Origin of the sequence: Clostridium gasigenes (assembly GCF_900104115.1) — a bacterium.
Taxonomy (GTDB): domain Bacteria; phylum Bacillota; class Clostridia; order Clostridiales; family Clostridiaceae; genus Clostridium; species Clostridium gasigenes.
In genome coordinates, this window is record NZ_FNJM01000019.1 from 1 (window position 1) to 51,453 (window position 51,453).

The following is a 51,453-nucleotide window of genomic DNA, read 5'->3' on the forward strand; positions in this document are numbered from 1 at the left end:
AAATTTGAGAGGAGCTGTCCTTAGTACGAGAGGACCGGGATGGACCGACCTATGGTGCACCAGTTGTTCCGCCAGGAGCATCGCTGGGTAGCTAAGTCGGGACGGGATAAACGCTGAAAGCATCTAAGCGTGAAGCCTCCCTCAAGATGAGATTTCCCATAGCATAAGCTAGTAAGACCCCTTGAAGAACACGAGGTTGATAGGTCAGAGGTGTAAGTATGGCAACATATTTAGCTGACTGATACTAATAGGTCGAGGGCTTGACCAATTTACAATAATTCATGTGCAATTTTCAGAGAACATTCTCTGTATTATAATATTCCGCGATAGCTCAACGGTGGAGCACTCGGCTGTTAACCGATAGGTTGGAGGTTCAAATCCTCTTCGCGGAGCCATTTTATTACTATAGATAATATAGATAATATAGATAAGAATTAAATTCTTGTCTTTTTTTTTGCAAAAAAATATATTAAAATTTATATAAAGATTATTATAAAAATATATGTTAAAATTTACATAAATATGGTATATTAAATTCAAAATGTAACTTATTTGTAGTATTTAGTATTATATTTGTAATCATTTAAAAAGAATAGGCATATATAATTATATTAAGATGTTTAATATAAAATAGTATAAGAAATAAAATAGTATGAGAGAAGTAGGGGTAAAAATGAGAAATAGTGGAAAGCATAGTAAAAGTATTATAAGAGATAAAAAAATATTCATATTATTAATAGTATTAATAATTGTTTCTTTAGCAGGAGTAACAATGTTTTCAGGTGGATTAAAAGCCAATATAGTTGATGCGAATGCAGAAACTATAGAAACTGAGAATAAAAATACAACAGAAGCAATCTCAAAAGAAGTAGTTTTAGATAATTCAGGATATTTACCATTGGAAAAGGATATTAATGCAGATGATGCATCAATAGTATTACCAGAAACTATGTATAAATGGAATTTCAATAGAAAAGATGGAAAGAAAATTGTTTATTTAACATTTGATGATGGGCCATCTACAGAAGTAACTACTCAAATATTAGATATACTTGATAGGAATAGTGTTAAAGCTACATTTTTTGTTCTTGGTAGTTCAATTAAAAGTAATCATAAAGCTCCAAAAATATTAAAGCATATGGCAAAAAGCGGACATGCCATAGCAAATCATGGATATTCACATAAGTATAAAATTTTATATCCAAATGGTGTTATAGATGTAAAAGCATTTATGAATGATATGGATATGAATTTACAGCTTTTAAGAGGTATTTTAGGACGGGATTTTAATACAAGAGTACTTAGAATGCCGGGTGGATATGGGACATGGTATGGGGTTACACCCCTTAACGAAGCTTTAAAAGCAAAAGGATATTATCAAACAGATTGGAATTCACTTAATGGAGATGCTGAAGGTAAACCAAAAAATCCACAGGAATTATTAGAAACTTTAAAGAAAACTATGTCAGATTATGATACGTTAATAGTATTAATGCATGATACTGATGAGAAAAAGAATACTGTAGAATATCTACAAAGTGCAATAAATTATTTAAAATCACAAGGATTTGAATTTAAGACATTAAAATAATAGAGACGCATTTTATGCGTCTCTATTTTAATATCAGGTGATGCTAAGTTTCAAGCATTTTCAAAAAAATAATAAATAAAGTATAGTTAATATAAAAGCAAAAGAATATATTAGGGTATAATTTATAATAGAGTAAGATATAAGCAAAAAATATAAGTAAATGAGTGAGGTGGAGATTTTTAAATGACTAAGATTTTATTGGTTGAAGATGAAGTTAGTATAAGAGGATTTTTAAAAATAAATTTAATAAGAAATGAATTTGAGGTAATTGAAGCAGGAACTGGTGAAGAAGGAATAGAAAAAGCTATTAAAGAAAAACCTAGTATAGCTATATTAGATGTTATGTTGCCAGGAATTGATGGATTTCAAGTTTGTGAAAAGTTACGACTTGAGTATCCAGAAATGGGAATAATAATGTTAACTGCTAAGGGGCAGGATATGGATAAAATAATGGGGCTTGAATATGGTGCTGATGATTATATTTTAAAACCATTTAATCCTATAGAAGTAGTATTAAGAGTAAAAGCTTTATTAAGAAGAGTAGGTAATGTTAATAGTAATAAAGATAAACTTATTAATGGACCGTTTATTATAGATCTATATTCTAAAAAATTATTAAAAAATCATGTAGAAATAGATGTGACACCTAAAGAATATGCATTAATAAAATTATTTATAGAAAACCCAAATAAGGGATTTAGTAGAGACGAATTACTAGACTTGGTTTGGGGGTATAGTTATTTTGGTGATTCAAAATTAATAGATGTTAATATAAGAAGACTTAGAGCAAAAATAGAAGAAAATTCATCGGAACCCAAGTATATTGAAACTATATGGGGGGTGGGTTATAGGTGGAAAATACTAAAATAAAAAATATTAAAATAAAAAGTATTAGAACTAAGCTAATAAAGGATTTTTTTATTGTTATATTTTCAACTATAGTTATTTTAGATGTATTTTTAATGGTATTTGTCAGAAAATATTACTATGATAATACTGAGCAATTATTAAAAAGCCAAATAGAAGTTTCGGCTAATTTTTATAGTAAGCATTTTTCAGCATCAACACTTATAGATAATATATATGATAATGTAGATTCATTCTGGAGTCAAAGTAATGCACAAGTTGAAATATTAGATAAGAATGGCGACTTAATAATGGATTCCATAGGAGTTAGAGATGATAATATATTAAAAACGGATGATATAGGGAAAGCATTACAAGGGCAAAGTGCAAGATGGGTAGGTAATGTTAGCTATTATGAAAATAAAGTAATGATAGTATCTCAGCCGCTTGTTTCAGATGGAGAGGTATTAGGTGTAATAAGATTTATTACATCCTTAAAAGATATCGATGGAACTATAAACACTATATTAATATTTTTCTTTAGTATTTCTATAGTAGTTTTAGGGATTGGAATATTACTTAGTATAGTTATAGCAAATAGCATAATAAATCCTATAAAATCATTAACTAAAGTAGCAGAAAAAATGGCTGGTGGAAATCTTAAAATAAGAAGTAATATACAAGACAATAATGAAGTTGGTAAATTAGCTGAAACTTTTAATTTAATGGCAGATGAATTAGAAAAAAGAGAGCAACTAAAAAATGAATTTATATCATCAGTCTCTCATGAGTTAAGAACTCCTTTAACAGCAATAAAGGGATGGGCGATAACTTTAAATGATGAAACTACAGATAATGAAACATTAAAAATAGGGTTTGAAATAATAGAAAATGAAACTGATAGATTAAGTGTTATGGTTGAGGAGCTTCTAGGATTTTCAAAACTTCTTAATGGGGAAATAACCCTTAGAAGAACTAAGTTAGATTTAGATTTATTTGTTAATCATGTAGAAACATATATGGGACCGAGGGCAAATAGAGAAGGATTACTTTTTGAAGTTAAAATTTTAAATAGTTTAGGGAATGTATATATAGATAGAGATAGATTTAAACAAGTATTAATTAATATTTTAGATAATTCTTTTAAATTTACAGAGACCTTAGGAAAAATAAATTTAACAGTTAGTAAAGAACATAATAAAATAATATTTATTATTAATGATACTGGATGTGGAATAAGTGAAGAGGATCTACCTAAAGTAAAAGAAAAATTTTTTAAAGGGAAAAATTCTAAATCACAAAATGGAATTGGATTATCAATATGTGATGAGATTATAAGGTTGCATAAAGGAACTTTTAATATAAAGAGTAAAATTGATGTAGGTACTGTTGTTGAAATAATTATTCCAACAACAAGTGAGGTAGAATAATTATGAAAAAAATAGTATGTGGAATGTTACTATTGATACTATCAATAGTAACTATAGGATGTAGTAAAGCAACTGCCGAAGATACAAGGGCAATAAAATCACCAACTAATAATTCTTTAAACATATATGGTAAATGGAAAATTAAATCCATAAAAGTATTTGATAAAGAAATAAATGTATTTGAGGATATAGATAGTATTAATGGTAAGGAAATAGAATTTTCGAATGATAAAATAAATTTTATAGACACTGTATATTTAAATCCAAGTTATAAATTGAAGGTAGTTGATAAGGATTATATTTTATCTTATGAGTCCAATATAAAAATAGAAGATTTTATGGATGAAAAAGAAAAAAGAGATGTAATATCAATAATCTCAAATAATAATATGATTAGTGAATTTATATTAACAGAGAAAGATAAGGGCTATATAATATATATGGGATCTTTAATAGAAGTATATAAAGTTAGTAATAATACTATACCTAATACAGATGATAAGATAATAAATGATAAAGTTAAGGATACTGCAGACATAAATTATTATGAAAGTGAAACAGGTGTAATGGTGGGATTAAAAACACCAAGAATAAAAAATGTAGATGGAACATTCACAAGTGAAGAGTATAGAACCTTATGGATTTCTTTTAAAGATGGGAAATTAATGCCTATAGTAGAGAAAAAAAATATTATTTTTCCAAGAATTAATGGTATTTGGAGTTTAGAAAATAAATTTTCAAAAACAGATAAACATTATCAAGAGTATTTTGAAGTAGGTTCAGTAGATAATAAAAATATATCTACTTATGAAATTATAAGCAATAAAGCTATTTTTAAAAATATAACATTTATAGGAAATAACTATATAGGAATAGAAGAATATAGTGGTGAAAACTTCAATAATATTTTCACTAATTATAAGGTTGTACCAATAGATAATATAAATTCTAGTAGTGGATTAAAAATAGAGGAACTATATTCTAAGGATATAAATAATAAGTATGAAATAGAATATAAAAAGGCTTTAAATGATATTTCACTAGATAAGCCAAGTAATACTTCTGATATTGATTATAATAATTTTACTGTAAAGAGAAAAGAGGGTAAGTGGCAGTTAGTAGGAAGTTTAGGTAGGGTGGATAAAAATGGAGAAAATGAAGAATATTTATTAAATTTAAGACCCAGTAATAAAATGTTAAATTATGATAACTTAATAATACCTTGGAAGATGTTAAAAGGGGATATTCCTTCTATAAGAGATGCATATATATCACCTAATCAAAGAATAGCAATTATTTTATTTGAAGATAATTTGGCAATTTATGAAATAAAGGATAAAATGTTAAAGGGGGCACCTTTAGCAAATATAAATATAGGTAATGAACAGGTAATAATGTCAGAATGGAGTACTGGTGGGTATGTAGAAAAATGGGCAAAAGTATTCAATGATGGAATAGATATAACAAATTAAGGAGGGAATTAAATGTTATCAAAAGATATTATTTCAAAAGTAATACAAAGATGTTTAATAACAGGAGGAGATTTTGCAGAAATATTTGAAGAGGATACAATAGATACTACAATTAATATACTTGATGGAAAAGTTGAAAATTCTATTTCAGGTAGGAGCTATGGTGTTGGAATAAGAATATTTAAAGGACTTAAAAGTGTATATACTTATACAAATAACAATAGTTTAACTTCACTTTTAGATGTTGCTCAAAAAGCGGCATTAGCTTTAGGTGAAATAGGGGAAGAGGGCAAAATTATATTAAATAGCACTATAGTTATAAATAATAATCCTATAATATATCTTCCATCAACTATTGGGATTAATAAGAAAATTAGTGTAATGAAAGTAGCCTATAATGGGGCTAAAAATTACAATAGCGAAATCACTCAAGTATCAGTAGGTTATTCTGATAAAGAGCAAAATGTATTAATTGCAAATTCAGAAGGTCTATATACAGAAGATAAAAGAGTTAGAACTAGATTATATATAAGTTCAGTAGCTTCATTTAATGGAGAAAACCAAACTGGTACGGAAGGACCAGGAAGAAGTATGGGATTTGAAATATTTAATGAAATAGATCCAGAATACCATGGAAGAGAAGCCTCAAGAGTAGCACATACTATGTTACATGCAGATAATTGCCCTGCTGGAAGAATGACAGTTGCAATAGACAATGGGTTTGGCGGAGTTATATTCCATGAAGCTTGTGGACACTCCTTAGAAGCTACAGCTGTTGCAAAGGGGAATTCAGTATTTACTGATATGATTGGAAAACAAATAGCATCAACTAAGGTAACTGCTATTGATGACGGTACAATAGCAAATGCTTGGGGTTCAACTAATATTGATGATGAAGGAAATAAAACAAGGAAAAACATACTAATAGAAAATGGTATATTAAAATCATATATGATAGATAAATTAAACGGTAGAAGAATGGGAGAAGAGTCAACTGGTAGTGGTAGAAGACAAAACTATAAATTTGCCCCAACTTCAAGAATGACTAATACTTATATTGAGAATGGAACTGATAGCACAGAGGATATTATAAAATCAATTTCAGATGGATTATATGCAAAGAAAATGGGTGGAGGTTCAGTTAACCCAGTAACAGGTGAATTTAATTTTTCAGTATCAGAAGGATATATAGTTAAGAATGGAGTTATTCAGAAGCCTGTTAGAGGAGCTAGTCTTATTGGTAAAGGTAGTGATATTCTTATGAATATAGATATGGTTGGAAACAACTTAAGCCGTGGTCAAGGAATGTGTGGTTCTTCATCAGGAAGTATACCAACAGATGTAGGGCAACCTTTAATTAGAGTAAAAGAAATCACTGTAGGTGGAAGGTAGGTATAGATATGGAATTCAAGATTTTTATAGACGTGTTATTTAAAGAAGCTAAAAAAGTAGGGTTCGAAGAGTATGAAGTATATTACACTGATAGTGAAAGTTTAAGTATAAATATATATAAAGAAGAAGTTGATAAATATAAGTTAACTAATTCCTATGGATTATCATTTAGAGGAAAAATAGGAAATAAAATAGGGTATTCATATACACAAATTTTAGATAAAGATGCAATAGATATGATGATAAGAAATGCTAAAGAAAGTGCACTTGCAATTGAAAATAATGATATTCAATTTATATATGAAGGGGATAAGGACTATAAAGAAATAGAATCCTATTATACTGAATTAGAAAATATTAACCCGGAAAAATTAATAGAACTGGGAATGCAAATGGAAAAGGAGTGTAAATTATTAAGTGATAAGGTACACAACTTTAGTGCATGTGGTATTGGATATAGTAATTCAAAGTATGGAATAATAAATTCAAAGGGATTAAATTTAGAAAATAAATCTAATTTATTAACTGCATATGTATGTCCAATAATAAAGGATGGAGAAAACATGCATGATGGTATGGGATATGCAGTTGCTACCTCTTTAAATGAAGTAAATCCTAAAAAAATAGCAGAGGATGGAGTTAAGGAAGCTTTATCAAAAATAGGGGCAAAATCAATACCTTCTGGAATTTATAAAGTTGTAATAAACAATGAAGCTATGGTTTCGATGTTATCTACTTATGCAGGTATATTTAGTGCAGATGCAACGCAAAAGGGACTTAGTTTACTTAAGGATAAGGAGGGGGAAGTAATAGCTAGTAGCATAGTTACATTAGTTGACGATCCTCATTTATATAAAGGATTAGGTTCAGTATCATTTGATGATGAAGGGGTTGCAACTTCTAAAACAGAATTAATTAAGTGCGGAGTTTTAAATACATTAATTCATAATTTAAAAACTGCAAATAAAGAAAATAAAACTACAACAGGGAATGGATTTAAGGCATCTTATGCATCACCAGTTGGAGTTTCACCAACAAACTTTTATATAGAACCTGGAGATAAAACTTTTGATGAACTATTAGAAGAGGTTGGGGAAGGGTTAATTATTACAGATTTTGCAGGCCTGCATTCGGGCGCAAATTCAATAACAGGAGATTTTTCATTAGCAGCCAAAGGTTTCTATATAAAGGATGGAAAAAAGACATTCCCAGTAGAACAAATAACAGTTGCAGGAAATTTCTTTAAGCTATTAAAAGATATAAATAGAATAGGAACAGATTTGAAGTTCCCAATGAGTAGCGTTGGAAGTCCATCTGTTATAGTAAATGAATTATCAGTAGCTGGTAAATAAACTGATAATAGTTAGAATCTTTAATAATTATTAGTTGAAAATGCCTAAAGAAAAGGTGTGTCTAAAATTTAGACACACCTTTTAACTATTTAGCTAAGTAATTACTTCTTATCATTTTGTCTGAAAGATCTAAAATATTTAGATGCATTTCCTTTTCTTCTTCGGATAAACCCTCTTCAACTAGTGTATTATTAGTTAAAACCGAGAAAGATTTATTTGTATTAAGTAGATTTCTTCCAAGTGCAGTATGGGAATATTTTTCTGATGGAACGCCCATTGCATATAAAAGAGTTGGCATAATATCTATTTGTCCACCAATTGTATCAAAGGTTTTTGGAGCTTCAATATCTTTATTCCATATTATAAATGGAACAGTAGGATGTCCAGTATCTTTATACCATTCTTCAGGGTTACTTAATTTGTCTATACTATTGTTATAATATTTATGAACTCCAGTATGATCACCTTCAATAACTACTACAGTATTATCAAGTAATCCTTCTGAATCAAGTGATTTTAAGAAATTACCAATTGCAGCATCTGTATATTTAATGCTTTCAAAGTAGCCACCCATTTCATTATTAGCAAGTTCAGTATCAAGACCTAATTTCCTATATTCATCAGGTAAATCAAATGGTCCGTGGCTTGTTAATGTAACTGTAAATGAATAGAAAGGATCTTTCATGTCTTTTAGTTTAGGAATCAGTTGTTTAAAGTAACTTTCATCACTTAAACCCATTCCTATTTCCTCATCCATATTAAATGAAAAATAATCAAGAAAGTTTTCGAAGCCTATACCTGTTAAACCACCAACGTAGTTCCAAAAGGATCCTTTATCGGAATGGATAGCAGCGGTTTCATAGCCAGTATCTTTTAATAATAAAGGAAGTGAATTATAAGTTGTGTTTGGATACCTAAAGAAGGTACTACCCCGTCTTAAAGGCAACATTGATGTATTTACCATTAAATCGCAATCAGAACTTGTACCTTCGTTTACTTGTTCATATATATTAGGGAAGTATAAGCCTGTATTTATTAAATTATCCATTACAGGAGTTAATTTTTGATTATTAACTTCTTTTCCAATAATAAAGCTTTCTAATGATTCTACTTGAATAACTATTAAATTTTTATCTTTAAACATACCTGCGTATTTATTATCAGGTAAATTTTCTTGTTTGTTTTTAAAGAAATTATCAATTTCTAATTGTTCCTCTTTAGTTAATTCATAAGGCTTAGAATCTCTATAAACTGTATATAAGTCAAAAGCATGATATCCTACTGGAGAAAAGAATTTAGCTGTGTTAGTAGGGTCATAATTAGAAAATATCCAAGCATTTTCAACTTCTTCATTATGTAAGATATATAAATTAAAAGGAACATATCCTACATAAAGAACTGTTATAATAATAGAAATAACAAAACTAATAGGGGCTCTTCTTTTAACCTTTGTTATTAATTTTTTATTGAAGAATAGGAAAAGTCCCATAATAATAAAATCAATAAAAAATAGTACATCATATTTACTAAACATAGATAGGATTGTTGCACCCATATTATCCATATTTGATGTCTGTGTTAGGAGAAGAGCAGATGGTAGTGTTAAGAAACCTCTAAAGTATCCTAAATCAGCTATTATTAGAACTGTTATAAAGAAATCGGTAGCAAATAAGTAAATAATTCTACCTTTTCCTTTAAATAATAATGCGAAGCTTAAAATAAAAAGCGTAAAAGCGTAATAATACATTAAAAAGCTTTTTGCAGTTGAATATCCTTTGTTAAAGTCAAAATCATAAGGATTTTCACTTGTTAAGAAACCTTGAAATAAGATACTCTTAAGTACGATTGCTATTAATGGAATTATAAATAATATAAATCTAGCAAATCCTTCAATCCCTATTTTATTTTTGAAAAATGATTTTATATTAATGAATAGTTTGTCCATAAATTCACCTCTTAAATATAATTAATATACTAGCATATTTACTAGTTATTTTTTGAATATGTTTTAAGCATAATAAAAAAATATAACAAATTAAATAATAAGTAGTTATATTTTTTCGAAAGAACCTAAATAATTATAATATATAGATTATATTATAATTATGTCTAGAATACAAATAGTAAACTATTAAGAATTTATATGTTTTTTGTATATACTGTAAGACAAAATAAAAATTAGAAATTAATAGATATTTTTATGTAGTTGTCTTTTTAAGTTCAAAAAATCATAAGAATCTTTGACTAGTTATTTATTTTATAATGCTTTATAGTTAATATATAAGAAGAATTATTAGATTTTATAATTGGTGGATAAGAGAATAAGAGATATAAAAATAAGATATAAGATATTTAAGTTTGGGAGCTGAAAGAAAATAACAAGAATATTACTGGCTATTTTTTTGAAATTCCCTTTATGGAGGTAGCGTAATGGTTAATTATGATTTAGTTATAATTGGAGGGGGAGCATCAGGTCTGACTGCAGGGGTTGAGGCTTTAAAGAGAGGAATTAAAAATGTCTTAATAGTAGAAAGAAATAATTATTTAGGTGGAAACTTAAATGTTTTTATACATAAGGGGTTTGGAGCGTATTATTTAGGTGAAGAAGTAACAGGACCGGAACTTTCAAGTTTTTTAATTAGGGAATATAAATTTTTAGGTGGGAAAATAAAAGTTGAAACTCAAGTATTAGAAATAACAAAGGGGAGAGTTATTTCTTATGTTAATCCTAAAGATGGAATAACAGAAATAAGTGGAACTACAATAATAGTGGCAAGTGGATGTAGAGATAGATACACAGGAAACATTATAGTTCCAATTCATAAGCATACAGGTATTTTTACTATAGGCTCAGCTCATAGGCTTGTTAACTTAGAAGGATATTTACCAGGCAAAGAAGTTGTTATTTTAGGAAAAAGTAAGTGGGCATTAATATTAGCTAGAAGATTAATAATAGAAGGTGCAAAAATTAAAGCAATAATAGACAACTCACCAAATGGATTTATAACCGAAGAGGAATTAGATATAGTGGAAGGGTTTAATATACCTATAATAAATAAATCATATGTTGTTGAAATTTTAGGAAATGAAAGAGTAGAGGCAGTTGGGATACAGAGTGATGAGGATGAAAGTATTATAAAAATAGATTGTGATTCGTTAGTATTAAGTGTTGGATATTTTCCGGAAGTTGATTTTCTAAGAAAATCTAAGATTAGGCTTGATGATGAGAAGATACAATTACTTACAAATGAGTATGAAACATCAATTAAAGGAATATATGCTTGTGGAACTGTATTAAATGGAGAGGCAGGAATAGGATTTAGTGGAGAAGAAGGGTGCAAGGTAGGTGCAATAGTTGCAGATTATTTAAATAAATATATTATCTAGTGACATGAAAGAAAATAATAAGCCAAATATTCTGAACTAGGTCAAGAAACTAACCAGCTCAGAAAAATTGTTAGTAAGGGTTAGGGTGCTGGATATAGCGCAAAATAGAGCAGCCCCTGACTAGTTATTTTAGAATATGATTCAAAGTATATAATTTATATTAAAAGGTTAAGGGTGGTTATGGGTTAAAGTATTACTAGCGTAATTAAATAATAAATTTTGTCCTTTTATATTTAAATGAATACCATCATTAAATATATCGGTATACATATTTTCTAAGGTAAGGTTATAAAAATCCCAATATTGCAAATTATATTTGTTACTTAACTTTATAAGTTCCTCTCTAAGTTTTGATAATTCATTTTCACAATAATCATAGGTAGATGATGGTGAAAAAAGTTTATAAGCATCTGATCCTATTATAGTAGGTGGAATTCCAAGTATAACTTTAGAATTTATTGAAAGTGATTCTTTTATCATAAGTTCAATGTTTTTGATAATTGAACTTAATGATTTATTAGATAATAAATCGTTAGTTCCACCCATAATAAATATTAAGGTGGGATTATTAGCTATAACATCTTCTGAAAATCTAATAAGCATGTCTATAGTAGTATTCCCATTAACACCTTTATTAATTAAATTGTAATTAAGTGATTGTTGAAGTTTATAAACCCAATTTTCATTTTTAGAAATACCATAACCAAAGGTTAAGCTATCACCTATAAGAATAAATAAATCATTTTCCATAATTTTAAGTCTCCTTTAAAATAGTTTAGTAAAGCAAGATCTGCATATAAGGGTTTTTCCACCATTAGCTTTTATAGGATCAATTTCTTTTATGGATTTCCTGCAAAATTCACAAACTATTTTATTACTATTAGCTGTAGTTTTAGCAGGGGTATTTATATTTTGTCCAACTTTTCCAGTAGTTATAGGTTTATATAATAATTTTTCAATAGGAATTTCTACTTTTTTTATTGTATAAGAAAGTTCGAATTGACTTTCTCCGTAAAATTCTAATTCAAAGCGGGGGTTTTCCTTATCATAAAACTCTTCTGTAATTATTCTTCGTATTTGAGCATCGTTAACTATTAATCCGCTTTTTTCAATGCCATCAAAAATACTTTTTGTAATGTTAGCAGTATCAGGATGACGTTTATCGCTTTTATAATAAACTTTAAGAATGGCAATTAAAGATTCATCTAAAATTATATTAGGATTTTGACTTCGGGCATAATAAGCAATTTCTTCTTCGTATAGTGCATATTTATCATGCGCCTGACCTGTATTAGAAGGAAGAATAGCTCTTCCATTTTTATTATGTAATTTGAAATTTGATTTTGATATAGGTGAGCCTAAAACAATAACTTTAGCATAGGGTAACATTTATTAATCTCCTTTCATTATCCTAAATAATCCAAAAATTCTAATAACAAATAATGAATATTTTTTTAAAAAAGTATATAATATTTAATAGAATATGGAGATAGGAATTATTATTTTTAATATACATTAGTAAATTTACTTTAACAAGCTATAAAAATTGAAAATGTAATGTAAGTAGAGTATAATACTTTTGATAATAAAGGTTTAATCATATAAAAAAATAACTGATAAATAGATTGGTATATTTTATATGGAATTATTTATTGAAAAGCAGGGGTATAAAAATATGAAGAAAAATTTAATTTTGTCAATAGAATCAAGTTGTGATGAAACATCAGCAGCAGTAATAGAAAATGGAAGAGAAGTTTTATCAAATATAATAGCTTCTCAAATATCTACACATGAAAAATATGGCGGTGTTGTTCCAGAAGTAGCATCACGAATGCATATAGAAGTTATAAATAAAGTTGTAATGGAAGCTTTAGAAGAAGCAAAAGTTACATTAAAAGACATTGACGCTATAGGGGTAACCTATGGGCCAGGTCTTGTTGGAGCTCTATTAGTTGGATTACAATATGCAAAAGGATTAGCTTTTTCAACTAAGAAACCATTAATAGGCGTAAATCATATAGAGGGACATATAAGTGCTAATTATATAGAGCATAAAGATTTAAAACCACCGTTTGTGTCATTAGTAGTATCTGGTGGGCATACATTTATAGTACATGTTAAAAATTATGGAGAATATGAAGTAATTGGAGAAACAAGAGATGATGCAGCAGGAGAAGCTTACGATAAAGTTGCAAGAGCTTTAGGGCTAGGATATCCAGGCGGTCCTAAAATTGATAAACTATCAAAAGAAGGAAATCCAGATGCAATAAAGTTTCCAAAGGCTAATTTCCATGAAGATACATTAGATTTTTCATTTAGTGGTGTTAAATCATCAGTTTTAAATTACTTGAATAAGAATAAAATGCAAAATATTGAAGTTAATAAAGCGGATGTAGCAGCATCTTTCCAAAAGGCAGTTGTAGATGTATTAATAGAAAATGCACTTAAAGCTTGTAAAAAGAAAGATGTTAATAAAATTGCTATAGCAGGAGGAGTAGCTTCAAATTCAGCACTGAGATTTAAATTAACAGAAGTAGCTAAAAAAAATGGAATAGAAGTATTATTCCCATCACCAATATTATGTACAGATAACGCAGCTATGATAGGAAGTGCTGCATACTTTAATTTTATTAGTAATAAAACAAGTAGTTTAGACTTAAATGCTAAACCAAATTTAAAATTATAATTATAGGGTATGGGAGGATGTTTATGAAGCTTTTACCACATTCAAATGGAGTGTATAAAGTTAATATGAGAAGAAAATTAAAGCCAAAGGAAATAGTCAAATATGTTTTGATTTTTATTACGGCTTTAATATTAATCGGGTTAATTTATCAGAAAACAAGTGATTTTGTAGCAAGGGAAACTCTTAAGTCAAAAGTAGATTATACAAGAGTAAATGACAAAAGATTAGATTATATTTTGAAAGGGGATGGGAAGTACACTGTAATTTTTGATGGAAATTTAGGTGGAAACTTAAACCAGTGGACAAATATAACTAAGGAACTTAATAAGTCAAATGCTGATGTTAGCACTTTTGTTTATAATAGAAGAGGATATGGGTATAGTGATTCGGGTAGTAAAATTACTCCAGAAGAACAAGCTAAGGATCTTAAAATATTATTAAGAAAAGCAGGGGCACCAGAGCCGTATATTCTTGTAGGTGAAGAATATGGAAGTTTAGTTTTAACTAATTTTGCAAAACTTTTTCCTGAAACAATTGTAGGGTCAGTTTTAATAAACCCAATAGTAGAAGAAGAAATAAAAAGTGAAGAATATGTTAAATCAAATAGAATACATAAAATAAGAAGAAAAATAGAAGACATAGGATCTCATATAGGGTTTACATCCTTATTAGATGCAATTAAGTTAGATGTGAAATTAGAAGGATTTGAAGATAAACTTAAAGAAAGTCAATTAGAGGAATTTAATGTGCAAAGGACAAAGGCGAATTATACAAGTGCTGTGGATAATGAGCTAAGATCACTTATGGAAGGAGACAGTAATAGTCAAAATCCAGGAGTGTTTGAGGGGAAACCATATTATTTAATAGCTAAAGATGGACAAGAAGGTCTGAAAAATCTAGGGAGTGAAGGGTTAACTAAAATACATAAAACAACATGTATCAGTAATTTTATTTCTTTAGAAGATGAAGAGGCTACTCTTATAGGAATTAGAGATGTTATAAAAGAAGTAAATGATATTGAGAGAAAAAATAAAAAAATTAGTGCTAATAACATAGGATTAAAACTATAAATTGAATATAAGATAACGCCTTAGTTAATTTAACTAAGGAGTTATTTTTATGTTTTAGAATAAGATACTTCATTTTAAAACATATTGATTATAGGTATGTCATATAATTGTCACAGAAAAGGGGTATAGTATAAATATAGAAAGACATACAAGGAGGATTTAGTTAATGGATGATAATAAAGAGATATATGATGTTGATGATTTTCAACATGTAGATACAGAGAAAAATGATAGCCGATATTTAGATAATATAAAATCAGAAGAGGTATATGATAATAGAGAAATTAATATGGAATATGAAAATTCTAGTAGAATCGAAGAAGAAATTAGCAGTGAGGAAAAATCAAAGAAGAATAAAAAGACTAGAGTGAAGAAAAATCGTGGTGGATTTAAAATAATAGCGCTTATAATATCATGCTCACTTTTAAGTGGGATAGTTGGGAGCACAGCTACTTATATATTATTTAAGAAAAATATATTGCAAAGTAATATAAAAAATATAAATAATGGACCAACAACTTTCGATATAGATACTACAGTGCTTACTCCAACAGAAGCTTTTGAAAGAGTTGCCCCAGCTGTTGTAGTTGTGTCAAGTAAAAGCATTAAGGAATATGGTGGGTTTTTACCAACTGAAGAAGTTGAAGGAATAGGTTCAGGGTTTATAATAAGCGAAGAAGGTTACATTTTAACAAACTATCACGTTATTGAAGGTTCAAAAGATGTTACAGTAACATTAAGTGATAAGAGAGAAGTTAAAGCAAAGGTTATAAATTATGATAAAAATCAAGATGTAGCGATGTTAAAAATAATAGATGAAATAAAGGTGCCAGCGGTAGTTGAACTAGGGGATTCTGAAGCGCTTAAGCCAGGAGAAGAGCTTATAGCAATAGGAACACCATTATCTAAAGAATTTTCACAAACTGTAACTAAGGGAATAGTTAGTGCTGTAAATAGAACTGTACAAACAAGCCAAGGAGTTAACTCAAACTTTATTCAAACAGATACTCCTATAAATCCAGGTAATAGTGGAGGACCCTTAGTAAATAATAAAGGGCAAGTAATTGGAATTAATGCTAGAAAAATTGATGGGAAAGATTTGAAGGTAGAAGGTATGGGATTCGCAATTCCTATTAATGAAGTAAGAGGACGGATAGAAGCTTTATCAAAACCAATAATGGAATTAGGAATTACTCTAAGAGCAGTAGACAAAGATACTGCAAAACAAAATGAATTAGAAGAAGGTTTATATATAATTAATGTTGTAGAATACTCTTCAGCAGAAAAAGCTGGTTTAATACCTAGAGATTTAATTACAAAATTCGATGGAAAAAGAATAAAAACATTTGATGAACTAAAAGCTATAAAGGATACAAAGAATGTTGGAGATACGGTTAAAATAGAAATTATAAGAGATAAAAAAGAAATGACAGTAGATTTAACTTTATCAGATAAATAAATATATAATAAGGATTAGTAATATGATTAATAGAAAATAGGCACGGTAATATTTTACCGTGTTTATTTTTTATAGAAAATATAAATGAATTGTAAATATAGTTAAGTAAGTAGTAGTATAAATATAGTTATATATTGTATAATTAACATAGTTAGACAAATAAGATAATAATATGAGGACTAAATGGGTGAGGATTTCAAATTAAGGGGGTAGCTTTGTGAGCAAAATTAGTCAAGTGTATGAAGCGTTAATTAATTTAGAAAAAAAAGAAACTAGAGGAATTACAGCTGCTGAGTTAAGCGATTATATGAATTTAGATAGAGCGAACGTATCTCGATATTTGAACCAGCTCTATAAAGACGGTAGAGTAAGAAAAATAGATGGTAGACCTGTGGTGTATTCAGCGGGGATAGATAATAAATATAATTTATCAAAAGATGTTCATATATTGGATGAAGAAAGAACTATTAAAAGTAATAAAACTATTAGTAGTGATAATAGTTTAGACATGCTTATAGGTTCAGAGACGAGCCTTCAAGTGCCTATTCAACAAGCAAAAGCAGCTATACTTTACCCTCCAAGAGGATTACACACCTTAATTTTAGGCGAAACAGGGGTTGGTAAATCAATGTTTGCAGAATTAATGTATGAGTTTTCAAAGGAGTCAGGAGTAATACCAAAGGAGTCGTCCTTTGTAAGATTTAACTGTGCAGATTATGCAGATAATCCTCAATTGGTTATTGCACAAATTTTTGGAGTTAAAAAAGGCGCTTATACAGGAGCTGATTCGGATAAAGAAGGTTTATTAAAAAAGGCTGATGGTGGGATTATATTCTTAGATGAAATACATAGACTATCGCCACAAGGACAAGAAATGCTGTTTACATATATAGATAAAGGTTATTTTAGACCACTTGGGGATACTGATAAACAAATAAAAGTAGAAGCACAAATTATAGCGGCTACAACAGAAGACCCGAAATCATTTTTATTGAAAACATTTACTAGAAGAATTCCAATGTGTGTCACCTTACCTTCTTTATCAGAAAGAAGTATAAAAGAAAGATACTATCTTTTAAAGCAATTTATTAAGGCTGAGTCAAAAAGGTTAGAAAAGAGTATTTACTTTAATAAAAATGCTTTGATTTCATTTTTATTATACGATTGCCCAAATAATATAGGACAGTTAAAAAGTGACATACAGTTATCTTGTGCAAAGGCATTTTTAAACTATAAAACAAAAACAAAAGATTTTATAATAGTTGAACAAGGTGATTCTCATCAAAGAGTTAAAAAAGGATTAATGAAAATTCAAGATCATAGAGATGAAATTAATGAACTGTTAGCTAATATGGGAGATGTTCTTAAATTTTCTTACAAAGATAATCAGAATGATATATACAATGGTACGGCTGAAAAAGATGTAACAAAAGGCGAGTACTTTTATGACATAATAGAGAAAAAGCTAGAAAAACTTAAAAGTAAAGGATTAGAAGAAAAAGAAATAAGCCAAATAATTAATATAGATATTGAAAGTTACTTTAAAAAATATATAAGAGATTTACCAGGTGAATTTAGAAAAGATGAAATATCTAAAATAGTAGAATTAGAAATAGTAGAAATAGTAGAAGAAATATTAACATTTACTAGTAAAAAATTAAATAGAGAATTTGATGAAAAGGTCTATTTTGGATTAGCATTACATCTTCAAGGTAGCATTGATAGAATTAGACAAGGAAATAAAATATATCATCCAAAATTAAATTTTATAAGGGTTCAATATGCAGATGAATTCTTAGTAGCAATGGAAGTTGCGAAGCTTATAGATTCAAAATTTAATATTCAAGTTCCTTTAGATGAAATCGGCTACTTAACAATGTTTTTAGCAGCGAGACCTTATGAATATGATATTAAAAAAGAGGGTAAAGTTGGAGTTTTAGTAATAATGCATGGACATTCCACAGCAAGTAGTATGGTTGAAGTAGCAAATTCTTTAATAGGAGAAGCTTGTGCACAAGCTTTAGATATGCCATTAAGTATGAAAGCCGAAAAAATGTATGAAACAACAAAAAATAAAATTAAAGAAATGGACGAAGGAAAAGGTGTACTATTATTAGTGGATATGGGGTCATTAACTAATTTTGGTGAAATGATAAAGGAAGAAGTAACAATTCAAATACAAACAATAGATATGGTTAGTACTCTTTTAGTAATTGAAGCTGGTAGAAAGGCTTTCAATGGTAGAGAGTTAAACGAGATATATAAATCCTGTAGTGAAATTTCAAGGTTTGGAATTCAAGGAATTAAGGAAATTCAGACTAATAAAAAAAATGTTATTATTACAGCTTGCTTTACAGGGGAAGGAACAGCTGTAAAGCTTAAAGATATGTTAAAACAAAGAATGAGTAACTCCTTTAAAGTTGAAGTGGTGCCATTAAACATATTAGATAAAGAAGATTTTATTAACAAAATAGAAAAACTTAATAAAACTAGTAATGTAGTTGCTATAGTAAGTGCTATTAATTTATTAGTAGAGGATATTCCATTTATACCTGTGACAGATATTTTAACTGGGGATGGAATAACTTATTTAGAAGCGTTAGTAGAATATGAAGAAGACTTTTCTAAAATAGCAATATCTTTAGATTCTCAAATAAAAGATGTTAATGGAGAAAAATTAGTGTCCATTATTAGAATTTCAATTAAAGAAATAGAAGAAGCACTTGCAATAAAAATTAATCATGAAGTTGAAGTTGGGATAGTTATTCATTTATGCTTCTTAATAGATAGAATAATTAATGGGGGAAGTGAAATATATTTTGAAGACCTAAATGATTATAGAAATAATCATAGTAAAGAATTTATCCTTATAAAGCAATATATTAAAAAAATAGAAATTACTTATAAGGTAAATATTGGGGAAAACGAACTTGCATTTATTGTAAGAATGTTTATAGAAAATAGAATTACAGTGTAATACCTAAACAGTGTAAGAATTAAACAGTGGTGTGTAATAAATTTACACACTATTATTTTTATTATTATGAATGTGAATATGGACAAAGTCTTTTAAATAGCCAATCTATATATATATAGTGAAAAAATATAATGATAAATAAATTGGCATGCAAATTGCTAATGATATAGTGAAGAGAAAGATAATGAATTTTATTAGAACAAATGAAACAAATTGAAATATAGGCTTATAATAAAAGGAGGATTTTAATTATGAAAAGAATAGTATTAGTATGTTCAGCGGGTATGTCAACAAGTTTATTAGTATCAAAGATGCAAGTTGCAGCAAAGGATCAAGGTTTTGAATGCTCAATAGAGGCTTATGGTGAAGCTCAATTAAAAAATCATGAAGATGAAATAGATGTATTATTACTTGGACCACAAGTAAGGTTCTTATTTAATAAATTAAAAACTAAGTTTGATGCAAAGAATGTTCCTGTAGAAGTAATTAATATGATTGATTACGGTACAATGAATGGTCCTAAAGTATTAAAACAAGCTCAAAACTTATTAAATAAATAATAATTTTATAAAGAAAACAATAGTATTAAATATGCTTAAAATATAATAAAACATAACTTAGTTACAGGAGGAGCGTATAATAAAATGGAAGAAATAATAATGAATTTAATAATGCATAGTGGAGAAGCTAGAAGTTATGCAATGGAAGCTATGGAGTTGGCTAAAACAGGGGATATTAAAGGCGCAAAGGAATTAATTCAAAAATCAGCTGAAGAATTAGGGGAAGCTCATCATTCACAAACATCTTTAATTCAAAATGAAGCTGGTGGAAATAAAACTGAGTTATCTTTATTATTAGTTCATGCACAAGATCATTTAATGACAACTATGACATTAAAAGATGTAGCTAATGAAATAATAGATATACATGCTGCAATACAAGCAAAATAAAAAATCGAAACTCTAATGGATAACATTAGAGTTTTAGTTTTAAGGCATTTTAAAAAATAGATTATTTTTTAGATTATTATTTTTAGGATGTACCTTATATAAGGAGATGGGAAAGGTGGAATATGTAATAGGCGTAGATGGCGGAGGAACAAAAACAGAGTCCGTTGCCTACGATTTAGAAGGAAATGTATTAGCGTCATCATTAACTGGTTTTGGGAATCTAGTTAATGATAAAAAACAAGCTCTTAAAAATGTAATTTCTGGAATAGAAGAGCTGTTAAATAAGTTAGGAAGAGATGGGTTAAAGGGTTTATATTTAGGACTTGCGGGATCAGAAGTGGGAGAAAACGCAAAAATAGTTCGCCAGGAAATAAAAACTGAATTTGAAGTGGATTCAGTTATAATGAATGATGGAGATTTAGCTTTAAAGGCATTGTTAAAAGGCGAGGATGGAATACTAGTTATTGCAGGAACTGGATCTACATCATTTGGGGTAAATGGTAAGAAACAGGCTAGATGTGGCGGGTGGGGTCAGATTCTAGGGGATGAAGGAAGCGCTTATAAAATATCAATTGAAGCATATAAGCAAATGATTCATGAAAATGATTTCGGGTTAGAACTTAGCAAGCTGTCAAAAAATATATTAGCTAATCTAGGGGTTGAAAAAGTTGAAGATATTCTAGGAATTATTTATTCTTCAACAAAGGATGAAATTGCGAATGTAGCAGAATTAGTGTCTATAGAAGCCGAGGAAGGTAACGAAGTAGCTATTAATATATTAAAAACAGAGGGTATTGCAATTGCAAAGGCTGCTGAAAGAATATTTAATAAATTAGAATTTGATAAATGTAGTATAGGTTTAGTTGGAAGTGCTATAAAAAAATCAGTGATTCTTAGAGAAACTTTTGAAACATATTTAAAAGAAAATATAAATATAATTGAGTTTATTGATGTGGAAGTATCTCCAGCAAAGGGGGCATACTATCTATATAAAAAGGAAAATAAGGAATAACTTTTAAAAGATTAAATAAAAATTATAATTTATGGAGGATTTAATAATGAAAAGATTAGGAATATCAGTTTATCCAAATCATATAGATATGGATAAAGTAGTGGAGTACATTGAATTAGCAGCAAAATATGGATTTAGTAGAATATTTACTTGTTTAATATCAGCAGAAGGTAAATCAACAGAAGAAATAGTTAGTGAATTTAAAGTTATGTTAGATGTTGCAAACAAACATAACATGGAAGTTATAGCAGATTTAGATCCTACTGTGTTCAAAAATTTAGGAGCTTCGATAACTGACCTTTCAATGTTTAAAAAAATGGGGTTAAGTGGAATAAGATTAGATGCTGGATTCTCAGGAAATGAAGAATCTATAATGACTTATAACAAGTTTGGATTAAAAGTAGAGTTAAATGTTAGTAATGGAACCAAATATGTTGATAATGTAATGTCATTTAGACCAAATGTTGAAAATCTTTATGGATGTCATAACTTCTATCCACATGTTTACACTGGACTGAACTATGATTACTTTATAAAATGTAGTGAACAATTTAAAGAACTTGGAATTAAAACAGCTGCATTTGTTAATGCACCATCAGCTGAATTTGGTCCATGGCCAGTATCGGAAGGATTATGTACATTAGAAATGCATAGAGATATGCCTATAGATGTCCAAGCTAAGCATTTATTTGCTACAGGTCTTATTGACGATGTTATAATAGCAAACTGCTTTGCTTCAGAAGATGAATTAAAGGCTTTAAGTGAAGTTAATAGGGAAATGTTACAATTAGATGTAGAGGTTGTAGAAGATATTCCTGCAATAGAAAAAATTATAGTTTTAGATGAATTTCATTTTAATAGAGGGGATTGCTCTGACTATGTTATAAGATCAACTCAATCAAGAGTTAAATATAAGGGTGAAAAATTTCATCCATTTAACACGCCTGATATAGAAAGAGGAGACGTATTAATAGAATCAGATTTATATACTAGATATGCAGGTGAGCTACAATTAGCAATAAAACCTATGAAAAATAGTGGGAAAACTAATGTTGTTGCCAAGGTTATTCCAGAAGAATTATTCTTATTAGATTTAATTCAACCATGGGATAAATTTGAGTTTAAATTAAAGAAATAGAAGATTAGGTAATGTTAAATACAAAAAGCTCTTGGTTTATACAAGAGCTTTTTATAATATAATTTATAGAATAATAGTATATTTTTGAAATTAAAATTGAAAATTAATACATTTATTATAAAATTACACTAAATTTTATACGGTTACATTAGTGTAATTAAAGTTAAGAGTGTGTAAATAGAGTGTGTAAAGGTTATAATAACTAGCAAACAGCCAAGCTATAAGGGTTTGAAGAAGATTTAGAGATTTGATAAAAATTGGCACAGCAATTGCTATATATAATAGTGTAACGAAAGAAAATTACAACTTAATAAATCTTACTTAACACAATTAAATAAATAAACTACAAAACTAAATAAGTTATTTACTGATTATCTTAATACTAAACGTAATTATCATATTAAATTAATATTTAAAATGGATAATCAGAAGATATAAATTTGATTAAAAAAGGGGAGGACATCATTATGGAAAAATTCATGGCTTTTATGGAAAAGTATGTAGTACCAGTAGCTTCTAAAATGGGGGCACAAAAACATTTAATAGCAATAAGAGATGGATTTGTTAGTATTATGCCACTAATTATGGCAGGTTCATTAGCAGTTATGATTAACAACATACCAATTCCGGGATATGCTGATTTCATGGCAAAAATTTTCGGAGCAGAGTGGGGACATGTACAAGGTACAGTATGGAATGGTACATTCGGAGTTATGTCATTAATACTTGTAGTGACAATGGCTTATAGCTTAGGAAAATCTTATGATAAAGACGCTATGGCTTGTGTTGTAGTATGCTTCGCAGTAGCAGCAATGCTTTATGCACCAGGAGCTGCAGGGGATGCATTTAAAGGCACAAATGGATTATTCGTTGCTTTAGCCATTCCGTTAATATTTGGAACAATATTCTGTAAGTTACTTGGAAATCCTAAATTACTTATAAAGATGCCAGAGGGAGTTCCACCAGCAGTTGCAAAGGGATTTGCTGCAATTCTTCCAACTATAATAGTACTTGCATTAGTAGGAATAATTGAAGCAGTACTACTTTGGGTATTTGGAATAAACAATATACACAAAGTAGTATCTGATGCAATTCAAAAACCATTTATGGATATGTTTTCATCAAGTATCGTGCCAGTATTAATATTAATATTATTCCAACAATTATTCTGGTTCATGGGTCTTCATGGAGCAAATCTAGTTGCACCAATAGTAAACACTGTATTATTACCATTAACTTTGTCAAATATAGACGCTTTTAGCTTAGGACAAGAACCAACTAGTATAATTACTTCACAATTCTTAGATTCATTTGTAAACTTAGGTGGATCAGGTGCAACAATTGCTTTGCTAATAGCTATATTCCTAGTTTCCAAGAGTAAATCTAGTAAGTCTATTGCAAAAATAAGTCTTGCTCCAGGATTATTTAATATCAATGAGCCAGTAATATTTGGTATGCCAATAGTATTAAACCCAATTTACATTGCACCTTTCATAATAGCTCCACTAGTATGTGCAGTTATTGCATATTATGCAACTTCATGGGGATTTATCCCAACAACAAGAATGGTAGTTCATTGGACTACTCCACCAGTGCTTAGTGCTTTCATTGCTACAGCTAGCTTTAAAGCTGGATTAATTGCATTAATTAATGTTGTAATTTCTGTAGGAATCTACCTACCTTTCGTTAAGGTAGCTGATAGAAAAGCTGCAATAGAAGAAAGCCAAGGATTAGCTCAATAATTATTAGTAAATAATTAAGAGAAAATAAAGGTCTGATAGATAAATTTATCTATCAGACCTTTTTGTTTTAAATTTTATGTAATAATAATTTACTGTATTATATATTTTTCAGAGATAGTAAATTGTTGCTTAGTATAATATTATTAGTTAGCTATTTGGAATTCTGTATTTGTTAGGTTGAAGATAGTCTTCATTCCTGAACTTAAGTATATCTTGTTATCGGTAGTTACAAAAATAGCTTCTATATCAGATTGAGATTCTATAAAAGCTAAACCATCTTCAACACCCATAGCAAACACTGAAGTTGAAAGTGCATCTCCGTCAATGGATTTATCACTTATTATTGAAATACCAGAAATATTATTTTCATAAGGAAACCCAGTTTTAGGGTTAAGTATGTGATGGTATTTAACTCCATCATATTCTACAAATCTTTCATAAGTTCCAGATGTAACTACAGATTTATTATTAACTTCAATAGTCCCTAAAATATCATTACGGCTAGAAGCTGGGTTTTGAATACCTATTTTCCAATTTTCACCGCTAGTTTTTTTACCGTGAGCAAAAATATTACCACCTAAATCGATAATAGCACTATGAACGTTGTTTTCAGTTAAAACCTCTGAAACTTTGTCAGCGGCATAACCTTTAGCTATTCCACCTAAATCTATAATCATATGAGGGTTCTTAAGAAAAATAGATTTATCTTCTTCATTAAGTTCTACGGCATTATGATTTATATAACTTAGAGCGACATCTAGTTCTTCTTTTGATGGTACACCTTGCTGTGGCGATCTTTCTTCAGGTAAACCAATACTCCATAGTTTAACTAAGGGCCCTATAGTAATATCAAAAAGACCATTAGAAATATTGGAATACTCAAGACCTTTTTTTACTATTGTAAGAGTATCATCATCAACAATAACGGGTGATATACCTGAGGAATCATTGACTTTATCAAGTATAGTACCATCTTTATTTATACTAACTGATTTTTCAATTTCTCTTACTCTATCAAAAGCCTTATCTAGAATTTTTTCATCATCACTATCATATAGAGTAACTTTTACAACAGTACCCATAATGGATTCCGTTCTAGTTAAAGGAGAAGTAACTTTATTATTTTTAGAACAACCTACAAAAGAGATAATACAAGAAATTAATAATGTAGATAATACTAAAGATTTTAATTGCTTATTTTTCATATAAACCTCCTAAAAATCATTTGTAATTTGAATTATTATATCCAAAGTATTTAATAAAAGAAAAAAAGGCTTTAGGAAAAATCCTAAAGCCTTAAATTTTAAATACTACTTAGCGCTTTCTAAAGCTTTAGCAGCTAATGTTTTGAATGAATCTGATGAAGTAGTTACAGCTGTAACAGCATCAACAGCTGTAGCATCTTGCTTTTCAATTAAAGCAGCTTCTAATTTAGGGAAGGCTTCTTTTGGATTAGAAGCTGAACCGAATTCTTTCATTTTTGCGTTGTATGCTTCGTCAGTTGATTTAGCAACACCTTCAGCGTTAATTTCATCATACTTAACTGTAGCTATTTTACCATCTTTAACTTCGATGTTTACTTGACCAACAAAACCTCTTTCATCTGCTGTGCTGTTAGCTTCGTATTTGCCATCTTTTAAAGCCTTAGCCTCATCTTTAGATCCACATCCTACTAATACAGTAGTTGCTAATGCTGCAACAGCTAATAAACTTAATATTTTATTTGATTTCATAAGAAAATCCCCCTTAAAATTATATAATTAGAATAGTAATAATTATTATTAAAAGTCATTATCACTATCTAATTATACACAATGTGACAAAATATAGATATTCGTTTTACTTATGTTGAATAAGTTTTTTTAATAGCGTTTAAGTTTTAACAATATATCTTAGGATAAGCTATAAAAGGGATTAGACTAATTAACTTAATAGAAAAATTTAAAAAATTGTTAAAAAAATTACTAATAGGGTTAGGAATTAATATAGACAGATATCTAAATGGGCTATACAATTAATGATGGCTATAAAATAAGGGAGATTCAAAAAAATAACTAGTCAAATTATTTGGCTTGGTATTTTCTTTCAGTTCCCTACTAAAGTATATTAATTATAATGAAAGGATTAGGTGATATTATGTCTAAAAATAAGATTCTTGTTCTTGGTGCTGGTTATGGTGGTGTACATGCTGCTAAAAAACTTGCTAAGAAATACAAGAAGAATGAAGATGTGGAAGTTACTATAATAGATAGAAACCCATACCATACATTAATGACAGAACTACATGAAGTTGCAGGGGGAAGAGTTCACCCTGAATCGGTTCAAGTAGAGTTAAGTAAAATATTCAGTAAGAGTAAGATTAATGTTGTTACTGATACTATAGAAAAAGTTGATACAGATAATAAAAAGGTTACTACAACTTATGGAGAATATTCATATGATTACTTAGTAGTAGGTACTGGTAGCGAACCTGCTTTCTTTGGAGTTCCAGGAGTTAAGGAAAATGGATTTACTCTTTGGTCATTTGAAGATGCTATTAGAATAAGAGAGCACATCCAAAGTATGTTTGCAAAAGCAGCTATGGAAAGAAATGCTAGTAAACGAAAAGAAATGCTTACATTTGTTGTTGCAGGTTCAGGATTCACTGGAATAGAAATGGCTGGAGAATTAATAGAGTGGAAAAATAGGCTTGCAAGAGAATATAATGTAGACTTAAAAGAAGTAAGATTAATGGTTGTTGAAGCTATGGGAACAATATTAAACATGCTTGATAGAAAACAAGCTGATAAAGCTGAATCATACATGACTAAAAAAGGTGTAGAGTTATTAAAGAATTCACCAATAGTTGAAGTTACTGATAAGAAAGTTGTTTTAAAGAGCGGTGAAGAGATATCAACTAGTACACTAATATGGACATGCGGAATCCAAGCTAATCAAGAAGCAAAAGAATATGGGCTTAAAACTGCTAGAGCTGGTAGATTACAAACAAATGAATATATGCAAGCTGTAGGGAAGAAAGATGTATTTGTAGTTGGAGATATGGCGTACTTTGAAGAAAAAGAAGGCCAAGGGACTCCACAAATAGTTGAAGCTGCAGTTCAAACAGCAGATACTGTTGTTAAAAACATAGTTGCTTCAATTGAAGAAAAAGAAATGAAAAAATTCGAGGGAAAATATCATGGATTCATGGTTTCAATCGGTGGAAAATACTGCGTTGCTAGCTTAATGGGTGTTAAGATGTCAGGCTTCTTCGCAATGGTTATGAAACATATAATCAACATGCATTACTTATTAGGAGTAAATGATGTACATGCAATATATAATTACTTAAAACATGAATTTTTTAGTATAGAAGATAACAGATCTATAATGAGAGGTCATTTAGCATCAAAAGCTAATAGATTATGGCTAGTACCTCTAAGAATTTACATAGGTTGTTTATGGACTATTGAAGGTTTAAAGAAATTACTTGGTGATACAAGTTGGAAAGCTATGTGGGATTCAAATAGTTTAAGTCAATTCGTTGATAAAATTAAAATTGGGTCAGATAGTTGGATTACAGCTGGAAATGTTAAAATGCCATTTACATGGTTGCATGATGCAACTACAGGTGCTTCAGCAGCTACAGAAACTGTAACAGAATTTGCTAAACCAATTATAAAAGAAGTACCAGGTTGGTATGCTTCAATAATGCAAATAATGATGCCAAACCCAGAAGTAGCTGTTTGGTTCCAAAGAATAGTTGTTTTAATGGAAATTGGTATGGGACTATGTTTAATAGTAGGATTATTTACATTCATATGGAGTTGTGTTTCAGCAGGTATGGTAATAAACTTTATTTTATGCGCAATGGCTGGATGGGAAATATTATGGTTCTTCTTTGTTTCAATAGCCTTAATGGGTGGAGCAGGTAGAACATTTGGGTTAGATTATTACTTAATGCCATGGATAAATAAAGTTATATCTGAGTTCTGGATGGGTAAGAAACAACCAATTTACAAACAAACAATATTAGTAGAAAATGAAAGTGCACAACTATAGTGTATAGGATATAATTAATAAAAGATCCTTATTGAAGGGTCTTTTACAAGGTAGAGCAAATTGCTCTACCTTGTAAATATTTTACTGTAGATATTATTTCTAAGGGATATTCAAAAAATCATCTGATATAATAATACTAAAAATAAAATGAGATGAGGAATTTATATGTTTAAGAAATGGGATATTATTATAATAGTAGTGCTTATGGTTCTATCATTTATTCCTGAAATAGTTTTTGGATTAATTTTAGGAAAAGAGTATAATAGTACATATGCCGAAATAACAGTAGCGGGAGAAGTGTATAAAAACATACCTTTATCAGCTCATAAAGGAAAAGAAATAATTGAAGTTGAAACTAAATATGGAAAGAGTAAAATAGAAGTAAAAGATAATAATATAGGTATAATAGATGCTAGTTGTGCTGATAAAATATGTATGCATCCAGAATATATAAATAAGCCGGGAGATGCATTAGTATGTTTACCTAATAAACTTATGATAGAAATAAAGGGTGATATAGAAGAGGATATTATAATCTCTCATTAATGAGGTGAAAGAGTGAAAGATACAAGACGAATGGTCTATATAGGTTTACTAGTTGCGCAAGCCTTAGTATTACATATTTTTGAAAGAATGATTCCTGTGCCGTTTATTACGCCCGGTGCAAAACTTGGACTTGCAAATTTAATAACAGTAGTAGCTTTATACACACTAGAGGATAAGAAGGATGCATTTTTAGTAATTTTTCTAAGATTAACATTAGGAACAATGTTTGGTGGGAATTTATCTTCATTTATGTATAGTGCAATGGGTGGAATATTAAGCTTTTTAGGAATGGTATTTATAAAAGAAACATTTAAGGATAAGGTGAGTATAATAGGTGTAAGCTCTGTAGGCGCAATATTTCATAATGTAGGGCAACTTATAGTAGCATCTTTAATTGTAAAAAATATAGGGGTTATGCTTTACTTACCGGTATTATCAACTATAGGAATAGGGACAGGGATTTTTATTGGAATTACAGCTAATTATTTAGTAAAGCACTTATCTAAATTATCTATATTTAGATAGGGAATAGAAGGTGATTAAAGTGGATAAGATTTGGAACAGCTATCCTGATTTAAAGGGTGAGCTTACATTAGTTCTTGATTTAATGAAGAAAAACGTAAAATGCAAAGATAAAAAAATTGAAAACTCAATAATAGAATTAATAGAATCAGGTGGGAAATTATTAAGACCGGCTTTTGTTTTAATTGGTTCGAAATTTGGTAACTATGATAGAGAAAAATCAGTGCCTACAGCTGCTGTAATAGAAATGTTGCATATGGCAAGCTTAGTACATGACGATGTAATTGATGATTCTAAATTAAGAAGAGGTCAAGAAACTATTCAATCAAAATATGGTAAAGATTATGCAGTGTATATAGGGGATTATCTTTTCTGTGTATGCTTTAAAATATTAGCAACTAGTTCATCGCTTCAAGCTATTAAGATGGATTCAAGAGCTATGTCTAAAATATGTATGGGGGAAGTAAATCAGTTAAATTCAAGATATTCTACAAAATTATCTATTAAGGAATATTTAAGTAGAATTTCAGGAAAAACAGCTGAATTATTTTCATTATCGTTATCACTAGGAGCGGCTGAATGTGATGCAAAGAAAAATATAACTAAAACATTATATAATATAGGACATAATTTAGGAATGGCGTTTCAAATAATAGATGATATTTTAGATTATGAAGGTAATGATGAAAGTATTAAAAAATCAGCGGGTAATGATTTAAAACAAGGGATTTATACAAGTCCATTTATATATGCTAGTATGAATAATCCTAAAGAATTTAAAAAGTTTATAGGAAATGATGAGTTAGAAGATGAAGACATAAAAGAAATAATAAAAAAAGTTAAGGAAAATAATGGGGTTGTAGATGCCAGGCAACTTGCAGGGAAGTATATGGAAAAGTGCTTTAAAGGAATAGATTCATTACCAAATAGTGAATATAAAGAAATATTAAATGATATATCTAAATGGTTATTGCTTAGAGAATATTAAAAAAAGCTTCTTATTTTTATAAGAAGCCTTTTATTATGTTTTTCAGTGATTTTATAAATTGTGAATTATTTTTGTAAAAGCTATCAAAATAGCATATGTAAATAGGCAAAGAGAATTTTATGTTTTCAACATTTATTAATTTTAAAGAACTAGATACAGAGTAGCTATTATAAATACTTTTAGGTAAAAAGGTTACTGCTCTAGATGCTTTTAAACCCTTCAATGATGAAAAATAAGAGTTTGTACTGTATATAACATTAAGTCCATTAAAATCAGGTAAAGTATCAGTTAGTGTTTGATTTAATAAAAGGTTAAAGCATTTTTTAGCGGAAGTCTCTATAAATGGTGTTGTTAAAAGTTCATCTAAAGTAAGGGAGTTCTTATAGAAAGATGAATCTGCAACAAGAACAATATCATCATTACCAAGTTGATTAATAATTAATCCTTCATAATCGCTAGGTCGTTTATAACATAAATATATATCACAAATATTATTTAAAAGATTAGTAGCACTGCAACAATACAGAGATGTTAAATTAATAGTGTAATCTGTAAAAGAGTTTTTTAATTTTGATATAGCTATTGGAAGAAAGGTATAACTAATAGATTCTATAGCTTCTATAGAGATATAATTTTTTTTCTGATTTGAGCTAAAAAGTTCATCTTCCATTTTTTTATATGTATTCAGTATTGTTTCACAGTGTTTAAATAATATTTCACCTTCAGAAGTTAAGGTAACCCCTTTATTACTTCTGTTTAAAAGCTTTACATTTAATTCTATTTCGAGTTTTACAAGCTGCTGACTAAGTGCAGATTGTGAAATATGGGATTGCTTAGCTACAGTAGATATACTTTTGCTTTGGGCAACATCATAAAAATATCGTAAACTATCTATATGCATAAGTTATCTCCAATCATTTTTAGTTTAGGGGGATGAAAAAATCTGACTAGTTATTAAAAAAAGTCTTGCTATTAGACTATTATAGAGAATATTAACTAAAAAATCAAATATACAAAGTGATAAGAGAAAGAAACCGCCTATTATTTTTTAATATAGGTGGTTTCTTTATTTTATAGCTTAGATCAATGAATTATAAGCTTCAAGAGTTTTTTGTGCAGTATTTTTCCAGGAAAACTCAAGACTTTTTAGATATCCTTTAAGTGCCAGGGCATTTCTAAGTTCGTCATTATCTAAAATATTAAATAGGTTAGTAGCAAGATCTTGAGAATCAAATGGGTCTATTAGAATTGCAGCATCACCAGTAACCTCGGGTATAGAAGTTAGGTTAGAGGTTATTACTGCTGTTTTACAACTCATTGCTTCAAGTGGTGGCAAACCAAACCCTTCATAAAGAGATGGGTAAACAAAAGCTTCTGCACCGTTATAAAGAATAGGTAAAATATCATCATTTAAGTATCCAGTAAAAATAACATTATTTTGTAAATTTAGACTTTCTACAAGTGATACAAGTTTTTTACCTTCATCTTTTACAGAGCCCCCAAGAACTAACGTATAAGGTGTTTTTAAACTTGGATTTATCTGTTTAAAAGCTAATATAAGTTCACGAACATTTTTCCTAGTACTAAATCCTCCTATGTATAGGATATAAGGTGTATTAATTGAAAAATTTTCTGCTATAAAGTCCTTACAAACATTTTTATCTAGAGGTTTAAAATTAGAATTTGCAGCGAGTGGAGTAACAAAGATTTTTTCTTCAGGATAACCGTGAAAAAACTTTAGAATATCCCTTTTAGAATACTCTGAAACAGTTAGTATTCCTTTGGTCTTATCAATAATCTTAGGCATTTCTGTTAAAAATCTTTCTAAGTATTTTTTTCCTACAGTTTCAGGTAATGTATAAGGTATTAAATCGTGAAGAGTTATAATTGAATTAGTTGAATAACTTTCTGTTAGTCCTATTCCATTTTGAGGAATATGATGTAAATCAATGTTATTTTTTTCTATATAGCTTGGAATATAAAAGTTTTCATAAAATCCACCATGACGATTAGAGGAAAAAACTATTTTGCTGTTAGATTTTTTAAATAAATCATAATCTTTTCCTGTCCAAAATAAAGTATAGTCATTTTCTTTATCAATATTAAGTAACTCTCTTGTAACATTTTCTGTGTATGTTCCAATTCCAGTTCCTTTGTACAAATTAATTCCTCTAGCATCAATTGATATTTTCATAAATCACACCCCTTTTAAGTTAGTGGTAGGGAACTTCAAAAAAATAGCTAGTATATAGTTATATTTTTTGAGGTGGCATTAAACCTATAACAATATTTTTTCTACATACAATATACATATTAAAAAATAATATATATATAACAAACTGTTATTAAAAATTTTATTCCTCACAATAAAAAGAAGAAATTCATATAATAAAAAGAAGAAATATTGAGGGGAATGCCATGGATGTTTTAGAGATAAAAAATATACTTGAGAGTAATTATTTATTGAAAATAGTTAGTGTAGAGAAGGTTAAAAATACTTTTAAAATAGAAAGTGAACATGAGAAATATTGTATTAAGATAATAAAATATGACTATCCTCATTTTAATTTTATTTTATCTGCTATAAATCATCTTCAAAAAAGAGGATTCAATAAAATACCAGAAATAATAAAAACAAAAGATAATAGTGGGTTTATAAAAATTGGGAATAATTATGCGTATCTTACAGAGTGGGTGACTTCTAGGCTAAGTAATTATGATGATATATATGAACTAGGGAAAATAACAGAAAAACTAGGGGAACTTCATAAATGTAGTGAAGGTTTTGTGACAAATAAAGATATGAATCCAAGAATAGGATGGTTTTCTTGGATTAATGTATTTGAAACTAGGTGTAGTGAAATTTTAGACTTTAAAAAAAGGATAGATCAAAAGGCTAATAAATCTAATGTTGATAGGCTATATTTAGAGGCTATTGACGGGGAGTTACAACGAGGAAAAAGAGCCATAGAAGATTTAAAAACTGAAAAATATATAAACATAATGGAAAAAGAGGTTATGAAGAGAGGATTTTGTCATCATGATTTTGCTCATCATAATATATTAATAGATACAAAGGAAGATATAAATATAATTGATTTTGATTATTGTATATTAGATAGTCATCTGCATGATTTATCATCATTAATGATAAGGACTATGAAAGGGGGAAAGTGGAAGCCCGATATAGCAAATTTAATATTAAATAGTTATTCAAAAAGCAATGAGGTTTATGACGAAGAATTAAATTTAATGAAATCATTTATACGATTCCCACAAGAATTTTGGCAAAGAGGCCTACAGTATTATTGGGAGCAACAACCTTGGAGTGATGAATTCCTTGAAAATAAGATACGTAAGTATTTAGAGGATGTAGAGCAAAGAGAAGTGTTTATAGAAGAATTTTTTTAGGGTAGTAATATGAAAAAATAGACGAACAGGTTGGCTTGTTATTTTTTGAAGGTGTCGTATAGGAGGTGGATAATATAGATAACAACTTATATTCGTATTTCACAAAGAGAGATATAAAATTAGTAAACCATAGTTTTGAAAATAGAGGAGAGATATCCTTAGAGAGTATTAAAAGACAAATAAGCAATATAGTAGTTTTTCAAAATAATGCCAAGGGCTATAAGGATAATATATTGCCTAGAATAGGTAGTAGCATAGGTCGGGATCTAGAAGGCTACAAGGTTCAAGTTAAAAACTTGGAATTAGATTTAGACTATATAACTGATAAAATAGATAAGAATAGCGTGGATATATTTATATTAGAAGAAGGGGAGATGCTTTTAAGTAGAGGTAGGAGAGCTATTAATCATGTTGAAAATAGTAATTATAGTAAACTAATTAGAAGAAGTATGGCTAACTATGAAGTATGTTTAGGAAGGGTTTGTGAAGGAAATCTTAGGATGGACGAAAATGGAAAAGTTGAAATTGGAACAATTAAATACCTAACTTATAATTTAGTGGAACATGATTTTTATTCGTATTTAAAGAGACTAAGAAAGAAAAATAATATATTAGATATTGAATGTTTAATTAAATATTTTGCAGAAAAATCATTACTTAAAGATGATAGCATTGAATATTTAAGAGGGCTACTATCTTACCCAGTGGAGAGTTTGAAATTATGGGAAAAATATAGGATAAATAAAAAAAACTTAACGGAAGAAGAATATATGGATGGGTTCTATAAGGCTAAGAAAAATGATGGGAAGGAATTAATAGCTAGGGAATATGAAAAAAATAATAGTCAACGTGAGAAAATTGTTTACTAGTATTTTTTCAAGATTCCTAAGAGAGGAGGACTTTAGTGAATAAGTTAAGGTATATAGATAAAAAAATATTATGTAAATATGATTTAAGTGAAGAGTTTTTTGAAAATTTAGGAGTTGAAATAAATGATATAGTACCTCTAAGAAAGGTTTTTGTACTTGTAACTTCAGAAGGGAAAAAAATATTGAAAATAGTAAATTCTACAGAAGAAAGATTAGAATTTATAGATAAGTCATTAGATTATATATCTAAAAGATACTCAAATGTATTAAGTTATTATAAAAATAAAAACAATAAGGTTTATGAGATTTGGAAAGGGGAAACCTATGTGCTTTTAGATATGATAGATGGAAGGGAGGCAACTTTTTCAAATCCCATTGAAATTAATCTTTGTTCTAAGGCAATAGCAAATATGCATTTAGCATCAAAAGGAATATTAGATACTATGGATGAAGATATAGTTATTGAAAATTCAGGGGAAAATTTAATTAGAGTAATGAATGATAGTTATAAAATATTAGAAAATATAAAATATAATGTTAATAAATATAGATATAAAAATGAGTTTGATAAAATGTTTATTATAAATGTAGATTATAATTTAAAGGAAATTGAAAAATCTTTAGAGTTTTTAGCCCTAAGTGATTATAATAATATTTTATTAAATAAATCAAAGATGGTATTATGTCATAATGATTTAGCTCATCACAATTTCATAATAGATGGAGAAGAAGTTAAAATAATTGATTTTGATTATTGTAAATTTGATACTAGGGTAGTTGATGTAGCTAATTACACATTAAAAGTAATAAAGAATTTTGCATATGATAGTAAGAAGGTAAAAGCTATATTGGATAGCTATAATGAAGTAGAAAAATTAGATAACGAAGAAATAAGGTTATTATACGTAATACTATCATTTCCAAAGGATTTTGTAACAATAGTAACAGATTATTACTATAAGCAAAAGAGCTGGGATGAAGATGTTTTTATAAATAGGTTTAAAAGCAAGCTTGAAAATGAAACTCATAGAAAAGAGTTTTTGAATAATTTTATACAAGAATTTAAAGAATATTTTTATTAGGGACATGAAAATAAGCTAGTTATATTAAATTATAACTAGCTTATTTTTTTTAAGTGCCTAATATAGTTTCATATGCTTTAATTGTCTGTAGTGCGGTATTTTCCCAAGTATAAAGAGAACTTGTTAAAAGGCCCTTTTGTATCATAGTTAATCTAAGTGTATCATCAGTTAAAACATTTTCTATGGATAATTTTAGTTCAGATATAGAATATGGATTTATTAAAATAGCAGAATCTAAACAAACTTCTGGCAATGAAGTTACATTAGATGAAATTACAGGAGTGCCGCAGGCCATAGCTTCAAGTGGGGGAAGACCAAATCCTTCATAAAATGATGGATAAACTAATAACTTTGAAGCATTATAAAAAGTAGGAAGATCATTTAAAGGAATAAAATCTGTAAAAATTACAGAGCTACTTATGAAAAGATCCTCTGTACGCTTTTTATATAGTTCGTATGAAATTCCCTTTTTACCTGTAATCACTAATTTTAAATCTTTTTTTATAGTACTATCTAAAAGAGAAAATGCCTCTATAATACCTAAAATATTTTTTCTAGGACTAAAGCCCCCAACATATAAAATAAAATCATCTTTAATACCATATTTATCACATAAATTCTTTTTACATAAATCTTTATTTAAAGGTCTGTATATATCCTCTGCAGCGAGATGCGTAACAAATATTTTTTCTTTAGGAAAGTTGAATTCCTTTGCTATATCTTGCTTAGAAAATTCTGAAACTGTTAAGATACCATCGCAATTTTCTATAATTTTAGGAAGTTCATTATTAAAAATATTAAGATATCTATCACTTACTGTTTCAGGCATTCTCAAGGGAATTATATCATGTAATGTAATTGCTTTAAGGCAATTTATATTTTCAGAAAGTCCTACTCCGTTTTGAGGAACATGATATAGTTCCATATCGTGATAGGGGAAAGTATTAGGTGTTCTAACGTCATCCCAAAAGTTTTTTTTAGATAATTCTTCTGCAGTCTCCACTGCAAAATTATCTTTTAAATTTAGAGAGGAGCCGTTGGGTAAGAAAATTAAGTAGTCATTCTTAGAATCAACTTTATTTAAGCTATTTATAAGTTGATAAGTGTAAGTTCCTATACCAGTTCCCCTATACCATTTAGCAGCTCTTCCATCTATGCCTATCTTCATGATTTAATCCTTTCATAATGCTTTTAATTTATTATATTAAAGAAGGTGAAAAAATGTTAATAAAAGAATGAGTAACCACATATAAATATAAAAGGGGGTGAGCACTATGATGAGAGAATTTGAAATAGAAAGGCAATTTGATATAAAAATCGAAGTTATAAAAGCGAACAAAGGGATTTATTATTTAAAGAGTAATAAGGGAGAAAGGTGTTTAAAAAGGATAAATTATGGGCCACAAAAATTATTGTTTGTATGTGGGGCAAAGGATCATTTAATTAATAATGGATTTAAAGGTGTGGATAAATATTATTTAAACATAGAAGGTGAACCATATGCCCTAGTAAATGAAGATCTTTATACATTATCTGAGTGGTTAGATGGAAGAGAATGTGATTTTCATAACATAGAAGAAGTGAAAATTGCAGCAAGAACATTAGCAAAAATGCACGAAGCTTCTAAGGGGTATGACCCACCGGAGAATTCAAAGCTTAAAAGTGATTTAGGCAGATGGCCGAGCCTTATGGCAAAAAGAATCAAGTCTCTTGATAAAATGAGGGATATGGTAAGGAAAAAAAATAATAAAAATAACTTCGATTTAATATATCTAAAATCTATGGAATTTTATAAAGAAATCGGTAAAAAAGCATTAAAAACATTAGAGGAATCAAACTATATTGAATTATGTGAGATAGCAGAAAATGATAAAAATTTCTGCCACCATGATTATACTTATCATAATATTATTATTGATAAAGATGAAAATGTAAATATAATTGATTTTGATTATTGTAAGAGAGAGGTAAGAACCTTTGATATTTCTAACTTTATGACAAAGGTACTAAAAAGAGTTAATTGGGATATGAATTTTGCAAAAGCAATTATAGATTCTTATAATGAAGTATCCGAGTTAAGAGAAGATGAATATAAAGTGTTGTTTGCATATATGCAATTCCCACAAAGGTATTGGAGACTTGCAAATAGATATTATTACAATGAAGTTAACTGGGGGCAAAATACTTTCGCAAGTAAAATAGAATCTATAATAAAAGAGCAAGAACAATTTCTACTATTCTTAGAAGATTTTAAAAATGAATATTTTTTATCAAGTGATTCTTAGAGTTAGGTTATTTAAAGAAGTATATTATTAAATCAGAAACCTAAAAGAACTTATCCAGAGAACAACTTATAAATAGAAAAAGTGCTTAGGCACTTTTTTTATGTAGCAAAATATCTTACTTATCATATTATAAATAATAAGTAATAAGTAAGAGGTTAGATATGATTATAGGAGATTTAGTTGTTAGAAAGTCTTATGATAGAGATATTACATTTAAAATAATCGATATAAAGGAAGAAGATGGAAACTTAATATATTTTTTAAAAGGAATAAGTATAAGAATAATAGCGGATTCATCAAAAGATGATCTTGAGAAAGTTGATAATAGTTTTATAGGTGAAAAGGAAAAGATTTTAAATAGTAGAGTTAATGCGGCTATTAAAAATGCAATATCATTAAGAGGTGATGATGTTGCAATCAAAGCGATAAATAGTAGAGGGGCAAAAACTCAAAAGTTAGCAGCAAATAAGGACTTAATGTTTGGACGGCCAGGGAAAATATTACATGTAGATGGAGATAGTCAGTATTTAGAAACATGCTTAAAGGTATATAAACAGTTATCTTTAAATGCTGTAGGAAGAGTGGTGACAGAAAGTAAACAACCAGAAGCTATTGTGGCATTAGTTAAGGAAATAAAGCCTGATATAGTTGTTTTAACGGGCCATGACGGAGTTATTAGAGGGGCGCAAGATTACCTTGATTTAGATAATTATAGAAATTCTAAGTATTATACTCAAGCGGTTAGAGCTTTAAGAGACTATAATTCAAGCTATGATGAGTTAGTTATATTTGCAGGGGCATGCCAATCCTGCTATGAATGTATGTTAGATGCAGGAGCTAATTTTGCAAGTTCTCCAAGTCGCGTGTTAATACATTGTTTAGATCCAGTTTTTGTGTGTGAAAAAATAGCTTATACTAGAATTGATGAGATAGTATCTATTCAAGAATTGATAAACAATACAATAACAGGAATTAAAGGTATAGGAGGGCTTCAGACAAGAGGCAAATATAGGGAAGGTTACCCAAAGTCAACATATATATAACTTAAGAGGCATATCAAGGTTATTGGATTAGTTGAAATTCTAGATGTTTATAATGATCAATATAGATAATTAAAATTAGAGTGCATAGAAATAGGGTTAAAAGGAATACTAATAGTTGTGTATTAGCAATACAAATAAGTTAAAAGTTTACATTGACAAATATACTAGAAAAGTGTTAAAATATAAAATTTATTTGACAAAAACTGGTGTGTAGTGTATAATGTAAATTGGAAAGAAGGTGTTTATATGGAAAGGTTAAAAACTATTGCAACCATCAAAAGAGATATCGAAGGGCATTTAGGCGAAAAGGTTACACTTAAAGCTAACGGTGGAAGGAAGAAGATCCTAGTAAACAACGGAGTAATAGAAAGTGTTTATCCAAGCATTTTCGTAGTAAGATTAGAAAGTGACAATGAAAGAACTGTAACATACAGTTATTCAGATGTACTAACAAATACTGTGCAATTATATTTTGCTGTATAGACAATAGAACTTCGATTTTCGAAGTTCTATATTTTTTTATATTATTTAGGCATCCTAGAAAAATAATTAGTCAATATCCATGGAAACTTTGACTAGTTATTTTTTTAAGATGCCTTATATTTTTAATATTATAAAAAAGTATAAAAAAAAGAAAGATGGTGGGTTCCCATCTTTCAACTATGGTATAAAAGGGTATTGAGAATTTATGAGAGGTTATATGGTCAATAACCTCTATTAGGATACGACAAATTTCTTATGTTGTCAACATTAAATTAAAAAAAACAATGAAATTATGTTTGAAATTCGACAATAATATTATTGAATACATATTATCCCATAACAAAAAGAAGTATTTGTCGAAGAAAAGGGTATGATTTTATAAACAATAAAAATATATATGAATAAATATATAGAGATGGAAATATATTTATGGTAGGAAGTATTCTATAGGAGGGATAATATGTCACAGATTGATGTAATAAAAGAAAGAGTTCAATATGAGCAACTTTTAAAAGAAAGCTCATCAAACCATATTTTAAAGGGTGAATATTTAATAAGGGATTCTCATCCTGATATGAAAGAGGTTTTAGGAGTTGAAGCAAAGGCTACAATAACAAATAAAGAAATTCTTGGAGATAAGGTAATGGTGGAAGGATTATTAAACTACACTATGTTTTATCTACCAAAGGAGGAAGCAATATCGGAAAATGCTTCAAGAAAAATTCACTCAGTTACATTTACAGAAAAGTTCGCAAATTACATTGAACTTGAAAATGATGAACATAGGGTGATTTGTGAAGTTGAGTGTGATATTGAACATATTGAGGCAAATTTAATAAATGAAAGAAAAGTAGGAATAGATGGGGTCATTGAATTAAAATGGGAAATTTATAGAAGTGGAGAATTTGAATATGTAAAAGATGTAGAAGGAAAAGAAGATATTCAAGTACTTAAAAAGCAAGAAGTACTAAATGGTGTTAAGGGTGAAAAGGAGATTGAATTAGTAGGTAAATCTATGATGAAAGTAACTATGGATAAACCAGAAATCGAAGATATTCTTAATTGTTCAATGAATCTTCATAAAAAAGAAATTAAAATTGGTGAAGATAAAATTTATATAGGGTGCTATTGTAAAATAGAAGTTTTATATAAGGGTAAAGATACCTCAGATATAATGACTTTACAGGATGATGTATATTTATCAAAGGAAGAGGAATTAGTAGGAATAACTAATGAAATGATGAGTTCTATGAATATGGATGTTAATAATAGTGAATATACTATTACTGCTGATGATTTAGGAGAAAGTAGAGTAGTTAACCTTGAATTTGTAATCAAAGGAAAGGTTAAGGTATTCTCAAAAGAAAAAATAGAATTAATTAAAGATGCATATTCACCTACTATGAATATGGAATTAAATATTGGTAATCACGAAATAGGAATTGTTCAAGGTAGTGCAAATAATGAATCAATGGTTAAAGATAATATTTATTTGAAAAATGAAAATACTAAAATTGAGCAAATAATTTCTGTAAGTGGAAGTGCTGCTATCACAGATAAAATTGTAGAAAATGATAGAGTTAAAATTGAAGGAATAGTAAAAGTAAATGTATTATATAAGGCTATGGATGAAGAAGATTGTTATGCCATAGTATCTGGCGAAATACCATTCTTAGCATCAGCAGAAATAAAAGGTGCTAAAGAAGGTATGGATATAGTAGTTAAAGCATCATTAGAAAATATAGATGCAAGTATAGAAGCAAATACAATAGCTATTCGTGCAACAGTAATTACATCTTCAAAAGTATGTCATAAAGTAAATAAAGAATGGGTAGTTGATATAGTAGATGGTGGAGATGAAAAGAAAGAAAAGAAAGCATCGATTACTATATATGTAGTTGGAGCTGGAGATACACTATGGCAGTTAGCTAAGAAATATAATACTACTATGGAAGAACTAACTAAGCTAAATGATATGGAAAATCCAGAAGAATTAAAATGTGGAGAAAAATTAATAATTCCAGGTAGAGCTATATTTTAAAAAAACACTAAGGCATATTGACTTGTTATTAAAAAAAATGTCTAAGAGGAGCCGCGTTTATAAACGTGGTTCTTTTTTTTATGCTAAAGGAGCTTTAAAAAATATATAAAGTAAATTAGTTAAAAATGAATAAGAATAATGGAGGCTGGATAAAATAATATATGTATGATTAGAGGTGATAGAATGAGTGAAAAAATAAATGGGAATTTAATAATAATAGGTGGCGCAGAAGATAAAGAGGGTAAAAAAGAGATCCTGAAAAAGGTTTGTGAATTTATAAATAAAGATAATGACACAATATTAGTTGCAACAATAGCAACAGAATATCCAAAGGAAGCATTGAAGAAATATAAAGAGGTATTTACAAAATTAGGTGTGAAAAATATAAAGGGGTTAGATATAAGTAATAGAGTTCATGCATTTGAAGAAGAAAATTTAAATTCTATTAATGAAGCAGCACTTATATTTTTTACAGGTGGTGACCAATTAAGAATAACAAGTATAGTTGGAGGAACTCCTATTTATGATGCTTTAAAAAAGGCTAGTAAAAGGGGCTGCATAATAGTTGGAACATCAGCGGGAGCTTCTGTTATGAGTGATACTATGATTGTTCAAGGTGATGATGAAGAATCACCTAGGAAGTGTACTTTAAAGATGGCACCAGGCCTTGGGTTTGTAAAAAATATAATGATAGATCAACATTTTGATCAAAGAGGAAGAATAGGAAGGCTACTGACAGGCATAGCTCAAAATCCTGAAGTTTTAGGAATTGGAATAGATGAAGATACTGCAATTATAGTTACGGATGAAGGGATGGCAGAAGTAATAGGAAGCGGAGCTGTTTACTTTGTTGATGGAAGTGGGATTACTCATAGTAATGTATCAGAACAATATTGCGATGAGGTTTTAAGTATGTATAATGTGAAACTTCATGTGCTTAAAGAAGGTAATAAATTTAATATTTTAGCTAAGGCACCTTTTGAGGAGGAAATTAGTAGCAATGAGAGTAATAAAAACTAAAATATATGAAGGTAGAAATATCTATTCACATAAAAAATGTATTAGGATGGATATAGATTTAGAAGGGTACTGTGAAATACCTAGTAAAGAAATAGAAGATTTTAACTTTAATTTGGTAAATATGATACCGGAGCTTAGAACACATAGATGTGGAATAGATGAAGATGAAGGTTTTATTAAAAGGTTAAAAGAAGGAACTTATCTAGCTCACATATGTGAGCATATAATAATTTCTATTCAAAATAAAATAGGAATAGAAGTTTCTTATGGTAAATCAAGAGAAATAAAAGATGATTTATATTATATTATATTTGAATATAAATATGCAAATACAGCAGTAGAGACATCAAAACTGGCAGCTGATATAATAAATGCTTTAATAAATAAAGAAATTATAAATTATGATGGAAGAATAGAGTTATTAAAAGAATTTTTAAATGAAGAATGTATAGGGCCGACTACGGAAGCTATATGTAATGCTGCTAAAAGACGAGATATCCCTGTAATAAAACTTGGAGAAAGTGATTTTTATCAGTTAGGATATGGGAAACAAGGAAGAATAATTGAGTCGGCTATCGGATATCAAACTAGTTGTATATCAGTAGATATGGCTTCAGATAAATTGTTAACAAAAGAATTATTAAAACTTCAGAATTTGCCAGTAGCTAAAGGCGCTAAAGTTTATAATGTAATAAACCTTCTTAATGAAGGTGAATATATAGGATATCCATTAGTGTTAAAACCCCAGTTTGGAAATCAAGGAAAGGGCATAATCTTAAATATTAGTAATGAAAAAGAATTAATTAGTGCTTATGAAGCCTTAAAAGGAAAATTTAAAGATTTAATAATAGAGAAATACCATAGGGGAAATGATTATAGAATTTGTGTTGTAGATTATAAAGTTACGGCAGGGTCTTTAAGAAATCCTCCATATATAATTGGAGATGGTAAAAGTACTATTTTTGAGTTAATAAATATTTTAAATGAAAATCCATTACGAGGATATGGTCATGAAAAACCTCTTACTCGTGTGCAAATAGATATTGAATTAATAGAATGCTTAAGAGATATGAATTATAACGAAAAGAGCATTATTAAAAAAGATGAAAAAATCTTATTAAGAAGAAATGCAAACCTCTCAACTGGAGGAAACGCTATAGATTGTACAGATATCATATGTGATGAAAATAAAGATATTTGTATTAGAGCAGCAAAGACATTAGGCTTAGATATATGTGGAATAGATATATGTGCAGAAGATATTTCAAAGCCTATATATAATGGTGGAATAATTATGGAAGTAAATGCAGCTCCGGGTTTAAGAATGCACTTATATCCAAGTAAGGGGAAGGAAAGGGATGTTGGTGATGATATAGTTAATATGCTATACAAAGGTAACCCAAAAAACATACCGGTTATTTCAGTAACAGGAACAAATGGTAAAACAACAACAACAAGAGTGATTAGTCATACACTCGCTAAAATGGGATATATAATTGGAATGACAAGTACATCTGGAATATATATAAATGAAAAATGTATAGATAAAGGTGATGATAGTGGTTCTGAAAGTGCAAAGAGTGTTTTATTAAATAGAGATGTGGATATAGCTGTTTTAGAAACAGCCCGTGGGGGAATAATAAAAAAAGGGTTAGCTTATGACTTAGCAGATGTAGCTGTTATTACTAATATAACAGAAGATCATTTAGGCATAGATGGAATAAATACTATGGAGGAACTATGTTTTGCTAAATCTTTAGTTGGTGAAGCTGTTAAACCTAATGGATATGTTGTTATTAATGCAGAAGATAAATGGAGCAAAAGTATCATAGAAAGAATATCAGCTAATAAAATCTATTTTTCTAAAAATAAAGAAAATAAGTTAATTAAACAGAATATAGATGAAGGTAAAATAGCCATATATATAGAAAATAATTGGATTACTGTAAATAATAAAGGGAAAATATTTAAAGTATCTGAAATAAATAACATACCAATAACTTTAGGTGGAAAATTAATATTTAATATAGAAAATATATTAGCTGTTTGTGGAGCTTTAGTAGGTATGGAAGTTGATTATTGTATGATAAAAAGAGGTGTAGAAAGCTTTTTGCTAAATTCTGAGAAGAATTTAGGTAGATTTAATTGTTACTCAGTTAATGGAGTAAACGTAATTTTAGATTATGGTCATAATATAGAAGGGTATAAAGCGGTTCTATCATCAATAAAATCTATGCATTCTGGTAAAATACATGGTGTTGTAGGGATTCCTGGGGATAGAAGTGATGAAGTATCAATTGAAATAGGTAATATTTGTAGTCAATTCTTAGATAGTATAATAATTAAAGAGGATAAGGATAAACGGGGAAGGAAGATTGGAGAAATTAGTAAGTTGATTCAGAGCGGGATAAAATCTTCATATAACAAAATACAAAGTAAAATAATTTTAGATGAGAAAGAGGCTTTTAGAAAAGCTATGGACGAGGCTAAAGTTGGAGATACTATAGTTGTATTTTACGAAGAAATAGAGCCTTTAATTGAAATAATAAAAAATGACTATTTAAAAGTAATCGAAACAGATGATAAACTAATAAGTTCATTATAAAAGGCAAGTTATTTTATTGAAGAGGCCTTGATAATTTTCAAAATATCTATTAACGATGAGTGATATATGTCGTATAAATCAAGTGTAAGTTATTCTAACAGGTATTAGGTTGAATTAGATAGAGCTGAAAGAAAATAACAAGTCAAATATTATTAGCATCTTTTGTGCTAGGAAAGAACCATAACCTGTGCATAGTAAGCCTGTGTAAAGGTTATGGTGATGAATCATAGCTCAAAATGTATCAGAATTTGACTAGTTATTTGTTTTAGCATCCATATTATGTTTACTAGTAGATAAAAAAAATATATAATTAGCATACAAGTTTAGAGACAGTCATTTTTTTTGAAAATGACTTAATATATCATTGAAAGGATTTGAAGATATGAAGGTTAAGGCGTATGCTAAGGTTAATATATCCTTGGATATAATAGAAAAAAGAAAAAGTGATGGCTATCATCTATTAAGAATGATAATGCAAAATATAGATTTATATGATGAAATAATAATTGAAAAACAAAAGTCTGGAATAAATATTAAGTGCAATAAACCTTATGTACCCACAGATGAAAGAAATTTAGCTTATAGGGCTGCAAAATTATTTAAAGAAACTTTCAATATAGAAGAGGGTGTATCTATAAATATAAAGAAGAATATTCCTGTAGCAGCTGGACTAGCTGGAGGAAGCACAGATGGAGCAGCGGTTTTAAAAGTAATGAATGAAATATTTAATGTTAATGCAAGTGATGAAGAATTAATGGAAATAGGTCTTAAACTAGGTGCGGATATACCTTATTGTATAAAAGGTGGCACGGCTCTATGTGAAGGCATAGGGGAGAAGGTTACAAGTTTAAAACCTTTTAAGGACAAGATACTTGTTTTAGTTAAACCCCCTTTTGGAGTATCAACTAAATTTGTTTATCAAGAATTTAATTTAGAAAGAGTATTAAATCATCCAAAGACAGAAGAATTAATAGAGGCAATGGAAAATGATGATTTAAATTATGTTTGTGATAATATGAAGAATCTACTTGAAAATGTAACATTAAGAAAGCACAAGATGATAATTGGCATAAAAGAGGAAATGAAAGCTCTTGGAGCTAAAGGGTCAATGATGAGTGGAAGTGGGCCAACGGTATTTGCAATCTTTGATGATATGCTTAAAGCTCAAAGATGTTTTGAAAAGATGAAAGATAAGTATGATGATGTATTTATAACTAGAACAATATAAAACTTTATGTATAGACCTCGATTTTATGGCAATAATTAAGCTATAAAGGGGGTTTTTATATTATGAGAAGAAGGTTAAGTATAATAATATTAGTAATTATAGGTACAATAGGTTTATTAAATGGGTGTGTAAGCAGTGAAAGTGGACAAGGTAGTCTTAATGGAAAACAATTGGTTTTAGAAGATATACAAAATGAAATAATAAGGTTTCATGTACTAGCGAACAGTGATACAGAAGAGGACCAAAAGTTAAAACTTAAGGTTAGAGATAAAGTAATAGAAAATATGGCAAGTAAATTTATTGGGATTAGCAATATTGATGATGCTAGAAAAATAATGTTAGATAGTATGGATGAAGTAAATTCTATTGCAAAAGAAGTAATTGAGGAAAATGGATATAGCTATGGAGTAAAAAGTGAATTATCAAGAGAAAATTTTCCTGATAAAATGTATGGAGACACACTTTTTCCACAAGGAAACTATGAAGCTTTTAGAATACTAATTGGAGAAGCAAATGGTCAAAATTGGTGGTGTGTAATGTTTCCACCGTTATGTTTTGTAGATGAGAGCAAACAGGCAGTTAATTCAGATGAAACTAAAGAAAGCTTAGAAAAAGTAATAGATAAAGACAAAGATAGCGATAAGGGAAATATAATTGATAAAAGTAAAGATTCAGATCAAGAAGATAACGTAGATAATAAACAAAAGATAAAATTCAAGTCTAAATTATTAGAAATGTTGAAGGGAAATTAAAATGAAAAAATAAAAAATTCATATAATCCTTGATATATTTGATTAATAAAATTAAACTATACAATAGATATAGAACAAATTTGATTTCAGGGGGAAATAAAATGACAAAAGCATTAGCAATGGTATCTGGCGGATTAGACAGCATATTAGCCGCAAAATTAATTAAGGATCAAGGAATTGAAGTAATAGGGATATGCTTTAAATCATATTTCTTTAGTGAAGAAAGTGCTAAGAGAATGACTAAACAAATAGATATTCCTTTAGAAGTAATAGATTTTTCAAAAGAACATATGAAGATGGTTAGAGATCCTAAACATGGATGGGGAAAAAATATGAACCCATGCATAGATTGTCATGCCATGATGATGAAATATTCAGGAGAGTTATTAGAAAAGTTTAATGCAGATTTTATAATAACTGGAGAAGTTTTAAATCAAAGGCCAATGTCTCAAAATAGACAAGCTTTAAATACAGTAAAGAAAGCGTCAGGATTTGCAAATAAAATACTAAGACCTTTATGTGCTAAGAATTTAGATGAAACTGAAATGGAGACTAATGGGCTAGTAGATAGAGAGAAGTTATTAGATATAATGGGTAGAAGTAGAAAACCGCAAATGGCATTAGCAGAAGAATGGGGAATAACAGAATATCCATCGCCAGCAGGTGGATGTAGGTTAACAGAACCAAATTATGCTATTAGATTAAAGGAAATGTTAAGCTTTAAAGAGAATTCAGAAGAAAATTTAGACGAAAATGAAATTGAATTATTAAGATTTGGGAGACATTTTAGACTTGATGGTAAGGTTAAGGTAATAGCAGCTAGAACTGGAGATGAAGGAATAAAAATAAAGGAATATATTAATAATAAGTACATAGCATTTTATGCATCTAACTTTACAGGAGCTTTAGTAGTATTAACTGGAGAAGGAACTGATAAAGATATAGAAATAGCAGCAAGAATAACAGCAAGATATAGTAAGGGTAGAAATGAAGAAATGGTAGAAGTGAAATATGGACAATATGGTAAGAAGTTTACATCAGAAGTAACAGTGAAGCCTATAAATGATGAAGAATTACAAACATTTATAATTGGAGCTAAATAATAAGGGGGAGTAGCTATGAAAAAAAAGGCGATTATTTCAGTTAAGAGTATTTCTGAATTAGATAAAAAAGATAGTATAGAAGTTATTACTCCTGGAGACTTTATAATTGAAGATGGAATCTTTAAAGCGATTTATAAAGAAACTGAGCTTTCGGGGATGAAAGGAACTGTAACTACAATTAATATTTTTGAAGAAAATTTCATTTTAGAAAGAACAGGAACAACTAATACAAAAATGGAGTTTGAATTAGATAAAACAGCAATATCCTTATATAGTACACCATATGGTGTAATGGATTTACAAATACATACAGAAGAGTTGGAAATAAATGTTGATGAAAATGGCGGAGATATTAGGGCAAAATATAATATGGGGTTTTCAGGTCAACCACCTATAATAACAGAAATTTGGATTAATATAAAATTATAAGGAATTTAAAAAAAACAATAAGTCAAAGGGAGACGTGTGGCACCAAATAGACTAGCTTGTTATTTTAGTTCAGTTACATAAAGAGGATATTGAGAATTAATCAATATTCTCTTTGATCATCTTAGAGTATTTCAAATAAATAAACTTCCAAACAATGTATAATAATTAGTTTAAAGGATATACTTTTAAAAAACAATGTGGAGTGATAAATTTGAATAATATAACTAAATTAAATAAAACAACAATAATTATTAGTGTTTTAAGTAGTTATTTAGGTGAAGACTTTGAGGAAATTAAAAATATTATAAAGAAAAAAGAAAATAGATATTTATTATTATTGTTATTAAAGAATTATAAATGTTTAAATAGGGAAGAAATAAAGTTAATGTTTAATATAAGTAGTGAAAAGAGTGTAAATTATAATATAAAAAAAGCAGAAGAAAAGCTCTTAATAAATAGAGATTTTAGAGAAATCTATTTTAAAATTGAAAAATATTTAGAACAAATAATATAAGGTGCTTTCAAAAAATAATAAAATTACTTGAAAATTTAAATAAAGTAGGACATAATATAGCTTACACACAATATAATTTACACATAAAAAATCTTATGCAATCAAATCTTAGAGTGCAAATCTTAGAATAAGCTCTTTAATATAATTTCAAACAAAAATAAAATATTTTATCTAATTGGAGGTTTCGGAGTGACAAAAGAAGCGTATACAAAGATGACTTTAGTAGAACTTAAAGAAGTAGCTAAAGACATGGGAATAAAAAATATTAGTAAGTTAAAAAAAAGTGAGCTTGTAGAAGAAATTGTACAAAATGCTCCAAATAGTGTTGAAAAAGATGGGGTTATATTAAAAGAAAATATAGCGCCTAAAAATAGAGAAGAAATAATAGCGGTTAAAGAAGAATCTAAGCCTATAGAAGCTCCATATTATCCGTTTAAAACTAGTGAAACTAGAAAAAATGAAACTGTAGATTATCCATTTAAAACTAGTGAAACTAGAAAAAACGAAACTGTAGATTATCCATTTAAAACTAGTGAAACTAGAAAAAATGAAGCTGTAGATTATCCATTTAAGACTAGTGAAACTAGGAGAAATGAAATGGGAGATACAAAAACAGAAGAAACTAATTCAAGGCAGCTTGCAGAAGAAAAGCAAGAAAGACTAAAAGCTATGATAGATGAATCAACGAGTGAAAAGGGTATTTTAGAGATATTAGAAAGTAATAATTTTGGTTTCTTAAGATGCAATAATTACTTAACAGGTGAAGGCGATATTTATGTATCACCAGCACAAATAAGAAGATTTAATTTAAGAACTGGAGATGAAGTTTTAGGTAAGATTAGACAGGCTAAGGATGGCGAAAAGTTCAAAGCCTTACTTTTTGTTGAAAAAGTAAATGGAGATTATCCAGAAAGCGCTATATGCAGAAAATATTTTGAGAAATTGACACCTATATATCCAAAAGAAAGATTAAGATTAGAAACAAATAATGAGAATGATTTGTCTTCAAGATTAATGGATATAGTTTGTCCAATAGGTAAAGGACAAAGAGGTATTATAGTTGCTCCTCCAAAAGCTGGGAAAACTACATTATTAAAAAAAATAGCTCAAAATATATCTACTAATTATCCAGAAGTAACTTTGATAGTGTTACTTATTGATGAGAGACCAGAAGAAGTAACAGATATGAAACGTTCAATAAATGGAGATGTTGTTTATTCAACTTTTGATGAAGAACCACAAAATCATGCTAAAGTAGCGCAAATGGTTTTAGAAAGAGCTAAGAGAATGGTTGAGCATGGGAAAGATGTAGTGATACTACTTGATAGTCTAACTAGGCTTGCAAGAGCTTATAATTTAACAATAAATCCGACTGGAAGAACATTATCTGGTGGATTAGATCCAGGTGCTTTAATTATGCCAAAGAAATTCTTTGGAGCAGCAAGGAAAATAGAAGAGGGTGGTAGTTTAACAATATTAGCTACAGCGCTTGTTGATACTGGATCAAGAATGGATGATATGATTTATGAAGAATTTAAGGGTACAGGGAACATGGAAGTTCACTTAGATAGAAAATTACAAGAAAGAAGAATATTCCCTGCTATTGATATATATAAATCAGGTACTAGAAAAGAAGAATTAATATTAAACAATGAAGAAAGAGATGTGGCATACAATATTAGAAAGGTTATGTATAAAGAAGGAAATATAGGTAACGTAACTGAAAAATTAATTAATATGCTATCAAAGACAAAAGATAATGAAGAATTTATCAATATATTTTCAAAAAATGGAATAGATAAAAAGTAATAAGAAAGACTAGTTGTTTAAAAAACTGAACTGCCCCCTGTCAAGTAGACAGGGTAAATAATAAAAATTACGCTGTTAAAGTATGACTTCGATATTCTATTGGAGTCATACTTTTTAACTTTTTCTGTAATCTTTGTGTGTTATAAAAATCTATATATTCGTCAATGGCTTGTTCAAG

44 protein-coding genes, 1 tRNA gene, 1 rRNA gene and 1 pseudogene are annotated in these 51,453 nt (G+C 28.7%); 38 read left to right on the top strand and 9 right to left on the bottom strand.

Annotated features, from left to right (window positions below; all coding sequences use genetic code 11):
* The 9 genes and pseudogenes from BLS77_RS17825 to BLS77_RS17860 form a co-directional block, all read left to right on the top strand.
* Positions 1–268: ribosomal RNA gene (locus BLS77_RS17825) — 23S ribosomal RNA — on the top strand; the annotation flags it as partial.
* Positions 269–320: 52 nt separating this feature from the next.
* Positions 321–395: transfer RNA gene (locus BLS77_RS17830), tRNA-Asn, on the top strand.
* Positions 396–673: 278 nt separating this feature from the next.
* The gene (locus tag BLS77_RS17835; RefSeq protein ID WP_089973129.1) at positions 674–1,591 is read left to right on the top strand and encodes a polysaccharide deacetylase family protein; all 918 of its coding nucleotides are present in this window, start codon (positions 674–676) and stop codon (positions 1,589–1,591) included.
* A gap of 183 nt (positions 1,592–1,774) precedes the next feature.
* Positions 1,775–2,461, top strand: coding sequence for a response regulator transcription factor (locus BLS77_RS17840; protein WP_089973132.1), 687 nt, complete (start codon positions 1,775–1,777; stop codon positions 2,459–2,461).
* An 11-nt stretch (positions 2,462–2,472) separates the two neighbouring features.
* Positions 2,473–3,867, top strand: coding sequence for a sensor histidine kinase (locus BLS77_RS17845; RefSeq protein WP_089973280.1), 1,395 nt, complete (start codon positions 2,473–2,475; stop codon positions 3,865–3,867).
* Between the two features lie 2 nt (positions 3,868–3,869).
* Positions 3,870–5,339, top strand: coding sequence for a hypothetical protein (locus BLS77_RS17850; RefSeq protein WP_089973135.1), 1,470 nt, complete (start codon positions 3,870–3,872; stop codon positions 5,337–5,339).
* Between the two features lie 12 nt (positions 5,340–5,351).
* Positions 5,352–6,731 carry a TldD/PmbA family protein gene (locus tag BLS77_RS17855; protein WP_089973139.1) on the top strand — a complete coding sequence of 460 codons (1,380 nt, stop codon included), beginning with the start codon at positions 5,352–5,354 and terminating at the stop codon, positions 6,729–6,731.
* Positions 6,732–6,739: 8 nt separating this feature from the next.
* Positions 6,740–6,985, top strand: a pseudogene (locus tag BLS77_RS20830) (PmbA/TldA family metallopeptidase); the annotation flags it as partial.
* A 138-nt stretch (positions 6,986–7,123) separates the two neighbouring features.
* Positions 7,124–8,083 carry a TldD/PmbA family protein gene (locus BLS77_RS17860; protein ID WP_423231046.1) on the top strand — a complete coding sequence of 320 codons (960 nt, stop codon included), beginning with the start codon at positions 7,124–7,126 and terminating at the stop codon, positions 8,081–8,083.
* An 85-nt stretch (positions 8,084–8,168) separates the two neighbouring features.
* On the opposite strand, the gene BLS77_RS17865 is transcribed toward BLS77_RS17860, so the two are convergent.
* Entirely contained in the window at positions 8,169–10,028 is a 1,860-nt protein-coding gene (locus tag BLS77_RS17865) for an LTA synthase family protein (protein WP_089973147.1), read from the bottom strand.
* Positions 10,029–10,513: 485 nt separating this feature from the next.
* Between BLS77_RS17865 and BLS77_RS17870 the strand changes: the two genes are divergently transcribed.
* Complete coding sequence (locus tag BLS77_RS17870; RefSeq protein WP_089973150.1) at positions 10,514–11,470, top strand: NAD(P)/FAD-dependent oxidoreductase; 957 nt, start codon at positions 10,514–10,516, stop codon at positions 11,468–11,470.
* A gap of 168 nt (positions 11,471–11,638) precedes the next feature.
* On the opposite strand, the gene BLS77_RS17875 is transcribed toward BLS77_RS17870, so the two are convergent.
* On the bottom strand, positions 11,639–12,220 hold the full coding sequence (locus tag BLS77_RS17875; RefSeq protein ID WP_089973154.1) for a GDSL-type esterase/lipase family protein: 582 nt from the start codon (positions 12,218–12,220) through the stop codon (positions 11,639–11,641).
* Positions 12,221–12,235: 15 nt separating this feature from the next.
* A complete protein-coding gene (locus BLS77_RS17880; RefSeq protein ID WP_089973157.1) occupies positions 12,236–12,859 on the bottom strand; it encodes a RusA family crossover junction endodeoxyribonuclease in 624 nt (207 codons plus the stop codon).
* A gap of 286 nt (positions 12,860–13,145) precedes the next feature.
* Between BLS77_RS17880 and tsaD the strand changes: the two genes are divergently transcribed.
* The 9 genes from tsaD (at position 13,146) to BLS77_RS17925 (ending at position 24,504) form a co-directional block, all read left to right on the top strand.
* Positions 13,146–14,156: a tRNA (adenosine(37)-N6)-threonylcarbamoyltransferase complex transferase subunit TsaD gene (gene tsaD / locus BLS77_RS17885; RefSeq protein ID WP_089973161.1), complete on the top strand. Its 1,011-nt coding sequence runs from the start codon at positions 13,146–13,148 to the stop codon at positions 14,154–14,156.
* 23 nt (positions 14,157–14,179) lie between these two features.
* On the top strand, positions 14,180–15,226 hold the full coding sequence (locus BLS77_RS17890; RefSeq protein ID WP_089973165.1) for an alpha/beta fold hydrolase: 1,047 nt from the start codon (positions 14,180–14,182) through the stop codon (positions 15,224–15,226).
* A 166-nt stretch (positions 15,227–15,392) separates the two neighbouring features.
* The gene (locus BLS77_RS17895; protein ID WP_089973169.1) at positions 15,393–16,685 is read left to right on the top strand and encodes a S1C family serine protease; all 1,293 of its coding nucleotides are present in this window, start codon (positions 15,393–15,395) and stop codon (positions 16,683–16,685) included.
* Positions 16,686–16,902: 217 nt separating this feature from the next.
* Positions 16,903–19,662: a sigma-54-dependent transcriptional regulator gene (locus BLS77_RS17900; protein WP_089973174.1), complete on the top strand. Its 2,760-nt coding sequence runs from the start codon at positions 16,903–16,905 to the stop codon at positions 19,660–19,662.
* 251 nt (positions 19,663–19,913) lie between these two features.
* Entirely contained in the window at positions 19,914–20,222 is a 309-nt protein-coding gene (locus BLS77_RS17905) for a PTS sugar transporter subunit IIB (RefSeq protein ID WP_089973179.1), read from the top strand.
* An 84-nt stretch (positions 20,223–20,306) separates the two neighbouring features.
* The gene (locus BLS77_RS17910; protein WP_089973182.1) at positions 20,307–20,612 is read left to right on the top strand and encodes a PTS sugar transporter subunit IIA; all 306 of its coding nucleotides are present in this window, start codon (positions 20,307–20,309) and stop codon (positions 20,610–20,612) included.
* A gap of 115 nt (positions 20,613–20,727) precedes the next feature.
* Complete coding sequence (locus BLS77_RS17915; protein ID WP_089973185.1) at positions 20,728–21,624, top strand: N-acetylglucosamine kinase; 897 nt, start codon at positions 20,728–20,730, stop codon at positions 21,622–21,624.
* A gap of 46 nt (positions 21,625–21,670) precedes the next feature.
* Positions 21,671–22,762, top strand: coding sequence for a DUF871 domain-containing protein (locus BLS77_RS17920; protein ID WP_089973189.1), 1,092 nt, complete (start codon positions 21,671–21,673; stop codon positions 22,760–22,762).
* A gap of 467 nt (positions 22,763–23,229) precedes the next feature.
* Positions 23,230–24,504 carry a PTS sugar transporter subunit IIC gene (locus BLS77_RS17925; protein WP_089973194.1) on the top strand — a complete coding sequence of 425 codons (1,275 nt, stop codon included), beginning with the start codon at positions 23,230–23,232 and terminating at the stop codon, positions 24,502–24,504.
* Positions 24,505–24,647: 143 nt separating this feature from the next.
* Here BLS77_RS17925 and BLS77_RS17930 read toward each other — a convergent pair whose 3' ends face one another.
* Together BLS77_RS17930 and BLS77_RS17935 are read right to left on the bottom strand one after the other, a co-directional pair.
* The gene (locus tag BLS77_RS17930) at positions 24,648–25,709 is read right to left on the bottom strand and encodes an FAD:protein FMN transferase (protein WP_089973197.1); all 1,062 of its coding nucleotides are present in this window, start codon (positions 25,707–25,709) and stop codon (positions 24,648–24,650) included.
* A gap of 105 nt (positions 25,710–25,814) precedes the next feature.
* Positions 25,815–26,237 (bottom strand): FMN-binding protein, encoded by a 423-nt coding sequence (locus BLS77_RS17935; RefSeq protein ID WP_089973200.1) that lies wholly within the window; start codon positions 26,235–26,237, stop codon positions 25,815–25,817.
* Positions 26,238–26,619: 382 nt separating this feature from the next.
* On the opposite strand from BLS77_RS17935, the gene BLS77_RS17940 reads away from it, so the two are divergent.
* The 4 genes from BLS77_RS17940 (at position 26,620) to BLS77_RS17955 (ending at position 30,601) form a co-directional block, all read left to right on the top strand.
* Positions 26,620–28,545: an FAD-dependent oxidoreductase gene (locus tag BLS77_RS17940; protein WP_341423494.1), complete on the top strand. Its 1,926-nt coding sequence runs from the start codon at positions 26,620–26,622 to the stop codon at positions 28,543–28,545.
* Between the two features lie 165 nt (positions 28,546–28,710).
* Positions 28,711–29,091, top strand: a complete 381-nt coding sequence (locus BLS77_RS17945; RefSeq protein ID WP_089973207.1) for a NusG domain II-containing protein — start codon at positions 28,711–28,713, stop codon at positions 29,089–29,091.
* 30 nt (positions 29,092–29,121) lie between these two features.
* On the top strand, positions 29,122–29,616 hold the full coding sequence (locus BLS77_RS17950) for a Gx transporter family protein (protein ID WP_207713856.1): 495 nt from the start codon (positions 29,122–29,124) through the stop codon (positions 29,614–29,616).
* A 19-nt stretch (positions 29,617–29,635) separates the two neighbouring features.
* Positions 29,636–30,601: a polyprenyl synthetase family protein gene (locus tag BLS77_RS17955; protein WP_089973215.1), complete on the top strand. Its 966-nt coding sequence runs from the start codon at positions 29,636–29,638 to the stop codon at positions 30,599–30,601.
* A 16-nt stretch (positions 30,602–30,617) separates the two neighbouring features.
* Here the strand turns inward: BLS77_RS17955 and BLS77_RS17960 are convergent, their stop codons facing one another.
* Entirely contained in the window at positions 30,618–31,502 is an 885-nt protein-coding gene (locus tag BLS77_RS17960; RefSeq protein ID WP_089973218.1) for a LysR family transcriptional regulator, read from the bottom strand.
* Positions 31,503–31,679: 177 nt separating this feature from the next.
* Positions 31,680–32,795: a glycosyltransferase family 4 protein gene (locus BLS77_RS17965; protein WP_089973222.1), complete on the bottom strand. Its 1,116-nt coding sequence runs from the start codon at positions 32,793–32,795 to the stop codon at positions 31,680–31,682.
* A gap of 224 nt (positions 32,796–33,019) precedes the next feature.
* Between BLS77_RS17965 and BLS77_RS17970 the strand changes: the two genes are divergently transcribed.
* The 3 genes from BLS77_RS17970 (at position 33,020) to BLS77_RS17980 (ending at position 35,963) form a co-directional block, all read left to right on the top strand.
* The gene (locus tag BLS77_RS17970; RefSeq protein WP_175490915.1) at positions 33,020–34,012 is read left to right on the top strand and encodes a CotS family spore coat protein; all 993 of its coding nucleotides are present in this window, start codon (positions 33,020–33,022) and stop codon (positions 34,010–34,012) included.
* 65 nt (positions 34,013–34,077) lie between these two features.
* Positions 34,078–34,881, top strand: a complete 804-nt coding sequence (locus tag BLS77_RS17975; protein WP_089973231.1) for a hypothetical protein — start codon at positions 34,078–34,080, stop codon at positions 34,879–34,881.
* Positions 34,882–34,916: 35 nt separating this feature from the next.
* Positions 34,917–35,963, top strand: a complete 1,047-nt coding sequence (locus BLS77_RS17980; protein ID WP_089973236.1) for a CotS family spore coat protein — start codon at positions 34,917–34,919, stop codon at positions 35,961–35,963.
* Between the two features lie 49 nt (positions 35,964–36,012).
* Here BLS77_RS17980 and BLS77_RS17985 read toward each other — a convergent pair whose 3' ends face one another.
* The gene (locus BLS77_RS17985) at positions 36,013–37,131 is read right to left on the bottom strand and encodes a glycosyltransferase family 4 protein (RefSeq protein ID WP_089973240.1); all 1,119 of its coding nucleotides are present in this window, start codon (positions 37,129–37,131) and stop codon (positions 36,013–36,015) included.
* A gap of 106 nt (positions 37,132–37,237) precedes the next feature.
* Between BLS77_RS17985 and BLS77_RS17990 the strand changes: the two genes are divergently transcribed.
* The 12 genes from BLS77_RS17990 to rho all read left to right on the top strand — a co-directional run bounded on the left by BLS77_RS17990 (position 37,238) and on the right by rho (position 51,275).
* A complete protein-coding gene (locus tag BLS77_RS17990) occupies positions 37,238–38,248 on the top strand; it encodes a CotS family spore coat protein (protein ID WP_089973244.1) in 1,011 nt (336 codons plus the stop codon).
* A 161-nt stretch (positions 38,249–38,409) separates the two neighbouring features.
* Positions 38,410–39,291 (top strand): sporulation peptidase YabG, encoded by an 882-nt coding sequence (yabG, locus tag BLS77_RS17995; protein ID WP_089973248.1) that lies wholly within the window; start codon positions 38,410–38,412, stop codon positions 39,289–39,291.
* Between the two features lie 246 nt (positions 39,292–39,537).
* The gene (locus BLS77_RS18000) at positions 39,538–39,774 is read left to right on the top strand and encodes a Veg family protein (RefSeq protein WP_089973252.1); all 237 of its coding nucleotides are present in this window, start codon (positions 39,538–39,540) and stop codon (positions 39,772–39,774) included.
* 460 nt (positions 39,775–40,234) lie between these two features.
* Positions 40,235–41,815, top strand: a complete 1,581-nt coding sequence (locus BLS77_RS18005) for a DUF3794 and LysM peptidoglycan-binding domain-containing protein (RefSeq protein ID WP_089973255.1) — start codon at positions 40,235–40,237, stop codon at positions 41,813–41,815.
* Between the two features lie 183 nt (positions 41,816–41,998).
* The gene (locus BLS77_RS18010) at positions 41,999–42,835 is read left to right on the top strand and encodes a cyanophycinase (protein ID WP_089973283.1); all 837 of its coding nucleotides are present in this window, start codon (positions 41,999–42,001) and stop codon (positions 42,833–42,835) included.
* Positions 42,816–45,440 carry a cyanophycin synthetase gene (gene cphA, locus BLS77_RS18015; RefSeq protein ID WP_089973259.1) on the top strand — a complete coding sequence of 875 codons (2,625 nt, stop codon included), beginning with the start codon at positions 42,816–42,818 and terminating at the stop codon, positions 45,438–45,440. Before BLS77_RS18010 ends, cphA begins: the two co-directional genes overlap by 20 nt.
* 382 nt (positions 45,441–45,822) lie before the next feature.
* Complete coding sequence (ispE, locus tag BLS77_RS18020; RefSeq protein ID WP_089973262.1) at positions 45,823–46,668, top strand: 4-(cytidine 5'-diphospho)-2-C-methyl-D-erythritol kinase; 846 nt, start codon at positions 45,823–45,825, stop codon at positions 46,666–46,668.
* Between the two features lie 62 nt (positions 46,669–46,730).
* Complete coding sequence (gene spoIIR / locus BLS77_RS18025) at positions 46,731–47,420, top strand: stage II sporulation protein R (RefSeq protein WP_089973265.1); 690 nt, start codon at positions 46,731–46,733, stop codon at positions 47,418–47,420.
* Positions 47,421–47,521: 101 nt separating this feature from the next.
* Positions 47,522–48,523, top strand: coding sequence for a DUF814 domain-containing protein (locus tag BLS77_RS18030; RefSeq protein ID WP_089973268.1), 1,002 nt, complete (start codon positions 47,522–47,524; stop codon positions 48,521–48,523).
* 15 nt (positions 48,524–48,538) lie between these two features.
* A complete protein-coding gene (locus BLS77_RS18035; RefSeq protein ID WP_089973272.1) occupies positions 48,539–48,952 on the top strand; it encodes a YwiB family protein in 414 nt (137 codons plus the stop codon).
* A gap of 202 nt (positions 48,953–49,154) precedes the next feature.
* A complete protein-coding gene (locus BLS77_RS18040) occupies positions 49,155–49,466 on the top strand; it encodes a hypothetical protein (protein ID WP_242874019.1) in 312 nt (103 codons plus the stop codon).
* 189 nt (positions 49,467–49,655) lie between these two features.
* A complete protein-coding gene (gene rho / locus BLS77_RS18045; protein ID WP_089973278.1) occupies positions 49,656–51,275 on the top strand; it encodes a transcription termination factor Rho in 1,620 nt (539 codons plus the stop codon).
* Positions 51,276–51,342: 67 nt separating this feature from the next.
* On the opposite strand, the gene BLS77_RS18050 is transcribed toward rho, so the two are convergent.
* On the bottom strand, positions 51,343–51,453 hold a 111-nt coding region (locus tag BLS77_RS18050), incomplete at its 5' end, for an IS3 family transposase (protein WP_139164854.1).

Excerpts from the sequence above, each read along its gene's own strand:
- BLS77_RS17835 (WP_089973129.1), top strand. The coding sequence starts at position 674 with ATGAGAAATAGTGGAAAGCATAGTAAAAGTATTATAAGAGATAAAAAA.
- BLS77_RS17840 (WP_089973132.1), top strand. The coding sequence starts at position 1,775 with ATGACTAAGATTTTATTGGTTGAAGATGAAGTTAGTATAAGAGGATTT.
- BLS77_RS17850 (WP_089973135.1), top strand. The coding sequence starts at position 3,870 with ATGAAAAAAATAGTATGTGGAATGTTACTATTGATACTATCAATAGTA.
- BLS77_RS17855 (WP_089973139.1), top strand. The coding sequence starts at position 5,352 with ATGTTATCAAAAGATATTATTTCAAAAGTAATACAAAGATGTTTAATA.
- BLS77_RS17860 (WP_423231046.1), top strand. The coding sequence starts at position 7,124 with ATGGAAAAGGAGTGTAAATTATTAAGTGATAAGGTACACAACTTTAGT.
- BLS77_RS17865 (WP_089973147.1), bottom strand. The coding sequence starts at position 10,028 with ATGGACAAACTATTCATTAATATAAAATCATTTTTCAAAAATAAAATA.
- BLS77_RS17870 (WP_089973150.1), top strand. The coding sequence starts at position 10,514 with ATGGTTAATTATGATTTAGTTATAATTGGAGGGGGAGCATCAGGTCTG.
- BLS77_RS17875 (WP_089973154.1), bottom strand. The coding sequence starts at position 12,220 with ATGGAAAATGATTTATTTATTCTTATAGGTGATAGCTTAACCTTTGGT.
- BLS77_RS17880 (WP_089973157.1), bottom strand. The coding sequence starts at position 12,859 with ATGTTACCCTATGCTAAAGTTATTGTTTTAGGCTCACCTATATCAAAA.
- tsaD (WP_089973161.1), top strand. The coding sequence starts at position 13,146 with ATGAAGAAAAATTTAATTTTGTCAATAGAATCAAGTTGTGATGAAACA.
- BLS77_RS17890 (WP_089973165.1), top strand. The coding sequence starts at position 14,180 with ATGAAGCTTTTACCACATTCAAATGGAGTGTATAAAGTTAATATGAGA.
- BLS77_RS17895 (WP_089973169.1), top strand. The coding sequence starts at position 15,393 with ATGGATGATAATAAAGAGATATATGATGTTGATGATTTTCAACATGTA.
- BLS77_RS17905 (WP_089973179.1), top strand. The coding sequence starts at position 19,914 with ATGAAAAGAATAGTATTAGTATGTTCAGCGGGTATGTCAACAAGTTTA.
- BLS77_RS17910 (WP_089973182.1), top strand. The coding sequence starts at position 20,307 with ATGGAAGAAATAATAATGAATTTAATAATGCATAGTGGAGAAGCTAGA.
- BLS77_RS17920 (WP_089973189.1), top strand. The coding sequence starts at position 21,671 with ATGAAAAGATTAGGAATATCAGTTTATCCAAATCATATAGATATGGAT.
- BLS77_RS17925 (WP_089973194.1), top strand. The coding sequence starts at position 23,230 with ATGGAAAAATTCATGGCTTTTATGGAAAAGTATGTAGTACCAGTAGCT.
- BLS77_RS17930 (WP_089973197.1), bottom strand. The coding sequence starts at position 25,709 with ATGAAAAATAAGCAATTAAAATCTTTAGTATTATCTACATTATTAATT.
- BLS77_RS17935 (WP_089973200.1), bottom strand. The coding sequence starts at position 26,237 with ATGAAATCAAATAAAATATTAAGTTTATTAGCTGTTGCAGCATTAGCA.
- BLS77_RS17940 (WP_341423494.1), top strand. The coding sequence starts at position 26,620 with ATGAAAGGATTAGGTGATATTATGTCTAAAAATAAGATTCTTGTTCTT.
- BLS77_RS17945 (WP_089973207.1), top strand. The coding sequence starts at position 28,711 with ATGTTTAAGAAATGGGATATTATTATAATAGTAGTGCTTATGGTTCTA.
- BLS77_RS17950 (WP_207713856.1), top strand. The coding sequence starts at position 29,122 with ATGGTCTATATAGGTTTACTAGTTGCGCAAGCCTTAGTATTACATATT.
- BLS77_RS17960 (WP_089973218.1), bottom strand. The coding sequence starts at position 31,502 with ATGCATATAGATAGTTTACGATATTTTTATGATGTTGCCCAAAGCAAA.
- BLS77_RS17965 (WP_089973222.1), bottom strand. The coding sequence starts at position 32,795 with ATGAAAATATCAATTGATGCTAGAGGAATTAATTTGTACAAAGGAACT.
- BLS77_RS17970 (WP_175490915.1), top strand. The coding sequence starts at position 33,020 with ATGGATGTTTTAGAGATAAAAAATATACTTGAGAGTAATTATTTATTG.
- BLS77_RS17985 (WP_089973240.1), bottom strand. The coding sequence starts at position 37,131 with ATGAAGATAGGCATAGATGGAAGAGCTGCTAAATGGTATAGGGGAACT.
- BLS77_RS17990 (WP_089973244.1), top strand. The coding sequence starts at position 37,238 with ATGATGAGAGAATTTGAAATAGAAAGGCAATTTGATATAAAAATCGAA.
- yabG (WP_089973248.1), top strand. The coding sequence starts at position 38,410 with ATGATTATAGGAGATTTAGTTGTTAGAAAGTCTTATGATAGAGATATT.
- BLS77_RS18000 (WP_089973252.1), top strand. The coding sequence starts at position 39,538 with ATGGAAAGGTTAAAAACTATTGCAACCATCAAAAGAGATATCGAAGGG.
- BLS77_RS18005 (WP_089973255.1), top strand. The coding sequence starts at position 40,235 with ATGTCACAGATTGATGTAATAAAAGAAAGAGTTCAATATGAGCAACTT.
- BLS77_RS18010 (WP_089973283.1), top strand. The coding sequence starts at position 41,999 with ATGAGTGAAAAAATAAATGGGAATTTAATAATAATAGGTGGCGCAGAA.
- cphA (WP_089973259.1), top strand. The coding sequence starts at position 42,816 with ATGAGAGTAATAAAAACTAAAATATATGAAGGTAGAAATATCTATTCA.
- ispE (WP_089973262.1), top strand. The coding sequence starts at position 45,823 with ATGAAGGTTAAGGCGTATGCTAAGGTTAATATATCCTTGGATATAATA.
- spoIIR (WP_089973265.1), top strand. The coding sequence starts at position 46,731 with ATGAGAAGAAGGTTAAGTATAATAATATTAGTAATTATAGGTACAATA.
- BLS77_RS18030 (WP_089973268.1), top strand. The coding sequence starts at position 47,522 with ATGACAAAAGCATTAGCAATGGTATCTGGCGGATTAGACAGCATATTA.
- BLS77_RS18035 (WP_089973272.1), top strand. The coding sequence starts at position 48,539 with ATGAAAAAAAAGGCGATTATTTCAGTTAAGAGTATTTCTGAATTAGAT.